The sequence below is a fragment of the Kitasatospora albolonga genome (genome assembly GCF_039535905.1).
Lineage (GTDB): Bacteria > Actinomycetota > Actinomycetes > Streptomycetales > Streptomycetaceae > Kitasatospora > Kitasatospora albolonga.
Genome location: NZ_BAAAYB010000083.1, coordinates 1 through 56,187, shown reverse-complemented (window position 1 = coordinate 56,187; position 56,187 = coordinate 1). Strand labels below are relative to the sequence as shown.

The 56,187-nt window shown below is 72.7% G+C and carries 53 protein-coding genes and 3 pseudogenes (1 of these 56 only partly in view); 10 read left to right on the top strand and 46 right to left on the bottom strand.

Annotated elements, in window-relative coordinates:
• The 12 genes from ABD946_RS20285 to proS all read right to left on the bottom strand — a co-directional run.
• A protein-coding gene (locus tag ABD946_RS20285) for an NUDIX hydrolase (protein ID WP_345285557.1) crosses the window boundary here: on the bottom strand, positions 1-433 show its 5' portion. 101 nt of this gene lie to the left of the window's left edge; the window shows 433 of its 534 coding nt (coding positions 1-433); it begins with the start codon at positions 431-433; its stop codon lies beyond the left edge, outside the window.
• Between the two features lie 40 nt (positions 434-473).
• Complete coding sequence (gene lepB, locus ABD946_RS20280) at positions 474-1,229, bottom strand: signal peptidase I (RefSeq protein WP_345285555.1); 756 nt, start codon at positions 1,227-1,229, stop codon at positions 474-476.
• Positions 1,230-1,382: 153 nt separating this feature from the next.
• Positions 1,383-2,294 (bottom strand): signal peptidase I, encoded by a 912-nt coding sequence (gene lepB, locus ABD946_RS20275; protein ID WP_345285553.1) that lies wholly within the window; start codon positions 2,292-2,294, stop codon positions 1,383-1,385.
• 237 nt (positions 2,295-2,531) lie between these two features.
• Positions 2,532-3,359: a signal peptidase I gene (lepB, locus tag ABD946_RS20270; protein ID WP_345285551.1), complete on the bottom strand. Its 828-nt coding sequence runs from the start codon at positions 3,357-3,359 to the stop codon at positions 2,532-2,534.
• Positions 3,360-3,588: 229 nt separating this feature from the next.
• The gene (gene lepB / locus ABD946_RS20265; protein ID WP_380149468.1) at positions 3,589-4,287 is read right to left on the bottom strand and encodes a signal peptidase I; all 699 of its coding nucleotides are present in this window, start codon (positions 4,285-4,287) and stop codon (positions 3,589-3,591) included.
• Positions 4,288-4,553: 266 nt separating this feature from the next.
• The gene (gene rplS / locus ABD946_RS20260; RefSeq protein WP_345285549.1) at positions 4,554-4,904 is read right to left on the bottom strand and encodes a 50S ribosomal protein L19; all 351 of its coding nucleotides are present in this window, start codon (positions 4,902-4,904) and stop codon (positions 4,554-4,556) included.
• Positions 4,905-5,057: 153 nt separating this feature from the next.
• Positions 5,058-5,876: a tRNA (guanosine(37)-N1)-methyltransferase TrmD gene (gene trmD / locus ABD946_RS20255; protein WP_345285684.1), complete on the bottom strand. Its 819-nt coding sequence runs from the start codon at positions 5,874-5,876 to the stop codon at positions 5,058-5,060.
• 5 nt (positions 5,877-5,881) lie between these two features.
• A complete protein-coding gene (gene rimM, locus ABD946_RS20250) occupies positions 5,882-6,532 on the bottom strand; it encodes a ribosome maturation factor RimM (RefSeq protein ID WP_345285547.1) in 651 nt (216 codons plus the stop codon).
• 137 nt (positions 6,533-6,669) lie between these two features.
• The gene (locus ABD946_RS20245) at positions 6,670-6,909 is read right to left on the bottom strand and encodes an RNA-binding protein (protein ID WP_030306741.1); all 240 of its coding nucleotides are present in this window, start codon (positions 6,907-6,909) and stop codon (positions 6,670-6,672) included.
• Positions 6,910-6,911: 2 nt separating this feature from the next.
• On the bottom strand, positions 6,912-7,343 hold the full coding sequence (gene rpsP / locus ABD946_RS20240; protein WP_184913873.1) for a 30S ribosomal protein S16: 432 nt from the start codon (positions 7,341-7,343) through the stop codon (positions 6,912-6,914).
• A 468-nt stretch (positions 7,344-7,811) separates the two neighbouring features.
• Complete coding sequence (locus ABD946_RS20235; RefSeq protein ID WP_345285545.1) at positions 7,812-8,390, bottom strand: hypothetical protein; 579 nt, start codon at positions 8,388-8,390, stop codon at positions 7,812-7,814.
• A gap of 369 nt (positions 8,391-8,759) precedes the next feature.
• Positions 8,760-10,172: a proline--tRNA ligase gene (proS, locus tag ABD946_RS20230; RefSeq protein ID WP_345285543.1), complete on the bottom strand. Its 1,413-nt coding sequence runs from the start codon at positions 10,170-10,172 to the stop codon at positions 8,760-8,762.
• A gap of 281 nt (positions 10,173-10,453) precedes the next feature.
• Between proS and ABD946_RS20225 the strand changes: the two genes are divergently transcribed.
• On the top strand, positions 10,454-11,485 hold the full coding sequence (locus tag ABD946_RS20225) for a class I SAM-dependent methyltransferase (RefSeq protein WP_380149469.1): 1,032 nt from the start codon (positions 10,454-10,456) through the stop codon (positions 11,483-11,485).
• A gap of 174 nt (positions 11,486-11,659) precedes the next feature.
• Here the strand turns inward: ABD946_RS20225 and ftsH are convergent, their stop codons facing one another.
• The 7 genes from ftsH to nsdA form a co-directional block, all read right to left on the bottom strand.
• Entirely contained in the window at positions 11,660-13,588 is a 1,929-nt protein-coding gene (ftsH, locus tag ABD946_RS20220; protein WP_345285542.1) for an ATP-dependent zinc metalloprotease FtsH, read from the bottom strand.
• Positions 13,589-13,690: 102 nt separating this feature from the next.
• Positions 13,691-14,227 (bottom strand): GNAT family N-acetyltransferase, encoded by a 537-nt coding sequence (locus tag ABD946_RS20215; RefSeq protein ID WP_345285541.1) that lies wholly within the window; start codon positions 14,225-14,227, stop codon positions 13,691-13,693.
• An 82-nt stretch (positions 14,228-14,309) separates the two neighbouring features.
• Positions 14,310-15,884 (bottom strand): signal recognition particle protein, encoded by a 1,575-nt coding sequence (gene ffh / locus ABD946_RS20210; protein ID WP_345285540.1) that lies wholly within the window; start codon positions 15,882-15,884, stop codon positions 14,310-14,312.
• A gap of 135 nt (positions 15,885-16,019) precedes the next feature.
• Positions 16,020-18,548 carry a [protein-PII] uridylyltransferase gene (locus ABD946_RS20205; protein WP_345285538.1) on the bottom strand — a complete coding sequence of 843 codons (2,529 nt, stop codon included), beginning with the start codon at positions 18,546-18,548 and terminating at the stop codon, positions 16,020-16,022.
• A gap of 264 nt (positions 18,549-18,812) precedes the next feature.
• Entirely contained in the window at positions 18,813-19,151 is a 339-nt protein-coding gene (locus ABD946_RS20200; RefSeq protein ID WP_345285536.1) for a P-II family nitrogen regulator, read from the bottom strand.
• Positions 19,151-20,476 carry an ammonium transporter gene (locus tag ABD946_RS20195; RefSeq protein WP_345285534.1) on the bottom strand — a complete coding sequence of 442 codons (1,326 nt, stop codon included), beginning with the start codon at positions 20,474-20,476 and terminating at the stop codon, positions 19,151-19,153. The genes ABD946_RS20200 and ABD946_RS20195 overlap by 1 nt, the downstream gene beginning before the upstream one ends.
• Positions 20,477-20,738: 262 nt before the next feature.
• Positions 20,739-22,193, bottom strand: coding sequence for a transcriptional repressor NsdA (gene nsdA, locus ABD946_RS20190; protein ID WP_345285532.1), 1,455 nt, complete (start codon positions 22,191-22,193; stop codon positions 20,739-20,741).
• 522 nt (positions 22,194-22,715) lie between these two features.
• On the opposite strand from nsdA, the gene ABD946_RS20185 reads away from it, so the two are divergent.
• Positions 22,716-23,393, top strand: a complete 678-nt coding sequence (locus ABD946_RS20185; RefSeq protein ID WP_345285530.1) for a bifunctional DNA primase/polymerase — start codon at positions 22,716-22,718, stop codon at positions 23,391-23,393.
• Between the two features lie 235 nt (positions 23,394-23,628).
• Here ABD946_RS20185 and ftsY read toward each other — a convergent pair whose 3' ends face one another.
• Complete coding sequence (gene ftsY, locus ABD946_RS20180; RefSeq protein WP_345285528.1) at positions 23,629-24,816, bottom strand: signal recognition particle-docking protein FtsY; 1,188 nt, start codon at positions 24,814-24,816, stop codon at positions 23,629-23,631.
• 93 nt (positions 24,817-24,909) lie between these two features.
• Between ftsY and ABD946_RS20175 the strand changes: the two genes are divergently transcribed.
• On the top strand, positions 24,910-26,382 hold the full coding sequence (locus ABD946_RS20175) for a purine-cytosine permease family protein (protein ID WP_345285526.1): 1,473 nt from the start codon (positions 24,910-24,912) through the stop codon (positions 26,380-26,382).
• Here ABD946_RS20175 and smc read toward each other — a convergent pair.
• The 7 genes from smc to ABD946_RS20140 form a co-directional block, all read right to left on the bottom strand.
• Positions 26,372-29,962 (bottom strand): chromosome segregation protein SMC, encoded by a 3,591-nt coding sequence (gene smc / locus ABD946_RS20170; RefSeq protein WP_345285525.1) that lies wholly within the window; start codon positions 29,960-29,962, stop codon positions 26,372-26,374. The two genes, ABD946_RS20175 and smc, sit on opposite strands and share 11 nt — an antisense overlap.
• A 241-nt stretch (positions 29,963-30,203) precedes the next feature.
• Positions 30,204-30,407: a hypothetical protein gene (locus ABD946_RS20165; protein WP_345285524.1), complete on the bottom strand. Its 204-nt coding sequence runs from the start codon at positions 30,405-30,407 to the stop codon at positions 30,204-30,206.
• A 451-nt stretch (positions 30,408-30,858) separates the two neighbouring features.
• Positions 30,859-31,146 carry an acylphosphatase gene (locus tag ABD946_RS20160; protein ID WP_345285521.1) on the bottom strand — a complete coding sequence of 96 codons (288 nt, stop codon included), beginning with the start codon at positions 31,144-31,146 and terminating at the stop codon, positions 30,859-30,861.
• Positions 31,147-31,182: 36 nt separating this feature from the next.
• Positions 31,183-31,776, bottom strand: coding sequence for a hypothetical protein (locus tag ABD946_RS20155; protein ID WP_345285519.1), 594 nt, complete (start codon positions 31,774-31,776; stop codon positions 31,183-31,185).
• Positions 31,773-32,795 carry a WXG100 family type VII secretion target gene (locus tag ABD946_RS20150; RefSeq protein ID WP_345285517.1) on the bottom strand — a complete coding sequence of 341 codons (1,023 nt, stop codon included), beginning with the start codon at positions 32,793-32,795 and terminating at the stop codon, positions 31,773-31,775. The genes ABD946_RS20155 and ABD946_RS20150 overlap by 4 nt, the downstream gene beginning before the upstream one ends.
• The gene (locus ABD946_RS20145) at positions 32,792-33,112 is read right to left on the bottom strand and encodes a WXG100 family type VII secretion target (RefSeq protein WP_345285515.1); all 321 of its coding nucleotides are present in this window, start codon (positions 33,110-33,112) and stop codon (positions 32,792-32,794) included. The genes ABD946_RS20150 and ABD946_RS20145 overlap by 4 nt, the downstream gene beginning before the upstream one ends.
• Positions 33,113-33,199: 87 nt before the next feature.
• Positions 33,200-34,540, bottom strand: coding sequence for a hypothetical protein (locus tag ABD946_RS20140; protein ID WP_345285513.1), 1,341 nt, complete (start codon positions 34,538-34,540; stop codon positions 33,200-33,202).
• Between the two features lie 172 nt (positions 34,541-34,712).
• Between ABD946_RS20140 and ABD946_RS20135 the strand changes: the two genes are divergently transcribed.
• Positions 34,713-35,636 carry a DMT family protein gene (locus tag ABD946_RS20135; RefSeq protein ID WP_345285511.1) on the top strand — a complete coding sequence of 308 codons (924 nt, stop codon included), beginning with the start codon at positions 34,713-34,715 and terminating at the stop codon, positions 35,634-35,636.
• Between the two features lie 22 nt (positions 35,637-35,658).
• Here ABD946_RS20135 and mutM read toward each other — a convergent pair whose 3' ends face one another.
• From mutM to ABD946_RS20085, 10 genes are all read right to left on the bottom strand, one after another.
• Positions 35,659-36,513: a bifunctional DNA-formamidopyrimidine glycosylase/DNA-(apurinic or apyrimidinic site) lyase gene (mutM, locus tag ABD946_RS20130; RefSeq protein ID WP_345285509.1), complete on the bottom strand. Its 855-nt coding sequence runs from the start codon at positions 36,511-36,513 to the stop codon at positions 35,659-35,661.
• A 26-nt stretch (positions 36,514-36,539) separates the two neighbouring features.
• Complete coding sequence (gene rnc / locus ABD946_RS20125) at positions 36,540-37,325, bottom strand: ribonuclease III (RefSeq protein ID WP_345285507.1); 786 nt, start codon at positions 37,323-37,325, stop codon at positions 36,540-36,542.
• Between the two features lie 20 nt (positions 37,326-37,345).
• On the bottom strand, positions 37,346-37,519 hold the full coding sequence (rpmF, locus tag ABD946_RS20120) for a 50S ribosomal protein L32 (RefSeq protein WP_030056747.1): 174 nt from the start codon (positions 37,517-37,519) through the stop codon (positions 37,346-37,348).
• A 2-nt stretch (positions 37,520-37,521) separates the two neighbouring features.
• Positions 37,522-38,166 carry a YceD family protein gene (locus tag ABD946_RS20115; RefSeq protein ID WP_345285504.1) on the bottom strand — a complete coding sequence of 215 codons (645 nt, stop codon included), beginning with the start codon at positions 38,164-38,166 and terminating at the stop codon, positions 37,522-37,524.
• 153 nt (positions 38,167-38,319) lie between these two features.
• Positions 38,320-39,456 carry a F0F1 ATP synthase subunit B gene (locus tag ABD946_RS20110; protein WP_345285503.1) on the bottom strand — a complete coding sequence of 379 codons (1,137 nt, stop codon included), beginning with the start codon at positions 39,454-39,456 and terminating at the stop codon, positions 38,320-38,322.
• A gap of 173 nt (positions 39,457-39,629) precedes the next feature.
• On the bottom strand, positions 39,630-40,115 hold the full coding sequence (coaD, locus tag ABD946_RS20105; RefSeq protein WP_345285501.1) for a pantetheine-phosphate adenylyltransferase: 486 nt from the start codon (positions 40,113-40,115) through the stop codon (positions 39,630-39,632).
• 38 nt (positions 40,116-40,153) lie between these two features.
• Positions 40,154-40,747, bottom strand: a complete 594-nt coding sequence (rsmD, locus tag ABD946_RS20100; RefSeq protein WP_345285499.1) for a 16S rRNA (guanine(966)-N(2))-methyltransferase RsmD — start codon at positions 40,745-40,747, stop codon at positions 40,154-40,156.
• Between the two features lie 127 nt (positions 40,748-40,874).
• Positions 40,875-41,381: a hypothetical protein gene (locus tag ABD946_RS20095; RefSeq protein ID WP_345285497.1), complete on the bottom strand. Its 507-nt coding sequence runs from the start codon at positions 41,379-41,381 to the stop codon at positions 40,875-40,877.
• A gap of 119 nt (positions 41,382-41,500) precedes the next feature.
• Positions 41,501-43,729, bottom strand: coding sequence for an ATP-dependent DNA helicase RecG (gene recG, locus ABD946_RS20090; protein WP_345285495.1), 2,229 nt, complete (start codon positions 43,727-43,729; stop codon positions 41,501-41,503).
• Between the two features lie 181 nt (positions 43,730-43,910).
• Complete coding sequence (locus tag ABD946_RS20085; RefSeq protein ID WP_345285494.1) at positions 43,911-45,524, bottom strand: DAK2 domain-containing protein; 1,614 nt, start codon at positions 45,522-45,524, stop codon at positions 43,911-43,913.
• Positions 45,525-45,789: 265 nt separating this feature from the next.
• Here ABD946_RS20085 and rpmB point away from each other — a divergent pair, with 265 nt between their 5' ends.
• Entirely contained in the window at positions 45,790-45,975 is a 186-nt protein-coding gene (rpmB, locus tag ABD946_RS20080; protein ID WP_082598345.1) for a 50S ribosomal protein L28, read from the top strand.
• Between the two features lie 125 nt (positions 45,976-46,100).
• Here the strand turns inward: rpmB and thiD are convergent, their stop codons facing one another.
• The 3 genes from thiD to ABD946_RS20065 all read right to left on the bottom strand — a co-directional run bounded on the left by thiD (position 46,101) and on the right by ABD946_RS20065 (position 49,055).
• The gene (gene thiD / locus ABD946_RS20075; RefSeq protein ID WP_345285492.1) at positions 46,101-46,895 is read right to left on the bottom strand and encodes a bifunctional hydroxymethylpyrimidine kinase/phosphomethylpyrimidine kinase; all 795 of its coding nucleotides are present in this window, start codon (positions 46,893-46,895) and stop codon (positions 46,101-46,103) included.
• 24 nt (positions 46,896-46,919) lie between these two features.
• The gene (locus ABD946_RS20070) at positions 46,920-47,945 is read right to left on the bottom strand and encodes a 6-phosphofructokinase (protein ID WP_345285490.1); all 1,026 of its coding nucleotides are present in this window, start codon (positions 47,943-47,945) and stop codon (positions 46,920-46,922) included.
• Between the two features lie 135 nt (positions 47,946-48,080).
• Entirely contained in the window at positions 48,081-49,055 is a 975-nt protein-coding gene (locus tag ABD946_RS20065) for a thiamine-phosphate kinase (RefSeq protein WP_345285488.1), read from the bottom strand.
• 140 nt (positions 49,056-49,195) lie between these two features.
• Between ABD946_RS20065 and ABD946_RS20060 the strand changes: the two genes are divergently transcribed.
• Together ABD946_RS20060 and ABD946_RS20055 are read left to right on the top strand one after the other, a co-directional pair.
• The gene (locus tag ABD946_RS20060) at positions 49,196-49,429 is read left to right on the top strand and encodes an Lrp/AsnC family transcriptional regulator (RefSeq protein WP_345285486.1); all 234 of its coding nucleotides are present in this window, start codon (positions 49,196-49,198) and stop codon (positions 49,427-49,429) included.
• Between the two features lie 19 nt (positions 49,430-49,448).
• On the top strand, positions 49,449-49,973 hold the full coding sequence (locus ABD946_RS20055) for a DUF3515 domain-containing protein (protein WP_345285484.1): 525 nt from the start codon (positions 49,449-49,451) through the stop codon (positions 49,971-49,973).
• On the opposite strand, the gene ABD946_RS20050 is transcribed toward ABD946_RS20055, so the two are convergent.
• From ABD946_RS20050 to ABD946_RS20040, 3 genes and pseudogenes are all read right to left on the bottom strand, one after another.
• On the bottom strand, positions 49,970-51,109 hold the full coding sequence (locus ABD946_RS20050) for a D-alanine--D-alanine ligase family protein (protein ID WP_345285482.1): 1,140 nt from the start codon (positions 51,107-51,109) through the stop codon (positions 49,970-49,972). The genes ABD946_RS20055 and ABD946_RS20050 overlap by 4 nt on opposite strands.
• A gap of 68 nt (positions 51,110-51,177) precedes the next feature.
• A pseudogene (locus ABD946_RS20045) lies at positions 51,178-52,180 on the bottom strand (NAD(P)H-dependent glycerol-3-phosphate dehydrogenase).
• Positions 52,177-52,989, bottom strand: a complete 813-nt coding sequence (locus ABD946_RS20040) for a lysophospholipid acyltransferase family protein (protein WP_345285480.1) — start codon at positions 52,987-52,989, stop codon at positions 52,177-52,179. The pseudogene ABD946_RS20045 and the gene ABD946_RS20040 overlap by 4 nt, the downstream one beginning before the upstream one ends.
• Before the next feature lie 158 nt (positions 52,990-53,147).
• Between ABD946_RS20040 and cofC the strand changes: the two genes are divergently transcribed.
• Positions 53,148-53,828: a 2-phospho-L-lactate guanylyltransferase gene (gene cofC / locus ABD946_RS20035; RefSeq protein WP_345285478.1), complete on the top strand. Its 681-nt coding sequence runs from the start codon at positions 53,148-53,150 to the stop codon at positions 53,826-53,828.
• Positions 53,829-53,963: 135 nt separating this feature from the next.
• Complete coding sequence (locus tag ABD946_RS20030; protein ID WP_345285476.1) at positions 53,964-54,191, top strand: hypothetical protein; 228 nt, start codon at positions 53,964-53,966, stop codon at positions 54,189-54,191.
• 3 nt (positions 54,192-54,194) lie between these two features.
• Here the strand turns inward: ABD946_RS20030 and ABD946_RS20025 are convergent, their stop codons facing one another.
• Positions 54,195-54,467: a hypothetical protein gene (locus ABD946_RS20025; RefSeq protein WP_345285474.1), complete on the bottom strand. Its 273-nt coding sequence runs from the start codon at positions 54,465-54,467 to the stop codon at positions 54,195-54,197.
• Positions 54,464-54,709, bottom strand: a complete 246-nt coding sequence (locus tag ABD946_RS20020; RefSeq protein WP_345285472.1) for a hypothetical protein — start codon at positions 54,707-54,709, stop codon at positions 54,464-54,466. The genes ABD946_RS20025 and ABD946_RS20020 overlap by 4 nt, the downstream gene beginning before the upstream one ends.
• 141 nt (positions 54,710-54,850) lie before the next feature.
• Here ABD946_RS20020 and ABD946_RS20015 point away from each other — a divergent pair.
• A pseudogene (locus tag ABD946_RS20015) lies at positions 54,851-55,606 on the top strand (GntR family transcriptional regulator).
• 118 nt (positions 55,607-55,724) lie between these two features.
• Here the strand turns inward: ABD946_RS20015 and ABD946_RS42825 are convergent.
• Positions 55,725-56,187 (bottom strand): annotated as a pseudogene (locus ABD946_RS42825) (hypothetical protein); the annotation flags it as partial.

The window sequence follows — 56,187 nt, the reverse complement described above, 5'->3', positions numbered from 1 at the left end:
ACCGCTCCACCAGCTCGGCCAGCTCCAGCGGATAGACCGTCTCCCCGGTCTCCCGGAGTTCGGCCACCGTCCACCAACGGGCCGTCAGCAGCTGGGCGTGCTCGGTCCCGTCCCCCTCGGGCACGCGCAGCTCGGTGCTCGCGGTCCGCGCCAGGTGGAACCACTGGTCCTGCTCGTACCCCCTCCCCAGATAGGAGAAGGTCACCGTGTCGAACGCCACCACCGGCCCGAGCTCCACTCCGGTCAGCCCGGTCTCCTCCGCCAGCTCGCGCAGGGCCGCGTCGCGCAGCTCCTCGCCGGGCTCGACGCCCCCTCCGGGCGTGAACCACCAGTACACGTCCGGGACCGCGGGATCCGTGCCTCGGAACAGCAGCAGCCTGCCCTCACCGTCCAGCAGCAGCACCCGTGCCGCTCGACGCCGCTCCACCGTCATCGCCGACTCCTCCGTGACCGACTCGGCGCAGCCTCGCGGTTCAGCCCCGCCCCACTCGCTTCCTCAGCCGCCCGGCCAACGACGCCACGCCACCGGCCAGCGAGGCCAGCAGGACCAGGCCCGCACCGAGCGCCGTCCCGAACGCGAGCAGCCCGAACGGGCCGGCCTCCGCCGCAGGCCGGCCGGGCAGACCGTCGAAGGCGGCGGTGCGCCCGCTCACTCCCGCCCGGCCCGCCGGCCAGACCGTCGCGTCCACCCGTCCCAGCACCTCGGTCGCCGCCACCGTACCGCCCGCCAGGTCGAGGTGGGTCCGCGAATCGAGCGAGCCGAGCCGGTGATCACCCAGCAGGAACAGGCGCCCTTCGGGGACCGTCGTCGAGAAACGCTGGTCGTCGAGCTTCGGATCAGCCACGTAGGGCTCGTCGACCGGGTGGTCGTTCACCACGAGCCGGTGCTGGGCATCGCAGCAGAGCACGGTGTCACCACCGACCGCGACCACCCTCTTGACCATCGTGCTGTTGCCCCACAGCGGGTCCCGGAAGACCACCACGTCGCCGCGGCCGATGCTGTCGGCCGGCACCGATCGGGCCACCACCGTGTCGCCGATCCGCAGCGTGGGCTCCATCGACTGCGTCGGAATCCGGTACGGCCGGTACTGCACCGCGATCACCGCGAAGCAACCGACCATCAGCAGGAAGCCGAGGCCGATCACCAGCCCTTGGACGACCGCCGCCGGACGCCGCCCGGGCTTCTTCCCCGCCGGGGCCGGGGCCGCCGGGCTCATCACACCGCTCACCGTCGCCACCTCCTGGTCGGCCCGCACTCCGCGCGGGCAGGCCGCGGCGGGGCCGGGAAGACCGACGGGCCGTGGCACGTGCGAGCAGATTACTCGCCGGTACCACGGCCCGCGCAAGAGCCGAACGCTGCTCGGGAGCAGCCCGGTCAACCGTCAGCGGCGCTTGCGCCGCAGCCACCAGACCGCCGGCAGTGCGACCGCCGCGCCCGCCACCGGCGGCGCGTACGGCAGTGCGGCAGCGGCGAGCCCCTTCTGGTCGAAGGTGTCCGGGACGGGAAGCGTGGCCCAGTTGCCGATCGGCCAGGCCACTACGAAGGCGCGGCCGACCACGTTGTCCACCGGGACCGTGCCGCCACCGGGCTGGTCCTGGTGGAAGCGCGAGTCGAGCGAGTCCGCCCGGTGGTCGCCCATCACCCAGATGCGGCCTTCGGGGACGTTCACCCGGCCGAACGGCTTGTCGCCGCACGGGGTGTTGCCGGGGTAGATGTAGGGCTCGTCGAGCGCGATCCCGTTCACCTTGACCGGCCCGGTGCCCTCGCACTCGACGGTGTCGCCGCCGACCGCGATGACCCGCTTGATGAGGTCCTTCTCGTTGGCCGAAGGCATCAGACCGATGAAGCTCAGCGCATCCTGGATGCCTCGGACGACGGCGTTGTCGCTCTGCTCCGCCGGCTCGTCGCTCAGCCAGCCGCCCGGATCGTGGAAGACCACGACCTCTCCGCGCTCGGGCTCGGCCCCGAACCAGGGCGTCAGCTTGTCAACCAGGACCCGGTCACCGATCTGCAGGGTGTTCTGCATCGAGCCCGAGGGGATCGAGAAGGCCTGGACGAAGAAGGTCTTGATCACCAACGCCAGGATCAGCGCGATGCCTACCAGGATCGGCAGTTCCTTCCAGAACGAGCGCTGCTTGGCCTGCTTCTTCCCGCCGCCTTCCGGCGTCTCCTCGGTCGAGTCCGAGGCCGCCGAAGCGGCCTGCCCGGATCGATCGGAGCCGTCCAACTGCTCGGGGCCCTCGCCCTCGGGCTCAGGGCCCCCAGAGCGGGCACCGATCACCAGATCCCCCACAACATCTCCTCCCAGCTGTGCGGACGCCCACGCGTCCGCGCTCACAGTGCCGCACAGCGGGCACCACGTTCTGCGTCGGGCCGTCAGCCCGCATCAGCACTGCCCGCCGAAACGGGGCCTGACACCGACTCAGCGACCGTGTCGCCGGAGGCAATCGGACCGTGCACCGAGCACTCCAGCACTTCTCTACCACTCCCGGCCGGGACGTCCGAGCTCCCACACGGCAGCACCTACGAATCAGCGGACGAGCGGCCCGTCCCGGTCCCTTGCGCGCCTTGGCCGCACGAGGGCCGGAAGGAAGCCCAACACACCCATAACGAGCGGAGGTTTCGCCGGATCCGGCTGAGCACCCGCGAGATTCGTCCCGTCAGGTGTGCTCGTTCCTCCGCCCGCCCCCGGAACGCTACGCTCCCCCGCTCCGGCTTGCACGGGAAGCGCCGACAGAGCCCCGGGAACGTCGAGTTGGCTCATCCGCTGAAGCGGCCAGGCGATCACGAAGGCCCGTCCGAGCACGTTGTCCATGGGGATGGTGCCCTGGCCGGCCTCACCCAGGTGGTAGCGCGAGTCGGCGGAGAGGTCCCGGTGGTCACCCATCACCCAGAGCCTTCCCGGGGGAACGGTGACCTTGAACGGCTGCTTGGAGGGCGCGTTGCCCGACGCCAGGTAAGGCTCGTCCAGCGGAACACCGTTGACGGTCAGTCGGCCCGTCGCCTCACAGCACTCGACGGTGTCCCCTGGGACACCGATCACCCGCTTGATCAAGTCCTGCTCGTCGTCGGACGGCAGCAGGCCGACGTGCGAGAGCAGCCGCTTTCCGGTCCGAAGCACGGCACCTTCGTCCTGCGCACGGGGCTGGGGTTCGAGCCAGCCTCCGGGGTCCTTGAAGACGACCACCTCACCCCGGGACGGCTCGTTGCCGAACCACGGCGTGAACTTGTCGACCAGCACCCGGTCGCCGATCTGGATGGTCTGCTCCATCGATCCCGAGGGGATCACGAAGACCTGGACGGCGAAGGTCTTGAGCGCCAGGGCGATCAGCACGGCCACCACCGCGATCAGCGGCACCTCGCGCAGCAGCGAACGCCTGCGCCGCCGGGCGGCCCGGCGGGCGCTACGGCGCCGTTCGGCCCGGCCACGCGGCGCGGGAGTCGAGGCCGGCGCTGCCCCACCTGTGGCCGGCCCCGTCCGTGGCCCGCCACTCGACGTGCCCGTCCCACCAGCCGCTCCGCCCCCACCGGGTATGCCCGTGCCGGCGGTCCCGTCGGCAACGGGGGGCGAGGCGAGGCCACGCCCTCTACCGCGCTCCCCCATGGCCACCGGTCCCCTCCACCTGGGCGAAGCTCGTGGGGCGGTCGAGCGAGGTCCAGCGACCGACCGGAAGGACGATCCAGTCCGCCCGTCCGATCACCTTCGACTCGGGCACGAAACCACCGCCCGGCTCACCGAGGTGATCCCGCGAATCACGAGAGGCGCTCCGGTGGTCCCCCATCAGCCAGAGCTTGCCGACCGGCACCACCACGTCGAACCTCACCGTTGACGGGGCGTCACCCGCGTACAGGTAGGCCGACTCGTCCAACGGCACTCCGTTGACCCGGAGCCGCCCGTCCGTTCCACAGCACGTCACCCGGTCACCCCCGACACCGACCACACGCTTCACGTACACGGAGCCGTCACCGGGATTGAGCCCCGCGGCCGACAGGAAGCGTCGCACAGGCGGTGTCTCGTCGGCGTAAGGCAGGAAGGAGCCGGTCCCGTCGAAGACCACCACGTCCCCGCGCTCGATCTCACCGCCGAAGACGTAGGCGAGCTGGTTCACCAGAAGGCGGTCACCCGGCTGGAGGGCGCCCTCCATCGACCGGGAAGGGACGGAGAACGGGCGGACCACGAAGGCGTTCACCAGCAGCAGGACCAGCAGACCCAGCGCACCGATCCGCAGGAGGTCCCATGTCGACCAGCCGGCTGACGAGTCATCGGCTTCGTCGGTCCCGTCCACGACGTCAGTCGCTGCTCCGGCTCCTCCGGCTTCCTCTGCTACCGCTCCGGCTGCTTCTCCGGGCTCTTCCTCCGGAGGCCCGCCCCGCGCTCGGTCCACGGCCGAAACGGACGCGGACCGCGACGGCGGGTCCGCACCCTGGGGTACGGCCGTGCCGTCGCGGTCCGCGACAGGTTCTTGCGTGCTCATCGGGGCAGAGCCTATCCCGAAGGGACTCGAGCCCGACCGAGCGTTCCGGGCCTCCGGACGGACCGGAGGCCGGAGGATCAGCGGTCGCGCTTCTCCTTGATCTTCGCGGCCTTGCCGCGCAGGTCACGCAGGTAGTACAGCTTGGCGCGGCGGACCGCACCACGGGTCACGACCTCGATCTTCTCGACGACCGGGGTGTGCACCGGGAAGGTGCGCTCCACGCCGACGTTGAAGGAGACCTTGCGAACGGTGAAGGTCTCACCGATGCCGGAGCCGTGACGGCGGATGACGACGCCCTGGAAGACCTGGACACGGGAGCGGTTGCCCTCGATGACCCGGACGTGGACCTTCAGGGTGTCACCGGCGCGGAAGGCCGGGATGTCGGAACGCAGCGAGGCCGCGTCGACAGCAGCGAGCTTGTTGCTCATGTTGCTCTCCATCGCAGGCGCCACGGGCCGCCCACGGAAGTTCGTCACAATGGGGTGTGCTGCGGGCCGTTTCGGTCTTCGGCGATCCCCCCGTGGCGGGGGCACCGATCCACTGGCTCCCAAGGAGGCAGCCCAACGGCAGACAACAGTCGCCTATTCTTCCACAGCCTCCGCCGCGGACCGAAATCGGCCGAGCTCCTGGTCCCAGGCCAGCCCCAGGATGCTGAGCGCCTCGCGCTCCTTCTTGTCGAAGTCGCCGTGCTGCCAGCGCTGCACCAGGTCCGGCCGGTTCGCCAGGGTACGAGCGAACGCCTGCTCGCGGCGCCACCGGGCGATCTTGCCGTGGTGACCGCTGAGCAGCACCTCCGGCACCTCACGGCCGCGCCACTCGGCGGGCTTGGTGTAGACGGGCCCCTCCAGCAGGTCCGCCATCGCACCCGGCGCGAAGGAGTCGTCCCGGTGGGACTCCGCGTTGCCGAGCACCCCCGGCAGCAACCGGGCGATCGCCTCGACCATCACCAGCACCGCGACCTCGCCGCCGGCCAGCACGTAGTCACCGATCGACGCCTCGACCACCGGCATCCGGGTCGCGGCCTCTTCGATCACACGTCGGTCGATGCCCTCGTAGCGGGCCGGAGCGAAGGCCAGCCACTGACACCCCGCCAGCTCCTGGGCCAGCTCCTGGGTGAACGGCTTCCCGCTCGGGGTCGGCACGACCAGGGTCGGCACCTCGCCCTCGGGCCCCTGAGCGAGCACCGCGTCCAGCGCCGCACCCCACGGCTCCGGCTTCATCACCATGCCCGGGCCGCCACCGTAAGGAGTGTCGTCCACCGTGCGGTGCACGTCGGTGGTCCAGGACCGCAGGTCGTGCAGGTGGACGTCGAGCTGCCCCCGGGCACGGGCCTTGCCGACCAAGGAGACGTTCAGCGGCTCCAGGTACTCCGGGAAGATCGTGACGACGTCGATCCGCATCTCGCTCATGCGCGAGCCCCGCCGGGCGCACCGTCGGGGGCCTCGTCGGGCGTTCCGCCGGCCGACGCACCGTCAGCTTCCGCGCCCTCGGCCGTCTCATCCGCTTCGGTCGGCTCGGCCGCGTCCGCGCGGACCACCTCGGCGTCGGCCGGGTCGATCAGGCCGGGCGGCGGGTCGATGACCGCACGCTGGTTCTCCAGGTCGATAGTCGGCACGATGCGGGTGACGAAGGGCACCAGCACCTCCGTACCGTCGGGCTTGGTGACGGTGAGCAGGTCCTGGTACGGCAGGTGGACCACCTCGGTGAGCTCGCCCACGAGGGTGCCGTCCAGCATCACCACGTCGAGCCCGATCAGCTGGTGGTCGTAGTACTCCTCCGGATCGTCCGGGCGCTCCTCCGGATCGACCTCCGCGATCAGCATGGTGCCGCGCAGGGCTTCGGCCCCGTTCCGGTCCTTGACCCCCGCGAAGCGCAGCAGCAGCCGACCGCTGTGCACCTTGCCCGACTCGACGGTCAGCGGACCGACCGACGCCGGGTCGGTGAGCAGCACCGCACCGGGCCCGAGCCGCAGTTCGGGCTCGTCGGTCCGGACCTCGACACTGACGTCCCCCCTGATGCCGTGGGCGCGGCCGATCTTGCCGACGACGAGCTGCACGGTGATCTTTCTCCTGATCCTCTGGTCCTTGAAGCGATGAATACACGAGCGACACCCGTGCGGGTGCCCCGGTACGCAGAAGGACCGGCCGGGACGACATGCGTCCCGGCCGGTCCCTGAATCCTGACGATCTGACGTCAGCGAATGCTGTCCACGTCGACCAGGTCGACCCGGACGTTGCGACCGCCGAGGGCGCCGACCACGGTGCGCAGAGCGCGAGCCGTGCGGCCGCCCCGGCCGATCACCTTGCCGAGGTCATCGGGGTGCACGCGCACCTCGATGGTGTTCCCCCGACGCAGGTTGCGCGAGCGCACCTGTACCTCGTCGGGGTGCTCGACGATGCCCTTCACCAAGTGGTCCAGGGCGTCCTCGATCACGATCAGGCCTCGGTGGAAGCGGCGTCGGCCTCGGCCTCGGCCTTGTCAGCCTTCTTGGCCTTCGGGGTGATGGCAACACCGGTGGTGCTGTCCTCGAAGCCGGCGACGGCCTTCGCGAAGAGGTGCGAGAAGTCCTCGACCTTGGGCTCGGCAACCAGCAGCGGAGCCGGAGCCGGCAGGCCCTTGAACTTCTGCCAGTCGCCGGTGAGCTTCAGGATGGCGAGGACCGGCTCGGTCGGCTGGGCGCCGACGGACAGCCAGTACTGGGCGCGGTCGGTGTCGACCTCGATCTTCGAGGGGTTGTAGGTCGGCTGGTAGATGCCGATCTCCTCGATCGCGCGACCGTCACGCTTGGTGCGCGAGTCGGCGACGACGATGCGGTAGTGCGGGGAGCGAATCTTGCCGAGACGCTTGAGCTTGATCTTGACTGCCACGGGAGTGGATTCTCCTGGTGTTGACGTGGGTGAGCGGCCACTTCCGTCGCGTGGGGTTGCGAGGTGGGCCGTTCAAGGGACACGCCAGCCGTAGGAGAGAGGGGTCCTGCTCGGCTGCCGAGTACTCAGCTGTCCATTCTGCCACACGCCGACGGCGCGCCCGACCGGGGCCCGACCGGGGTCCGCGCCGGTCGGCCCGACCGAGGGCCCCCGCCCTCGGTTGAGCCGAATCTCGGCACGACAGGCACTGCACACCACGAGCAGTGCAGGTTGTACGGCGCTGCGAGTACTACGGGACTGCGGGACTACCGAACCTTCGGAACTGCACACCTGCGGATCCGCGAACCTGCGGACCTGTGAAACCACCGGGGCCATCGGCCCCGCGTGCGAGCAGCGCGGTACGTACGGCTCATCCGCCTGGCAACGGATGGCCACCCCCCGACCGGCTGCGGTTGAGCGCCCCGGTGCTCAGGCGATCCGGAACGGCTGCTGGCAGGCGCCGCAGACGATCGACGCCTGGGCGAGCACCGACGGCACCACCCGGACGTTGCGGCCGCAACCGCAGATCGCCTTGACGCGGACGCCGCCCCCGGAGGAGCCGTGCCGAGCGGCCGGTCCGCGGAACGCGCGGTGCCCGCCCTCGCCGTTGACGGCGAGCTGGTGCGCACCGAGGGCGCGGTCGAGGCGCTCGATCGTCTCGGAGTAGCGCTCCTGCGTCTCCGACAGCATGGTCACCTGCGAGAAGCCGCTGCTGGCGTGCGGCTCGATCGGGTGGGCCAGGCCGAGCTCGGAGGCGAGCATCAGGAAGCGGCGGTTGTGGTAGCGGCCGGCTCGCGAGGTGTCCCGGATGTCCCGGGCGGCGGCGAGGCCGTGGGCGGCTTCGTGCAGCAGTCGCTCGAAGCCGAGCTGGGTGCCGCAGGCCGAGGAGGACTCGCCGATCAGCGCCTCGGGCGAGGCCAGGTCGGGGAGGTCCTGATGGTGGGCCTGGATGTCGCTCCAGGCGGCGGCCAGTTCGGCCGCCAGGACGAGAGGCTGTGTCGTGCTCACGCTAGACCAACGATGCAGTGAGAGCCGATGTTCCGCGAGTTCCCGTTCACGGGGAATTCCCAGCGAACTTTCAGGAATGCACTGCCGTGCGCGAATTGCGCTGCCTGTATCTGACGCAAGACCAACCCCCTGCAACTTTGGGCCCGGCGAACCTCGCCAGGCTCTCGGCTATCGCCCGGGAGCGGTTGCTCCCCTTGCGGCGAACGGCCCGTGGCGGTGTCGAGAATTGACAGGGCCACGGGCCGTATACCGTACCGCTAGTTCACCACGACCGGGAGTTGACCGGTCAGTAGTCTCACCAGACAGTCAGTCGGCGGTAGAACATTCGCACTGCATAAGTCACGTTCTGGGTGCCGGGAAGAAGCGAACTCAGTACGCCCGGGCCACGATCGCGACGTTGCCCTCCTGGTCGTCCGTCAGCGGGACGGAGCCGTCGGCGGCGACGATGCAGCGGACCGAGACGCCCTGCTCGGCCAGCTTGGCCTCGCCCTCCGGGCCGAGCTCGGCCCAGGAGATCCGGCCCCAGCCGGTGGCCGCGGCCTCGACCGCCTCGTCGAGGTTGGAGACCTCGACGGTGCGGGACAGCCGGCGCTCGCGCGACTGACGGAGCAGCAGGTCCTGGTCCTCCTCGAGGATGCCGGGCAGCAGCGCCGCCAGGCCGTCGATCGAGACCGGCTCCTTGCCACCGGGGATGCGGCGGGCCAGCATCGCGGTGCCGTTCTCCAGGTCGCGCGGGCCGACCTCGATGCGGACCGGGACGCCCTTGAGCTCCCAGTCCACAGCGCGGCGGCCGAACGGGGTGTCGGTGCGGTCGTCCACGACCACCCGCACGCCGGCCGCCTCCAGCTGGGCGCCGATCTCACGGACCTTGGCCAACACCGCGTCGTCGCCCTTGATGGCGAGCACCACGGCCTGCACGGCGGCCAGGCGCGGCGGGACGCGCAGTCCGTTGTCGTCGCCGTGGGACATGATCAGGCCACCGACCATGCGGGTCGAGACGCCCCAGGAGGTCTGCCAGACGTGCTCGCGCTCGGCGCCCTGCAGCTGGTACGTGGTGTTGAACGCCTTCGCGAAGTTCTGGCCCAGCTCGTGGCTGGTGCCCATCTGCAGCGCCTTGCCGTCGCCCATCATGCCCTCGAGGGTGAGGGTGTTGATCGCGCCGGCGAAGCGCTCCTTGGCGGTCTTGCGGCCGAGCACCACGTCGATGCCGAGCACGTTGGTCATGAAGTCGCCGTAGACCTCGGTGTGGATCATCGACGCGTAGGCGCGGGCGTCCTCGTAGGTCGCGTGGGCCGTGTGGCCCTCCTGCCAGAGGAACTCGGTGGTGCGCAGGAAGACGCGCGGGCGCAGCTCCCAACGGACGACGTTGGCCCACTGGTTGATGAGCAGCGGCAGGTCGCGGTGGCTCTGCACCCACTTGGAGAAGTACTCGTTGATGATGGTCTCGGAGGTCGGCCGGACGACGACCGGCTCCTCGAGCTCCTTGCCGCCGCCGTGGGTGACCACCGCGAGCTCGGGGGCGAAGCCCTCGACGTGCTCGGCCTCCTTGGTCAGGTACGACTGCGGGATGAACATCGGGAAGTAGGCGTTCTGCGCGCCCGCCTTCTTGATCCGGGCGTCCATCTCCTGCTGCATCCGCTCCCACAGGCCGTAGCCGTACGGTCGGATGACCATGGTGCCGCGGACCGGGCCGTTGTCGGCCAGCTCGGCCTTGTTGATGAGGTCCTGGTACCAACGCGGGAAGTCGTCCGCCTGGGGAGTGAGCACGGGTGCCTTAGCCATGGGGCAGATGGTACGGGGAGTGGGCCCCGGACCGTGAATCCGTTTCACCTGCCAGCTGCGGTCGGCCACCGGCCGACTGACCAGCCGTCCGGCTGACGGGCCGTCGGACGGCGCTCGGGAGGGCGCACCGGGGGCGCATCACCCATGTGGCGGGACACCACCCCGTACCCCTCTGGACGCCGGGGCCCGACGGCTGTTCGCTGGTGTCGGGGCGAGACTTTGGGGGGTTGGTTTTCGATGCGGCGACCCTGTGGTGACCCAAGGACCGGATGGAGGCCGAGATGGCTTCGGCGCAGTTGACCGGCACGACCTCGGAGGCGACTCCGGACTGGCTACGCCCCCACGCCCCGGACGGCCGACTCGGCCGGACCAACCGGGCCCGTGACTGGGCGGAGATCCAGGAACGGATGCTGGTACCGCTCTACCAGGCCGTGTACGAGCGGTTGGAGGTCGGCCCGGCGACCAGCCTGCTCGGCATCGGCTGCCGCTCCGGGCTGGCCCTGCTGCTGGCCGCAGAGCGCGGCGCGCAGGTGGCCGGCGCCGAGGCCGACCCCGAGCTGCGCGAGCTGGCCACCGCCCGTGGCCTGACGGTGCACCAGGAACCCGCCACCGGCACCCGTCCGGCCGCGAGGCCGGACGCCCACCCCGGCACCCACCCCGGCACCCGCAGCGGCACCGGCACCCACTCCGGCGCTCACGCCGGTGCCCATCCCGGCGCTCACCCCGGCACCAGTTCCGGTGCCCACCTGAGCACCCGTCCCGGCGCCCACCCGGACCACCGCCCCGGCACCCGGACGGCGGAACCCGTCGCCCGCTCGGCGCACTCCCTCGTGACGGTCTTCGAGCAGTTGCAGACCACGCGCGCCCCCGGCCTGCTGGTGGAGGCCGCGGCCCGGCGCGTGCTGACGGGCGGTCAGCTGGTGCTGGCGGCCTGGGGCCCGGCGGAGCGCTGCGAGAGCGCGTCCGTGCTGGAGCTGGGGCAGCGGCTGGCCGGCTCCGGGCCGGCGGTGCGGGCCGGGCTGCTGCCGGGGCCGTTCGCGCTGAGCACGCCCGGGGGTCTCGAGTCGCTGCTGTTCCGCGCCGGTCTGCGCCCGGCCGGGGGCGGCCGGGTGTCCTGCCCGTTCGCCTATCCCGACCTGGAGAGCGCGGTGCGCGGGCTGCTCTCCACCGGGCTGTTCGACGCCGCCCTGGCGGAGTCGGGCGGGACCCTGGTCGCGAAGGAGCTGGAGGAGGCGCTGCACCCGTTCGTCCTCCCGGACGCCTCGGTCCGGATGACCAACCTGTTCCGCTACGTGGTCGGCGAACGCGCCTGAGCCCACCCCCGACCGGCCCCGCCCCGCGCCGCCCCGCCCCGCCCCGCCCGCAGCGTCCGAGACCCACGGGCAAGCGTCCGAGCCCCACGGGCAGCGGCGGCGGACCACGGGCCGTCGGCGGACAGGAGTGTGCCCCGGTCCCTTCCCGGACCGGGGCACACGTTCCACGGACCGTCAGCTGCGGTCCAGCTCCTTGGCGTTGCGGGCCACCCCCGCCGCCCGGTACGCGGCCTCCTCGTCGAGGGTCTCGGCCTCCAGCAGCGCGGCGGCCAGGGCGTCCAGCTGGCCGCGGTGCACGTTGAGCAGCCGGATGGCCTCCTCGTAGCACTCGGCGACGATCCGGCGGGCCTCCTCGTCCACCGCGTCCAGGGTGGTCGGCGCGGCGGAGAGCCCGTAGGCGCCCTGGGTGTCGCTGGGGACGGCGGTGAGCCGGCCGACCCGTTCGCTCATGCCCCAGCGGCCGGCCATCCCCCGCGCGATGTTGGTGACCTGCTCCAGGTCGCTCTCGGCGCCCGTGGTGATGACGCCGTAGACCACCTGCTCGGCCGCCATGCCGCCGAGCGCGCCGATGATCCGGCCGCGCAGGTACGGCTCGGTGTACGAGTAGCGGTCGGTGTCGGGGGTGGAGAGGGTGACGCCCAGGGCCCGGCCGCGCGGCACGATGGTGATCTTGCGGACGGGGTCGGCGCCGGGCTGGAGCATGCCCAGCAGGGCGTGGCCGCTCTCGTGGAACGCGGTGCGCTCGCGCTCGCCCTGCGGCATCACCAGCGGACGGACGGCGCCCAGCTGGACCTTCTCCAGCGCGTCCGAGAGGTCGTCGGCCCCGACCCGGTCCTGCTTGCGCTTGACCGCGAGCAGGGCGGCCTCGTTGACCAGGTTGGCGAGTTCGGCGCCGGTCATGCCGGGGGTGACCTTGGCCAGCTGGGTGAGGTCGGCGTCGGAGCCGAGCGGCACCGTCCGGGTGTGGATCTTGAGGATCTCCACCCGGCCGTCCCGGTCGGGCGGGCTGACGGTGATCCGGCGGTCGAAGCGGCCGGGCCGCAGCAGCGCCGGGTCGAGGACCTCGGCGCGGTTGGTGGCCGCGATCACGATGACGCCCTCGGAGCCGGAGAAGCCGTCCATCTCGGTGAGGATCTGATTGAGCGTCTGCTCGCGCTCGTCGTGGCCGCCCATCCCGCCGCCCCCGCCCCGCTGGCGGCCGATGGTGTCGATCTCGTCGATGAAGATGATCGCCGGCGCCACCTTCCGCGCCTCGGCGAACAGCTCCCGGACCCGCGAGGCACCGACGCCGACGATCATCTCGATGAACTCGGAGGCGGAGGCGGAGAAGAACGGCACGTTCGCCTCCCCGGCCACGGCCCGGGCCAGCAGGGTCTTGCCGGTGCCGGGCGGACCGGTGAGCAGCACGCCGCGCGGCATCTTGGCGCCGAGCTTGCGGTACTCCTGCGGGTTCTTCAGGAAGTCGACCACCTCGCTGAGTTCGGCCTCGACCTCGTCGATGCCGGCCACGTCGGCGAAGGTGGTGCGCTTCCCCTCGTCCGGGTTGACCGGCTTCGGCGGGGCCTTCTTGCCGAACCCTCCGGCACCGCCCATCCCGCCCGCCATCCGGCGGGCCAGCAGCACCCAGATCAACACCAGCAGCAGCATCGGGGCGAGCGAGATCAGCAGGTTGGCCAGGAAGCTGCGCTGCTGCACCACCGGTTCGGCGGTGACGGTGACGCCCTGCTGCTGGAGGGTGTTCCAGAGTCCGTCGTCGGCGAAGGCCGGGCGCTGGGTGGTGAAGTCGGTGTAGTTCCCCTTGGCGCCGTCCGGCTTGGGCGCGGCCGCCTTGAGGGTGCCCTCGATGGCGTCGCCCTTGGAGTAGATCTGGGTGATGTTGCCCTTGCCGAGCTGATTGCGGAACTCGGTGTAGGAGATGGTCGTGCCGCCCCCGCCACCGAAGGTGTTCAGCAGCAGTTCGGCGAGCAGGAAGACGGCGAGCGCGGTGAGGAGCATGCCGGCCCAGCCACCGGGCATCTTCTTCTTCGGCGTCGGCGGAGGCGGTGCGCCCTCGGACCGCCAGGGCTGGTCGGGGGTCTGACGGGGCGGTACGGGATTGCTCACCCATCGGACAATACGGACATCCGGACGGGCCGACCAAGACGCAACGCCGCGCCCCGCAGGCCTGACCCGGGGTCAGACGACATGGAGTCAGGCGGCCCGGGGTCAGACCCCCGGCCACTCCTCCGCCGTCAGCGCGAAGCGCTCGTGGTCCCGCCAGGCCCCGCCCAGGAAGAGCATCCGCGGCGTGAAGCCCTCGTGCCGGAACCCCAGCCGCCGCGCCAGCGCGATCGAGCGCTCGTTCTCCGGCTGGACGTTGATCTCGAGCCGGTGCAGCCCGAGCCCGCCGTCCACCTGCCCGGCGAAGCAGCGGTCCACCACCAGCCGCATGCCTTCGCTCATCAGCCCCGTCCCCGCGTAGGGGAGGTAGGAGTCGTAGCCGAGGGCGGCGTTGCAGAAGCGGCCCATGACGATGTTGGCCACGTTGCACTTGCCGACCAGTCCACCGCTGTCCCGCTCGAGGATCAGGAAGGTGCGCAGCCCCGGCCCCTGACGGCCGAGCAGCTCGGGGAGGCCGTCCGGCTCCACCGGGTTCCACCGCCCGACGTGCTCGGCGGAGCGGCGGACCGCCGCCGCGTACGGTCCTGCGTCTGCCGCCCTGGGGGCCCGGATCTCCACTCGCACGGCACCATCATCGGGCATGGCGACGGCCCGCCACCGGAAGGGGTGACGGGCCGTCGGAAACTCGCCCTCGGACCGACTCGGACGGAACGTCCGCAGCGGGTCAGAGCAGGTCCTTGAACTCCTTGGGGAGCTCGAAGTCGGCCGGGCCCTTGCCCGCGCCGAGCCCGAAGGCACCGCCCGGGGCCTGCGCGGCGTCGCCCGCACCGGCACCCGCGCCGAGCGCCTTGCGCTCCGCCGCGGCCGCCTCCTCCTGGGCCCGCTTGAGCGGGTTGCCGCTCTTGCGCTTGCCCTTGGCCGGCTGGGCCTTCTTGGCGGACTTCTTGCCGCCGCCGCCCATCCCGGGGATCCCCGGCATGCCGGGCATGCCCTTGCCGGAGGCCATCGCGGACATCATCTTGCGGGCCTCGAAGAACCGCTCGACCAGGTTCTTCACCTCGCCGACCTGGACGCCCGAGCCCTTGGCGATGCGGGCCCGGCGGGAGCCGTTGATCAGCTCCGGCTCGGCCCGCTCGACCGGGGTCATCGACTTGATGATCGCGCCGACCCGGTTGACGTCCTTGTCGTCGATGTTGTTGATCTGGTCCCGGATCTGGCCCATGCCCGGCAGCATGCCGAGCAGCTTGGAGATCGAGCCCATCTTCTGGACCTGCTCCAGCTGGGACAGGAAGTCGTCCAGCGTGAAGGCCTTCGGACCGCCGCGCAGCTTGGCGGCCATCTTCTCGGCCTCGGCCTGCGAGAAGGTCTGCTCGGCCTTCTCGATCAGGGAGAGCATGTCGCCCATGCCGAGGATGCGCGAGGCCATCCGGTCCGGGTGGAAGGCGTCGAACTCGTCGACCTTCTCGCCGTTGGAGGCGAACATGATCTGACGGCCGGTCACATGGGCGACCGAGAGGGCCGCACCACCGCGCGCGTCGCCGTCCAGCTTGGAGAGCACCACGCCGGTGAAGTCGACGCCGTCGAGGAAGGCCTGGGCGGTGGTGACCGCGTCCTGGCCGACCATGGCGTCGACCACGAACAGGACCTCGTCCGGGTTGATCGCGGCCCGGATGTCGGCGGCCTGCTGCATCAGCTCGGCGTCGATGCCGAGGCGGCCGGCGGTGTCGACGATGACCACGTCGAACTGCTTCTGCTTCGCGTACTCGATCGAGTCGCGGGCCACCTGCACCGGGTCGCCGACGCCGTTGCCCGGCTGCGGGCCGTAGAAGGCGACGCCGGCCCGGCCGGCCATCACCTCGAGCTGGGTGACGGCGTTGGGGCGCTGGAGGTCACAGGCCACCAGGAGCGGGGTGTGCTTCTGCGCCTTGAGCCAGTGGCCGAGCTTTCCGGCCAGGGTGGTCTTACCGGCACCCTGGAGACCGGCCAGCATGATCACGGTCGGGCCGGACTTGGCGTACTTCAGGCGGCGGGTCTCGCCACCGAGGATGGCGATGAGCTCCTCGTTGACGATCTTGATGACCTGCTGCGCGGGGTTGAGCGCGCCGGAGACCTCCGCGCCGGTCGCGCGCTCCTTGATCCGCGCGATGAAGGCGCGCACCACGGGCAGCGCGACGTCCGCCTCGAGCAGGGCGATCCGGATCTCGCGGGCGGTGGCGTCGATGTCCGCCTCACTGAGGCGGCCCTTGCCCCGGAGGTTCTTGAACGTCGCTGCGAGGCGGTCGGAGAGAGTGTCGAACACGTCGGTCGCGGGTCCCTTGCGGCATCGGTACGGGTACTGTCGTCGCCCCCAGGGTATCCGGCCACCACTCCAACGGTCCCCACCCGGTCGGAAGCGGTCGTCGGAAGCGGCGGTCGAGCGGCCGGCGGGGCCCGTTCACGACAGGGCCGACTGCACCGCCGCCGCCACCTCCCGCGCCCGCTCCACCGTCAGCGGACCGCCCGCCGGGTCGGTCAGGTAGAAGGCGTCCACCGCCTCCGCCCCCAGGGTGGAGACGTGCGCGGTGCGGACCCGGGCGCCCGCCCCGTCCAGCGCCCGGCCGATCCGGTGCAGCAGCCCGGGGGCGTCGTGCGCACGCACCTCCAGCACCGTCGCCGTGCTGGACGCCCCGCCCGGCGCGACGGTGACGACCGGCGGCGGAGTGGTGATCCCCCGGCGGCGCGGGGCGGCGGCGTCGCGCTCCGCCAGCTTCCTGGTGACGTCCAGCGAGCCGTCCAGTGCGCGCCGCAGGTCGGCCCGCAGCCGGGCCGCCTCCGGGAGTTCGCCGTACTCGGCCGCCACCGTCCAGCCGAGCAGCAGCACCGGCCCGGCCCCCGCCGGGTCCAGCTCGCGCAGCCCGGCCGAACGGACCGTCAGGCGGTGCAGCGCCAGCACCCCGGCCACCGTGCCGAGCAGGCCGGGCCGGTCCGGCAGGGCCAGCGTGAGCTCGACCCCCATCGGTTCGGTTCCCAGCGGCTCGGAGGCGCCGCTCCCCAAGCCCGTCCCGGCGACACCGGCGGTGCCGGCGATCCCGGTGTTCAGCGTGTGGGCCAGCAGGGTGAGCGCGGGCTCGCCCGTGCGGGCCGCCTCGACCGCGAGGCGCTCCTGCTCGGCGGTCGGCCCCGAGGCCCAGCCGAGCTCCGCGAGCGGCTCCTGAGCCCCCGTCAGCCGCGCGGCGGCCCGCCCGGCCAGACCGGACACCAGCGAGGCCCGCCAGCTGCTCCAGGCGGCCGGCCCGGTGGCGGTGGCGTCCGCCTCGGTGAGCGCGTGCAGCAGCTCCAGGTGGGAGAGGGTGCCGGTCACCTCCGTGATCAGCTCCACGGTGGCCGGGTCGTCCGGGTCCCGCCGGGTGGCGGTGTCGACCAGGGTCAGGTGGTGCCGGACCAGCAGCGCGAGGGTCTCGACGTCGGCCTTGTCGAAGCCCATCCGGGCGGCCACGTCCCGGACGATCACCTCGCCCGCCTCGGAGTGGTCGCCGGGCCAGCCCTTGCCGATGTCGTGCAGCAGCGCGGCGACCAGCAGCAGGTCGGGCCGGGCCACCCGGCGGGTCATCGCGGCGGCCCGCACCGCGGTCTCGATCAGGTGCCGGTCCACCGTCCAGACGTGCACCGCGTTGCGCTGCGGGCGGCAGCGCACCCGCTCCCAGTCCGGCAGCAGACGGGTGATCAGGCCCTCGGCCTCGTACGCCTCCCAGACCGGCACGGCCGCCTCGCCCGCGCCGAGCAGGGTGACCAGCTGGGCCCGGGCCTCGTCCGGCCAGGGCACCGGGAGCGGGGCGGCCTCGGCGGCGAGGCGGCGGACGGTGGCGTAGGAGACGGTCAGCCCGGCCTGGGCGGCCGCGGCGGCGGCGCGCAGCGGCAGCACCGGGTCCTGGCCGGGCCGGGCGGACTGGGCGAGCACCGCCTCGCCGTCCTGCTCGACCACGCCCTCCGCCAGCGGCGTCCGCTCGACCGCGCCCCGGGCCACCGCGCTGTTCGCCCGGCCGGCCTGGCCCCGGGCCGCCGCCCCGCTCGCCCGCCCGGCGCCGCCGAAGGTGAACAGCCGGCTGCGGCGGACCCGGCCGCCCCCGCTCCGTTCGGCCAGGACCCGTTCGACGGAGCGCCAGGTGACGTCCGCCGCGTAGGAGATGGTGCGGGCCGCCTCGTAGACCTGGCGCAGCAGGGTGTCCGCGTCCAGCACGCCGAGCCTGGCGGCGACTTGGTCCTGCTCCTGGAGGGCGAGCCGCTCGGTGGCCCGGCCGGTGGTCAGGTGGAGGGCGTCGCGGACGTCGGCGAGCCGCTCGGCGGCGGCCTCCAGCCCGTCCCGCGGGGCGTCGGCCAGCCAGCTGGCGGCGATCGCGTTGAGCGCCACCACGTCCCGCAGGCCGCCCCGGGCCTCCTTCAGGTCGGGCTCCAGCAGGAAGGCCAACTCGCCGTGGCGCTCGGCCCGTTCGAGGCAGGAGGCGCGCAGTTCGGGCAGCCGTTTGGGGGCGCTCGCCCGCCAGTCGGACAGGACGGCGGAGCGCAGGTCGGCGGTCAGCTCGGGGTCCCCGGCCAGGTGGCGGGCGTCCAGCAGGCCGAGTTGGGCCTTGAGGTCGTCGGCGGCCACCGCGCGGGCCTCGGCGGGGGTGCGGACGGCATGGTCGAGGGCGGCGCCGCCGTCCCAGACGGGGTACCAGATCCGTTCGGGCAGGGCCGGGTCGAGCGGGCCGCGGTGGAGCAGCAGCACGTCCAGGTCGCTGCGCGGGGAGAGTTCGCCGCGGCCGTAGCCGCCGACGGCCACCAGGGCGGAGCCGGAGGGCGCGCCGGCCGCGGCGTAGAGGCCGGCCAGCCAGTCGTCGGCGAGCCGGGCCAGTGCCTTGCGGCGGACGGCGCCGGTCAGGCCCGGTTCGTCGAGCAGCCGGGCGCGGGCGGCCGCGTGGTCGGAGGGCTGGTCGGTGGTGGTCACGTCGGTTCCCCGTCCGTCGGTGCCCGCCGCCGCTGTCCTGCCGCGGCGGGCTGCTGCTGGCTCGGCCGGACCCGCCCGGGTCCGGATACGCGTCCGGCGGACCGGCGACCACGGGGGTCACCGGCCCGCCTGGGACCGTCGGTTGCTGCTCTCGGTTGCCACTCTCGACCGCCGCCGTCGACCACTGCCCTCGACCGCCGCCCTCGACCGCTGCCCTCGAGCGCCGCTCACCGCTCTCGAATGATGCCGGTCGTTCCGGTCCCGCTAGATCGCGTCGGGGCCGCGTTCGCCGGTCCGCACCCGGACGGCGGTGTCGACCGGGATGCTCCAGACCTTGCCGTCACCGATCTTGCCGGTGCGGGCGGCCTTCACCACGACCTCCACCACGTCGTCGGCCATGTCGTCCTCGACCAGGACCTCGATCCGGACCTTGGGCACCAGGTCGACGGTGTACTCGGCGCCCCGGTAGACCTCGGTGTGGCCCCGCTGGCGGCCGTACCCGCTGGCCTCGGTGACGGTCAGTCCGTGCACCCCGAAGGCCTGCAGGGCGTTCTTGACCTCGTCCAGACGGTGCGGCTTGATGACTGCGGTGATGAGCTTCATCAGGCGTCGACCTCGGCCTTCTTCGGAGCGGTGGTGACGGTGGAGGCGGAGGTGGAGGCGCGGCCCAGGCTGGCGCCGACGGCGCTGAAGTCGTAGGCGGACTCGGCGTGTTCGGCCTGGTCGATGCCAGCCACCTCGACGTCCTCGGAGACCCGGAAGCCGATGGTCTTGTCGATCGCCTTGCCGAGCAGCCAGGAGAGCACGAAGGAGTAGAGGCCGACCACGACCACGCCCATCGCCTGCTTGCCGAGCTGGCCGACGCCGCCGCCGTAGAACAGACCCTGCGCGGTCTGGCCGACGTGGCCGGTGGCGAAGAGGCCGATCAGCAGCGAGCCGATGACGCCGCCGACCAGGTGGACGCCGACCACGTCGAGCGAGTCGTCGAAGCCCCAGCGGTACTTGAGGCTGATCGCGGCGGCGCAGGCCACACCGGCGATGAGACCGATGGCCACCGCGCCGAGCGGGCTGACGGAGCCGCAGGCGGGGGTGATGGCGACCAGGCCGGCCACCGCGCCGGAGGCGGCGCCGAGCGTGGTGAAGGCGCCGTGGCGGATCTTCTCGTAGGCCAGCCAGCCGAGCACCGCGGCGGCGGTGGCCACCTGGGTGTTGACGAAGGCCATCCCGGCGACGCCGTTGGCGGCCAGCGCCGAGCCGGCGTTGAAGCCGAACCAGCCGAACCAGAGCAGCCCGGAGCCGAGCATCACCAGCGGCAGGCTGTGCGGGCGCATCGGGTCCTTCTTGAAGCCGATCCGCTTGCCGAGCACCAGGCAGAGCGCGAGGCCCGCCGCACCGGCGTTGATGTGGACGGCGGTGCCGCCGGCGAAGTCGATCACGCCGTTGCGGTCGCCGAGCCAGCCGCCGTTGCCGCCGTCGAAGAAGAACACCCAGTGCGCGACCGGGAAGTAGACCACCGAGACCCAGAGGGCCACGAAGAGGCCCCAGGCTGCGAACTTGGCGCGGTCCGCGATGGCGCCGCTGATCAGCGCCGGGGTGATGATCGCGAACATCAGCTGGAAGGCGGAGAACGCGGTGACCGGGATGGTGCCGGTGAGGTCGTTCAGGCCGATGCCGCGCATGCCCAGGTAGTCGAGGTTGCCGATGAGACCGGCGCCCGCGTCCGGGCCGAAGGCCAGCGAGTAGCCGTAGAGGACCCACAGCACGCTGACGATCGCGAGCGATACGAAGCTCATGACCAGCATGTTGAGGGTGCTCTTGACCCTGACCATGCCTCCGTAGAAGAAGGCCAGGCCCGGGGTCATCACCATGACCAGGGCCGCACAGATGAATACGAAGGCGGTGTCGCCAGCGCTGAAGCCGTCCGGCATCGGCGTCTCCTCGTGGGTGCAAGAGCCGCTCCACACCCGGGATCCCTGTCCCGTGCCACCCGGGGTGTCGGCGTTGAGGAGGAGAGTGCCGAAGGCGGATTTCGGCCAGTGCGGCTCGGTGTTTCGCCGCCGTGACGAGCGCCACGGCGGCGTTACGAGGAGGTGAACGACTGCTGCGGACGGGCGACCCCCGACCGTGAGGCCCGCAGGCCACCGGCATCCCGGGACCGCAAACCACGGACGTCCCGGCCGCCGCCGGGCCTCAGGTGCTCTGGACGAACTCCGGGATGTTCTCCACCACCCGGTCGGAGAGCTGGGCGACGGCGTCCAGGTCGCCGTAGTTCTGCAGTGCGTTGGCGGTGGTCTTGCGGATGCGGGTGTTCAGCCGCTCGGAGCGGACCTTGGTGGCGATGGCCACCGCCTCCTCCGCCACCGCGACGGCCTGCCGGGGCTCGTTCTGCAGCAGGTGCACGCTGGCCATGCCGATCAGGTTGAAGGCGTAGCTGCGCACGTGGTCCTTGTCCTGCCGGAACAGGTCCACCGCGCGCTGCATCACCGGCTCGGCCATCGAGGCGTAGAGCGGGCTGCGGTTGGCGTGGTACGCCAGGTCGCGGTAGGAGTGCGAGTTCTCGCCGTTGAGCTCGGCCTCGGTGAAGAACTTCAGCCAGCCCGGCGAGTTGTCGTCGAACCGGGTGTCGCTGAAGGTGTCCTCGGCCATCCGCACGGCACGGGCGCAGCGGTTCACCTCGCCGATGGTGGCGTAGGCCCGGGCCTCCATGGCGAACAGCAGCGACTGCTGGCGCGGGCTGGCGGTGTCCCGGCTGCCGTACTGCGCGAGGTGGATCAGCTCCAGGGCGTCCTCGCCCCGGTTGAGGTGGATCATCTGGCGGCTCATGTCGGTGAGGATCTGCGCGCCGAACGGCCGGTCCCCCGCCTCCTTGGCCGCGTGCAGGGCCAGCACGTAGTACTTCTGCGCGCTGGGGTGCATGCCGACGTCGTACGACATCCAGCCCGCCAGGTGGGCGAGTTCGGCGGTGAGCCGGAACAGCCGCTTGGTGGTCTGCTCGGGGTAGGTCTCCTGGAGCAGGTCGGTGACCTCGTGGAGTTGGCCGACCACCGCCTTGCGGCGCAGGCCGCCGCCGTTCTGCGCGTCCCACTGACGGAACATCACCGTGGTCTGCTCCAGCAGTTGGAGCTCCGGCTCGGAGAGGCGGCCGGTGAACTGCTCCCCGCCGTTGGCGGCGGCCAGGATCGGGGTGGGGGCGCCCGCCGGGTTGGGGGCGAGCCAGCGCTGCATCGGCTCGATCAGGGCGGTGCCGGCCGTCAGGGCGAGCGAAGTGCCGAGGAAGCCACGGCGGTTGAGCATCAGGTCGCTGCGGGAGTACTCGCTGATCAGCTGGACCGTCTGCGGCGCGCTCCAGGGCAGGTCGACCCCGCTGTCCACGGTGGAGACCGGAACGGCGGTGCGCAGGCCGAGGTCCTCGATGGAGACCACCGAGCCGAAGCGCTCCGAGAAGAGCTGCGACATGATCTTCGGGATCGGCTCGCGGGGCTGCTCGCCGTCCAGCCAGCGGCGCACCCGGGAGGTGTCGGTGGAGACGTGGTGGGCGCCGATCTGCCGGGCCCGGCGGTTGACCTGCCGCGCCAACTCCCCCTTGGACCAGCCGCTGCGGCCGAACCAGGAGGTCAGCTTCTCGTTCGGTTGCTTCTCTGCCATGGGTAAGCGCCCCATCCCGCCCGGCCCCTCGGGGCCCCCGATCGTCTTCGCACTCCCCCGCCCAGCGTGAGCGGCCCGATGCGTTCCGTGTGCTGAACGTAACGCGACAAGTCCCGCCCCGGGGAGCGCGCCCGGATAATCGCCACCATTCGCCACCCCTAGGAGTGAACTACGCGACGGCCCGGGGCGCTTCACTGGTAGCCGGCACCATGCCCGCCCAACTCGCCGTGCCGCCAGGGATCTTGACGACCCGGCAGCCGCCGGACCAGGAAGGGGAGTCCCGTGCAGCTCCGACGATCCGGCATCCGCAGCGGGGGCGCAAGCGGCCTGCTCGCCCGGCACCCACGAATCGGAGCACTCCGCCTGCTGCGCGCCGCCGACGCACGACCCGCTTCACGTCGCACAATCGACGCACCGGCACGGCCGGCCGACCGTCACGGCGTCACGCCCGGCGGCCCGTCCGGAGGTCCGTCCGGCGACGCGCCCCGTAACCACCGGCATTCCGAACCTGTTGGGGGAGGCATGGAAACCCTCTTCGGCGAACTCCGCTTCGGCACCCGCCGCCGGACCCGCGGCACCGCGTACGAGGCCGCCGCTGAGTACACCGGGCGCTGGGGCTGGGCGGTGGCGGTCTCCACCGGCTCCGCCACCCCGGCCGACGGCCGCTGCGACTGCGGCACCGTCCACTGCGCCGCGCCCGGCCTGCACCTCGGGCTCGGCCCCGCCGTCGACCCGGCCTCCGGCACCGGAACCGCCGGACTGGACGCGCTCCGGGACGGCTCGTCCTCCCCCGCCGCACTGCTGCTGCCCGCCGGCCGCTCCTTCGACGTCCTCGACGTCCCCGCGCAGCCCGGTCTCCAGGCCCTGGTCCGGCTGGAGCGGATGGGCACCCAGGTCGGCCCCGTGCTCGGCCTGCCGACCGGACGGCTGCTCTTCTTCGTCGCCCCCGGTGCCGCCCAGCGCCTCCCCGACCTGCTCTACCGGATGGGCTGGGACGACACCACCCTCGACCTGGCCTGCCACGGCGAGGGCTCCTACGTCGCCGCCCCGCCCACCGTCCTCGGCCCCCTCGGCCCGGCCCGCTGGCTCCGCCGCCCCTCCCGCGACTCCGCCGCCTGCCCCCCGGAAGCCCGCCTCCTCCTCGGCACCATCGCCTACGCCTGCCACCGCACCCGCGAACGCACCCCGGTCACCGCGTAGCGCAGGTGGTCACACCGGGGGCGCGAGACTCTGCCGCTCTGCGGCTCCGCCGCGCGGGCGCGCACCTCCAGCCCCCCGTCCGGCAGGGCACACGCCCATGGGCGCGAGGAACTGCGCGCGGCGGAAGGCCACTCACCTGCAACTGAGGCTCCATCAGCCGGTTGCACGTGCTGCCGTTCCCCTGCGCGCAGTTCCCCGCGCCCCTGGTGTGAGCACTGCCGCGGAAGAACCCGCGTCAGTCGCCGATCAGCGCGTCCACGAAGGCGCCCGGCTCGAACGGGGCGAGGTCGTCCGCGCCCTCGCCGAGCCCGATCAGCTTGACCGGCACGCCGAGTTCCCGCTGCACCGAGATGACGATGCCGCCCTTCGCGGTGCCGTCCAGCTTGGTGAGCACGATGCCCGTGATGTCCACCACCTCGGCGAACACCCGCGCCTGGACCAGCCCGTTCTGCCCGGTGGTGGCGTCCAGCACCAGCAGGACCTCGTCCACCGGCCCGTGCTTCTCCACGACCCGCTTGACCTTGCCGAGCTCGTCCATCAGCCCGGTCTTGGTGTGCAGCCGGCCCGCGGTGTCGATGAGCACGGTGTCCGCGCCCTCCGCGATGCCCTCCTTGACCGCGTCGAAGGCGACGGACGCCGGGTCCCCGCCCTCGGGCCCGCGGACGGTGGCCGCGCCGACCCGCTCGCCCCAGGTCTGCAGCTGGTCCGCGGCGGCGGCCCGGAAGGTGTCGGCCGCGCCGAGCACGACCTTGCGCCCGTCCGCGACCAGCACCCGGCCGAGCTTGCCGGAGGTGGTGGTCTTGCCGACGCCGTTGACGCCGACGACCAGCACGACGGCCGGCCGGCCGTCCTCGTGCTTGGCGGTCTTCAGCTGACGGTCGGTGTCGGCCCCGATCAGGGCGACCAGCTCCTCGCGGAGCAGGCCGCGCAGCTGCTCGGGGCTGCGGGTGCCGAGCACCTTGACCCGGGTGCGGAGGTTGTCGACCAGTTCCTGGGTGGGCTTCACGCCGACGTCGGCGGTGAGCAGGGTCTCCTCGATCTCCTCCCAGGTGTCCTCGTCGAGGCGGTCCCGGGAGAGCAGGGTGAGCAGGCCCTTGCCGAGCGAGTTCTGCGAGCGGGAGAGCCGGCCGCGCAGGCGGACCAGGCGGCCCGCGGTCGGTTCGGGGACCTCCAGCTCGGGGGCGGTCAGGGCCTCGTCGGGGGCCTCGATCTCCTCGGGGAGCGTCACCTCCTCGACCGTGCGGACCGGCTCCGGCGCCGATGCGGCGGACTCCTCGCCGACCTGCGGCTCGCGCGGGGGCGTGATGACGGGTGCCTCGGCCTGGGGAGGCAGCTGCTTACGTCGTCTGCCGCTGACGACGAGGCCCGCGACGGCGCCGACGGCGACGACCGCGATGACTACGGCAAGAATCAGATATTCCATGGCGTCACCCAGTATCCGCGACGCCCCCGCCCCGGTGAACGAGGACATACGCCTCTTATGCCATGAGCCGGGCAGAACATACCTTTGTGTCCCATGACCGAGAACCACCAGGCCGTGGAGACCCGCGGCATCGAACCGGTGCCCGACCACGAGCGCCAGGGCCGCGTCCGCGAGCTGTTCCACACCTGGTTCGCCGCCAACATCAGCGTGCTGCTGCTCACCATGGGCGCCGGCCTGATCGTCTTCAACGGCCTGAACCTCTGGCAGGTCCTGCTGGTCGCCGTCTCGGCCGCCGTCCTCGCGTACGGGATCGTCGGCCTGCTGACCGTCTCCGGGAAGTGGGGCGGCTCCCCCGCCATGACGCTCTCCCGGGCGGTCTTCGGCGTCCGGGGAAACCTGGTGCCGGGCGCGGTGACCTGGGTGGCCCGGTTCGGCTGGGAGACGGTGAACGCCGTCACCGGCGCCTACGCGCTGCTCTCCGTCCTCGACCTGCTCTTCGGGATCCGGAGCAGCACACCCCTCGTCGTCGTCACCCTCCTCCTCTTCGTGGGCACCACCTTCCTGGTCTCCGGCCTCGGCCGGAACGCGCTGCTCTGGTGCAACCGCTGGTCGGCCTACCTGTTCGGGATCTTCTCGGTCCTGGTGCTCGGCTACCTGGTCGCCACCGTCGAGTGGTCCGAGGTCTTCGCCCGCCCGGCCGGCACCACCGCGATGGTGGTCGCCGGCATCGGCACCATCGCGGCCGGCGGTCTCAGCTGGGCCCCGTCCGGCGCCGACTTCGCCCGCTACCTGCCGCGCGGGGCGAGCAGCAGGGGCATCGTGGGCACCGCGGTCGGCGGCGCCGGGATCGTGGTGGTCCCGATGGTGCTGATGGGCGCGGTGATGGCGGTCGGCACCCCGGACCTGGCCTCCGCCTCTGACCCGGTGGCCTTCATCGGCGAGCTGCTGCCGACCTGGCTGGCCGTGCCGTACCTGCTGATCGCGCTGATCGGCATGGTGCTGATCAACAGCCTCTCGATGTACTCGGCCGGCTTCACCGCCCAGACCATGGGCGTGCGGCTGCCGCGCGCCTGGGCGGTCTCCATCAACGCGGTGATCAGCCTGGTCGGCGGTCTGCTGCTGATGCTGGTGGCGAAGAGCTTCTACGGCTCCTTCATCACCTTCCTGACCATCCTGGCCGTCTCCTTCTCGGCCTGGATCGGCGTCTACGGCGTCGACATGGTGCGCCGTCACCGCCAGGGCCGGACCCGCTACGACGCCGCCGCCCTGCTCGACACCTCCGAGCGCTCCGCCTACTGGTTCAGGGGCGGCTTCTGCTGGCAGGCGCTCACCGCCTGGCTGCTGGCGATCGGCACCGGCCTGATGTTCACCCGGGCGGCCCTCAGCGCGGACGACGTCTGGTTCGCCGGCCCCTGGTCGAGCAGCTGGATCGGCACCAACGGCCTGGCCTGGGTGGTCACCATCCTGGTCGGCGCGGCGGTCTACGCCCTGCTCCCGCAGGCCCGCACCACCGCCGTGGAGACCGAGCCGGAGAGCGGCGAACGGAGCGAGCTGCTCACCCGCTGACCGACGGCTCCTGCCGGGGCACCGCGCGCGTCCTCCGCTCGCGGTGCTCCTCGCGCAGCCGTTGGCTGATCACCTGGGAGATCCCGTCGCCCTTCATGGTGACGCCGTACAGCGCGTCGGCCGACTCCATGGTGAGCTTCTGATGGGTGATCACGATCAGCTGGGAGCTCTCCCGCAGCTCCTCCATGATGGCGATCAGCCGGCGCAGGTTGGTCTCGTCCAGCGCCGCCTCCACCTCGTCCATCACGTAGAACGGGCTGGGCCGGGCCTTGAAGATGGAGACCAGCAGGGCCACCGCCGTGAGCGAGCGCTCCCCGCCCGACAGCAGTGAGAGCCGCTTCACCTTCTTCCCCGGCGGCCGGGCCTCCACCTCGACGCCGGTGGTGAGCATGTTCTCCGGGTCGGTCAGCACCAAACGCCCCTCCCCGCCCGGGAAGAGGCGGGAGAACACGCCCTCGAACTGCGCCGCGGTGTCGTGGTAGGCCGAGGTGAACAGCTGCTCCACCCGGGCGTCCACGTCCCGGACGATGTCCATCAGGTCCTTGCGGCTGCGCTTGAGGTCGTCCAGCTGCTCGCCGAGGAACTGGTGGCGCTCCTCCAGCGCCGCGAACTCCTCCAGCGCCAGCGGGTTCACCTTCCCCAACTGCTGGTACGCCCGCTCGGCGGCCCGCAGCCGCTTCTCCTGCTCGGCCCGGACGTACGGGCGGGGCTCGCCGGGCTCCTGGCCCTCCTCCGGCAGCGCGGGCGGGACGGGCTGCTCCGGCCCGTAGGAGGCGAGCAGCTCGCCGCCCTCGATGCCGAACTCCTCCAGTGCCTTGGCCTCCAACTGCTCGATCCGCAGCCGCTTCTCGGCCCGCAGCACCTCGTCCCGGTGCCCGGCGTCCACCAACTTGTCCAGCTCGCCCTTGAGTTCGCGCCCCAGCTCCCGCCCGGCACGCAGCTCGGCCTCCCGTTCGGCGCGCTGCTGCTCGGCCTCGGCGCGCTCCGCCTCGGCCCGGGCCAGCGTGAGCTCCAGCCGGGCCAGCAGCTGCCGGGCTCCGGCGGCCACCGCGCCGGCCACGCCGGCCTCGTGGCGGGCCCGCTCGCGCCGTTCGGCGGCCCGGGCGCGGGCCTCGCGCTCGGCCCGGGCCGAGCGGTCCAGCTGGTCGGCCCGGCCGTTCAGGCCGCGCACCCGCTCCTCGTGGGTGCGCACCGAGAGCCGGGCCTCCAGCTCGCCCTGCCGGGCCTCGGCCGCGCCGGCCGCCAGCTCGTCGCGGCGCGCCGGATCCGGCTCGTCCTCTCCCGCTTCCGCCAACTCCTCGGCCACCGCGAGCCGTTCGGCCAGCTCTTCGGCGGCGGCCAGCGCCTGCGCCAGGCCCTCCTCGGCCCGGGTGGCGGAGGCGGCCAGCCGCTCAGCCTCCCCGGCGGCCGCCCTGGCCTGCCCGCCGAGCCGACCGAGCGCCCCGGCGACGGCGGCCCGCTCCTTCTCGGCCGCCCGTCGACGGGCCGTCAACTCCTCGATCTCCGCCGTGAGTTCGCGACGCAGTTCGGTGACCTCGGCGAGTGCCCGGGCCGACTCCTCACAGCGCACGTCGAGTTCGGCGATCCGCGCGGCCGCCTCGTCCACCGCGGCCCGGGTCTCCAGCAGGCTCGGCGCGCCGGCCGCCCCGCCCTGCGCGAGGCCCGCGCCGAGCAGGTCGCCGTCCCGGGTCACCGCGGTCAGTCCCGGCTCCCGCACCACCAGCCGGACGGCCTCGTCCAGGCCGTCCACCACCACCGTCCGCTCCAGCAGCCGGGCCACCGCCGGCCGCAGCTCGGCCGGCCCGTCCACCAGCCCGGCCGCCCACCGGAGCCCGTCGGCCGCCGGCTCCCGCACCGCGGGCGCCCCGCCGACCAGCAGCGCCGCCCGCCCCGCGTCCCGCTCCCGCAGCAGCCGCAGCGCGGCCGCCGCCGTCTCCACCCCGTCGACCGCGACCGCCTCGGCCGCCGCCCCGAGCGCGGCGGCGACGGCCGTCTCGTACCCGGGCTCGACGGTCAGCAGCGAGGCGGCCGGCCCGAGCACCCCGGCCAACGCCCCGTCCACCAGCAGCGCACCGCTGCCGTCCTTGCGCCGCAGGCCCAGCGAGAGCGCCTCGTGACGCGCCGTCAGCCCGGCCCGCTCCTTCTCGACGGCGGCCAGCTCCTCCCGGGCGGCACCGACGGCGGCCGCCGCCGCGACGGCCCGCTCCTTCGCCTCCCGGTGCGCGGCCTCGGCCTCCTCGTCCCCGCCGTCCGCGCCGCCGACCTCGGCCTCCAGGGCGGCGTACTCCTGCTGCGCGGCCTCGGCCCGCTCGACCGCGCCGTCCCTGGCCTCGGCCTGGCGGGCCAGTTCGGCCTCGGCCCCGGCCGCCTTGGAACGGGCGGCGGCCGCCTGCCCCTGGAGCCGGGCCAGGCCCTCCCTGCGGTCCGCGATGGCCCGCGCGGCGCTCTTCAACCGGACGTCCTCGGCGGCGAGTTCACGCTCCAGCTCGGCCCTGCGCTCGACCGTCTCGGCCAGCGCGTACCGCGCCTCCTCCAGCGCCTCGGCGAGCGCGGCCTCCTCCTCGCGGACCCGGGCGGCCTCCCGCTCCAGCTCCTCCGGATCGCGCCCGCGCCGCTCCTCGCCCTGTCCGGCGGTGAGCGCGTGCCGCACCCGGGCCTCGGCCAGGCCGATGGTGCCCCTGGTCCGCTCGCCGAGCGCGGAGAGCCGGTACCAGGTCTGCCGGGCCTCCTCCAGCCGGGGCCCGAGCTGCTGCACCTGGGCCTCCAGCACGGCCTCCCGCTGCTGGGCCCGGTCCAGCTCCTGCTCCACGGTGGAGCGGCGCAGCCGCAGCGCCAGCTCGTCGGCGATCTCGGCCTCCACCGCCCGACGGAGCGTCAGCAGGTCGTCGGCGAGCAGGCGCAGCCGGGCGTCGCGCAGTTCGGCCTGGATCCCGGCCGCCCGCCGGGCGATCTTCGCCTGCCGCCCGAGCGGCCCGAGCTGGCGGCGCAGTTCGGCGACCAGGTCCTGTACCCGGTTGAGGTTGGCGGCCATCGCGTCGAGCTTGCGCAGCGCCTTCTCCTTGCGCTTGCGGTGCTTGAGCACCCCGGCGGCCTCCTCGATGAAGGCCCGGCGGCCCATCGGGTCGGCGTGCAGTACGGAGTCCAGCTGGCCCTGCCCGACGATGACGTGCATCTCGCGGCCGATGCCGGAGTCGGAGAGCAGCTCCTGGATGTCGAGCAGCCGGCAGGTCTCGCCGTTGAGGGCGTACTCGCTGCCGCCGTTGCGGAACATCGTGCGGGTGATGGTGACTTCGGAGTAGTCGATGGGCAGCGCGCCGTCGGTGTTGTCGATGGTGAGGCTGACCTCGGCGCGGCCGAGCGGCTGGCGGCCGCTGGTGCCGGCGAAGATGACGTCCTCCATCTTTCCGCCGCGCAGCGACTTGGCGCCCTGCTCCCCCATGACCCAGCTGAGGGCGTCCACGACGTTGGACTTGCCGGAGCCGTTGGGGCCGACCACGCAGGTGATGCCGGGTTCGAAGCGGAGGGTGGTGGCGGAGGCGAAGGACTTGAACCCGCGCAGCGTCAGACTCTTCAGGTGCACGCGCCCGTTCTCCTCACCTCGGCGGCCGTCCGGTGTTCACCTCCCGGATGGCCGACTGTATCCGGCCACCCTCACGGGGGCCGGACAGGCGGTGGTTTGACCACGCCGGAGCTGGGCAATGTGATCGGCAAAAGGTGACGGGAACGACGAAGGGACGCCGTCTTCGGCGTCCCTCTTCTAGCTGCGACCCCATCGGGGATCTCGTGCGCAGCAGCGTCGAACTCTGGCGATCGGGTCAGGATCAGGTGAGCGCGGGCTCCCGCTGGTCCAGCTCGATGCTGCTGAGCAGCGAGTGCTCGTCAACGACAGCGGTGAGTGCGTCGTTCTCGGCCTGCATCCGGTTGAGCTCGGACTCCAGGTCCTGGACGCGCTGCTGAAGCCGTCGCACCTCGGTGAGCATTCGCGGGTCGGGGCCGCCGACGTACCCGAGAAGCGCCTTTGCCATGATGAATGGTCCTCCACGCTGAGTGACCGAACCGTTTCGGTACAGGTCTTGGGGGAAGGGGTGTCACGCACCCGTCCGCGGGCCGGTAGTGCTGGCTGGGCACTACGGGAGAGCCGTGTGAGCTGGACTCACGACGACATGACCCTGCCGGGAGAACGCATATTGGTGCGCGGGCTTTCAGCGTCTCACCAAAGACGGTACGGGTCAACACGATCACCGCACGCTACCGCCACCCTGTCACCTGCACGCGGGAGTGGACACGCGGTGCGGCCGGGCGGGCGACCCATCGTGGTGTCAGATGGATCACTGCTCGCTGCGGAGTCAACCACGAGTCTGCCCAGAAGGCAACCGCCCGACACCGGCATTCGCACCACGGTGTCACCTCAGTGTCACGCCGGTCTCGTCCGTGCACACCCCGGCGCCCCTGCCGCCCGCCGGGCGGCGCCCGCGGTCACCGGAGTTCGAAGCCCTCGTAGCACCCGGCGGTGCCTCCCCATATCTCGGTGACCCCGCTCACCCGGCCCGGCGTGCCGGGGCCGCGCAGCGCGTGCAGGAGGCGCTCGCAGTCGTGCCGCGCGCCCTGGGCGACCACCTGGACCCGGCCGTCGCCGAGGTTGCTGGTGTAGCCGGTGAGGCCGCCGATCTCCAGCGCCCGGGCCCTGGTCCACCAGCGGAAGCCGACCTCCTGGACCTTGCCGCGCACCCAGGCGGTGCAGCGGACGGACTCGTCGCTGTGCATGGCCACGACCCTAGGCCATGCACAGCGACCGGAACGTCAGCGGATCAGCGCCACCAGGGCGCGGGCCTCGTCCGAGGACTGCGAGAGCGCGGCCAGCGAGCCGTCCGCGAAGTGCAGGTCGACCCGGTCGGCGACGGCGCCGGTGCGGTCCTCGACCCGGCGGACCCGGCCGTAGGGCAGCTCGCCGAGCGGCTTGAGGCCGAGCCCGACCAGGTGGTCGGCGAGCAGCATCCGGCGGTCGGTGAAGGCCACCACCGCGCGGTTGTTGTCCATCGACGCGGCGCCCTCGTAGCCGTGCCGCACCGCGATCACGAACTGGCCGGCCTGGCTGCCCCAGCCACCCTGCAGGCCCGCGCCGCGGGTGATCCGGCGGATCACCCGGGAGATCCCGAAGATCCCCTCCAGCAGCAGCTCCGCGACCACCGCCACCGGCTCGAACAGCGCGCCGAGGACGGCCCCCACTCCCCGCGTCGCCGCGCCCGGCCGGTACTTGCGCGGGACGCGGCGGATCAGGTCGCTGAGGGTGAGCTCGGCCACCGCGTGGATCTGCTCGCCCGGCTGGAGGTGCGGCGCGAACAGCGGGCGGAAGGACTCGCCGCCCAGCGGGCGCGGCTCGACGTACTGACTCATCCGAAGGCCTCCTCGACCCGGGTCTGCGGCACCCGGTAGGGCTTCGCGTGCTCGCCGCCGTCCAGCGCGCCGGTGGCCGCGTCGATCGCGGCGTCGTCCTTGGCGGTGTCGGTGAGGACTCCGCCGAAGTCGCCCGCGCCGATGCCGAGCCCGACGCCGGTGGCGATGCCGCCCTTCACCGCGCCGAAGCCGGCCTTCACCGCCTGGGCGGTGGCGAACTCCCCGAGGGTACCGATGTTCGGGTTGGTGATCAGGTCCCTGGCGGTGCCGAAGCGGTTGCCGGCGCCGCCGATCTTCCGGACCGCCTTGGCCGCCTTGAGGCCCTCGCGGATGTTCTTGAAGGACTTCCCGGCGGTCTGGATCTTCCGGACGGCGTCCATCAGCTTGCCCAGTGTGGTGGCCAGCTTGCGGGAGACCGAGGCGATCCGCAGGACGTAGACCGACACCTCCGCCTCGACCACCAGCGCGTTGACCACCGTGGCGGCGCCCAGGGTGATGATGTCGACCAGGATCATCGCCGCCATGGTGGCGATCAGGACCTCGATCGCCTCCCGGATCAGCCCGATCACCAGGTTCTCGGCCAGCTCGCAGGCCTCGGCGGCCTGGCTGATGATCTTGGCGGTCTCGTTCATGTCGGCGGCGGTGGCCTCGACGGCCTCGACCACCTTGCCCATGTGGCCGCCGAAGGCGGCGGAGGCCGCGCCCTCCCACTGGCCGGAGAGGGCCGATCCGCCCGAGCGCAGCTCGTTGGCGACCTCCTGCATCGCCTTCGCCTGGGCCTGCCACTCCTGGGCGGCGTTGGTGAGGGTCTCCAGCTCGCCGGTGACCTCCTCCAGCATGTCCATCAGCCCGAGGAAGTCGAGGGCTCCCTTGACGAACTCGTCCAGCCCGGCGTCCAGGCCCTCGGAGACCGGGTTGGTGAAGCTGGGCAGCGCCTCGAAGGGGGTGCTGACGAAGTCCCGGGTCCACTTGTACGCGGCACCGGCCTCGGCGAAGGAGACGTCCGTTCCGGGGATCACCGGCTGCTCCCGTCCCCGTAGGCCGAGGCGATGGCGGTGTCGTGGCTCTCGTAGTTGTCCGCCGTGTCCTGGAGACCGCCGGCCGTGTCGGCCAGGATCTCGCCGAGGTCGGCGAGGTTCTGGTGCTCGGCCTCGGCGTGCTCCTGGTAGGCCTCGTACAGGTTCTGTGCGTCCGGCAGCTTGCCGAAGTCGTTCGAGTTCAGCGACACCGAGGCGAGGCGGGACTGGATCTCCGCGATCCGTTCCGCCTGCGCCTCGACGAGTGCCGCGTACTGCCTGAGTGCGCCCGGTTCTACCCGGAAGCCCTGATCCCCCATGGTGGTGCCCCTTGCTCTCTGCCTAGCTGATCATCGTACTGATAGCCAGACGCGGCCCTGCGGGCAAGGGGTTTCACACCACCCGACTCAGAAGCCCCCGAAGTCCCCTCCCCCACCGAAGTCCCCGCCGCCACCGCCGTCGAACCCGCCGAAGTCGGAGGGGTTGAAGTCGGCTCCGGAGGAGTCGCCGCCCTCCCAGCCCGACCCGGCCGCCCCGCTGTCCGCCCAGGCGGTGGACGGGGTCGCCATCATCGAGCCGAGCGCCGTCCCGACCAGCAGGGCCGGCAGCATCCCGCCGCCGAAGTACCCGCCCGCCCACGGGCTGTAGGCCGGCCCGGCGTTCCAGTACGGCTCGCGGCCGTGCTCGGTCTCCACCGTCCGCACCGCCGGCTCCTGACCCGCCGTCAGCCGGGCCGCGTCGGCCGCGCAGACCGGCACCGAGCGGCGGGCCGCACCCGCCGGCGCCCAGTCGGCGTCCTTCACCGAGGGGCCGTGCCGGGGGTCGAAGAAGCACGGCGGACGGCGGTCCGGCAGCGGCTGCTTCTCCCGACGGGCCGTCAGGGTGGCCAGCGCGAACCGGCCGTCGGCCAGCGCCTCGGTCACCGGGCGGACCTGCTCCGGGTGCCCGGCCCGGTCCATCTCCCGCTTGGCCCGGTCGTAGCAGTCCAGCGCGTGCGCGTAGTCCGCCCGCTGGGCGTCGTCCGCGTCCGGGGCGCCCGGGGCGAAGTCCAGCCGGTCCAGCTCCTCGCCGAAGGCCGTGATGTCCTCGTCCACCACCACCCGCAGCTGGGCCAGCTCGGCCCGGGCCTTCTCCGCCTTCTTCCGCTTCGACCGGCGCAGCAGCAGGAACACCCCGCCGCCGCCCAGCGCCAGCAGCGCCACCGGCACCACGATCGCCGCCGCCCCGACCCCGCCGGAGGAGGAGGCCACGCCCTTGCCCTTCGTCTGGGGGAGCGCCTGCCCGACGAAGTCGTCCAGGGTGCCGGCGATGTCGCCCGGGTGGGCCCGGAAGGCCGCCCCCGACATCGAGGTGGCGGCGGCCGGCGGCAGCGCCGCCCCGTCGGAGAAGGCCTTGAACTCCTCGCCCCGCCAGATCGCGTAGACGCCCGTCACCCCGACCCTGGTCCGCAGGTCGCTCGCCGTCGTCCTGGCCGGGAACCGGTCGTCCGCCGGGACCACCGCGACGAACACCGGCTTGTCGGCGGCCTTGATCCGCGCGGCCAGCGCGGCGGCCTGCCCGGCCGAGTACCGCCCGGCCATCGCCGGGTCGACGTACACCTGACCCTGCTTCAGCGCCTTCCCCGCCTCCTCGATGCTCCCGGCGGCCACGGCGGGGCCCGCGAGGAGCAGCAGGAGAGCGGCCAGCAGCGCGGCGAGCACGGCGACGGCCGGGGAGCGGCCCGGGCGGTGGAGCGCGAAGGTCCTCATGCTCCGAACCTACCCCCGGAGGCCGGACATTCCGCCCACCCCGGGGCACCCGGTCTCCCCCGCCGGTCGGGCCGGACCGCACTCCTCCTACCGGTGGACCCCGCCACCCGGCGGGCGGGGCATAGTTAGGACTGATCAAGCACGTCCGCACCATCCACGATCGGAGCACCCGGTGATCCTGGGCCTCGTCACCGCCGTCGCGGCATCCGCCTGCTACGGCACCGGCTCGGTACTCCAGGCGGTCGGCTCACGCCGCTCCGCCCGCGAGGAGGCCGCCGCCAAGGGCCGCTCCGCCGGGGTCACCGAGCACGGCGGCCCCAACCTCTCCTCCACCGCCAAGGCCGCCGTCACCTGGGAGTTCATCCTCGGCACGGTGCTCGACCTGATCGGCTTCGGCCTCGGCGCACTGGCCGCCCGGCTGCTCCCGCTCTTCCTCTCGCAGACCATCATCAGCGCCAATCTGGTGATCACCGCGGTGCTCTCCATCAAGCTGCTCGGCATCCGCCTGAAGCGCCCCGAGTGGGCATCGATCGCCGTGCTCTGCGCCGCGCTGATCCTGCTCGCCGTCGCGGCCGGCCCCGAGGGCGGGCACCACGCGGAGATGGCCGTCCACTGGTGGCTGCTCGGCGTCACCATCGCCCTGATCGTGATCGGTGCGGTGGTCGTCCGCCTGATGGGCGCCGGCGGCGCGATCGTGGCGGGCCTGCTCTCCGGCCTCGGCTTCGGCGCGCTCGGCGTCGGCGTGCGCATCCTGAACGGCGTCGAGCCCTTCGACCTGGTGAAGCTGGTCTCCGACCCGGCCCTGTACGCCATCCTGGTCGGCGGCATCGGCGGGATGTACCTGCACACCGTGGCCCTGCAGATCGGCTCGGTCAACGGCGCCACCGCCGCCCTGGTGGTCGGCGAGACCGTCATCCCCGGCGCCGTCGGCGTCATCTGGCTCGGGGACTCCTCCCGCGCCGGCCTCGGCTGGCTCGCCGCCTTCGGCTTCCTGCTGGCCGTCGTCAGCGCCGTCGGCGTCGCCTACTACGGCCAGGGCGAACAGGACCTGGGCGAGGACGCGGCCGCCGAACCCGAACTGACCAAGCGGGCCTGACCGTTCAGCGCGCTCCGTGCCCTCAGCGCGGAGCGCGCTGGCACTTCGGGCAGAAGTAGCTCGACCGGTTCATCCACGGCTCCCGCCGCATCGCCGTCCCGCACCGCCGGCACGGCTCCCCCTCGCGCCCGTACGCGTCCAACTCCCGCGAGAAGTACCCGCTCTCGCCGTTCACGTTGACGTACAGGCTGTCGAAGCTCGTGCCGCCCACCGCCAGCGCGGCCCCCATCACGTCCCGGGCGTGGTCCAGCAGCGCGTGCGCCTGGGGCCGGGTCAGGGTGGCGGTGGCCCGCTCGTAGTGCAGCTTGGCGCGCCACAGCGACTCGTCCGCGTAGATGTTGCCGACCCCGCTGATCAGCGTCTGGTCGAGCAGCGCCCGCTTCACCGTGGTCCGCTTGGTGCGCAGCGCGGTGACGAACAGCCCGTCGTCGAAGCGCTCGTCCAGCGGGTCCCGGGCGATGTGCGCGATGGAGAGCGGCGTGGACTCCGGATCCCCCGGCTCGGACTCCTCGACCGCCAGACCGCCGAAGGTCCGCTGGTCGACGAAGCGCAGCTCGCGCCCGCCGTCGGTGAACCGCAGCCGCACCCGCAGGTGGGTCTCGTCGGGCACCACCGGGTCCTGGACCAGCAGTTGGCCGCTCATCCCGAGGTGCCCGATCAGTGCCTGGTCCCCGCCGAGCGGCACCCAGAGGTACTTGCCCCGGCGCTGCGGCGCGCCCAGGGTGGCCCCGGCCAGCCGGGCGGCGAACTCGTCGGCCCCGCCGGGCTGGCGGCGGACGGCGCGCGGGTGGAGCACCTGCGCCTCGGCCACGGTGCGGCCGGCCGCCCAGCGGGCGAGACCGCGCCGGACCACCTCTACTTCGGGGAGCTCGGGCACGGGGGCCGCCTATTCGTGACGAACGGTCAGCTGCTGGGAGTGGTACCGGGGTTGAGCTGGTCGGCGTACTTGGCCTTGATGGCCCGCCAGGCGCTCTCCGCCGCCTTCTGCTCGGCTTCCTTCTTCGAGCGGCCGCTGCCCTGCCCGAAGTCCTCGCCGGCCACCCGGGCGTTCGCGCTGAAGGTCTTCTCGTGGTCCGGGCCGGATTCGGCGACCACGTACTCCGGCACTCCGATGCCCACCGTGGCGGTGAGCTCCTGGAGGCTGGTCTTCCAGTCCAGGCCCGCGCCCAGCTGAGAGGACTCCTCGATCAGCGGGTCGAACAGGCGGTGGACGAAGTCGGTGGCGGCGTCCAGGCCCTGGTCCAGGTAGATGGCGCCGATGACGGCCTCGACGGTGTCCGCGAGGATCGAGGACTTGTCCCGGCCGCCGGTGCCCTCCTCGCCCTTGCCCAGGCGGATGAAGGTGCCGAGCTCCAGGCCCCGGCCGACCTCGGCCAGCGCGCGGGAGTTGACCACCGCGGCGCGCAGCTTGGCCAGGGTGCCCTCGGCGACCTCCGGGTGGAGGCGGTAGAGGGTGTCCGTGACGACCAGCCCGAGCACCGAGTCACCGAGGAACTCGAGGCGCTCGTTGGTCGGCAGCCCGCCGTTCTCGTAGGCGAAGCTGCGGTGTGTGAGGGCACGCACCAGAAGGGCGCGCTCGAGCGTGTACCCGAGGCGCCCTTCCAGGACGTCGTATTCGGTCGAAGCCGGACCGCCGGCCTTGCTCCCGTTGGCAGGAGCCGACTTGCGGGTGGAAATGCTCTCCGACATCGATCCGTGCACCCCGCCGATCAGACCGAGAGGACCTGGCGACGGTTGTACGTGCCGCAGCTCGGGCACGCGATGTGGCCCAGCTTCGGCTCGTGGCAGCGGTCGCACGCCACGAGGGCCGGAACGACGGCCTTCCAGTTGGACCGACGGTGGCGCGTGTTGCTGCGCGACATCTTCCGCTTCGGAACAGCCACGGCTACTTCTCCTGGTTCTCGGCGAGACCCTCACGGGTACCGCTGGTCTTGATCCCGTCACCCTCGTCGCCGGGGGCGGCGGAGAGTCCCTGCAGAGCCGCCCACCGGGGGTCGGCGGCGTCGTGGTGGTGGGCCGGGTCGTCGCTCAGGCGCGCTCCGCATTCGGAGCACAGGCCCAGGCAGTCTTCCTGGCACACCGGCTGCAGCGGCAGTGCGAGCACCACCGCGTCACGCAGCACCGGCTGGAGGTCGAAGAAGTCGCCCTCCAGACGGTAAGTCTCGTCCTCGGAGTCCTCGTCGAGGTCCTCCGCACCGGCGGTCCGGGCGCGGTGACGCTCGTCGGACTCCGGGTAGTAGTACAGCTCCTGGAAGTCGACCTCCAGGTCGTCCTCCACCGGCTCCAGGCAGCGCACGCACTCGCCCTCGACGTGGGCGGTCGCGGTGCCGGTCACCAGCACGCCCTCGACCACCGACTCCAGGCGGATGTCCAGCTCGATCTCGCTGCCGGCCGGGACGCCGATGACGTCCTCGATGCCGAGGTCGGCGGGCGCCGGCAGGGTGCGGGAGGCCTTGCGCAGCGAGCCCGCGCGACGACCGAGCTCATGCGTGTCGAACACGAGCGGGTCGCGGTGGTCGAGGCGGTTCAAGGTGTCCTGACTTCCTGCTGGCGGCACGCACTACCTGCGCGGCGCGGATCGGTTCTGGTCGGCGGCTTCCAGGCAGCCGAACGGGCCCAGCTCTGGAGGGGCCGGAGTGGTCAGACTACCGGACACTCCGGCCTGGCCCAACTTCGCCCGGAGTCACCGGCCGCCGAGCTCCCGCAGCCTGGTCATGTCGATCATGCTGGTGTCGAAGAAGCTGGTCTCGTCCAGGCTCGCCTGCTGCTGGGGCATCTGCTGCGGGACCTGCTGCTGGGGCACCTGCTGCTGCGGGTAGCCGTACGCGTCGTACTGCTGCTCCTGGCCCTGGTACGCGGCCGGCTGCTGGTAGCCGTACGCAGGGTCGAAGCCCTGGGTCTGGTAGCCGGGCTGGGGCTGCTGCGGGTAGCCGTACGGGTCCGCCGGGGGCTGCCCGGCCGGGTCGTAGCCGCCGCCGTAGACCTCGGCGTACTGGCCGTTGCCGTACTGGCCCTCCTCCGGGGCCTGCCAGCCGGCCGCTGCGGGGGTGGGCTCGGGCCAGCTCTGCTGCTGCGGGACCTCGGCCCGGTACCAGGGCTGCTCGTCCTCCTCGGCGAAGCCGGCCGCGACCGCCTCGGCCCGGTCCTTGGCCTGCTGGGCCTGGTCGGCGGCGGCCAGGTAGGCGCCGAGCTCGTCGATCGGGGCCTTGCCGAGGAGCTTGTCGCGGCCCTTGCCGACGGCCTCCAGGGTCTTGCTGAGCACCGTCTCCAGGGTGGCGAGCTTCACGTCGACGTACTCGTCGACCTCGGGGCTCGGGCTGACCCGGGAGCGGAACTCCTCGCCGTCCTGGGCCTCCTCGTCGAAGGGCTGCTCGAAGACGCTGGAGTCGCCGCGCAGCTTCTGCCGGCCGCGGCCGACGGCGCCGAGCGTCTTGGTGAGCACCACCTCGAAGTTGGCCAGCTTGGAGTCGACGTAGTCGTCCGCCTCGGCGCGCTTGGTCTCGACCTCGAACCGGGCCTCGGAGAGGATGCGGTCCGCCTCGGCCTGGGCCCGCAGGACCACCTCGGTGTCGGAGACGATCGAGCCGCGCTCGTCGTGCGCGCCGCGGATGATCTGGTCGGCCTGCGCCTGGGCGTCCGCCACCACCTGCTCGTGGTCGGCCATCACCGACTGGGCCTGGGCGAGTTCGGCGGGCAGCGCCTCGCGGAGCTGCTGGAGCAGGCCGACCAGCTCGGCCCGGTTCACCACGCAGGACGCCGACATGGGCATCGAGCGGGCGTTCTCCACCGCCGAGACGATCGCGTCGAGTCTGTTCTGCACGTCCACGGGGCTTCGTCTTTCCGTGTGCCGCCGAGCTGCGGCGGAGGCAGCGCCCCACGGCACGGCATCACCGTCGGGCAGGAGTACAGACTGTACGGCCAGAGCGGGCGCAGCTCACAACGCCGGTGCCACCACCGCGAAGGAATGTGACGGTTCGCCAGCTCTGTCCGGATTCACTTGTTCCGTTCGGCGATCCGCTCGACCAGTCGGCTGTTGACGCCCTCGGGCAGCAGGTGGGAGACGTCGCCGCCGTAGGAGGCGACCTCCTTGACCAGGCTGGAGGAGAGGAAGCTGTAGGTCGGCGAGGTCGGCACGAAGAGGGTCTCGACGCCGGTCAGGCCGTGGTTCATCTGGGCCATCTGCAGCTCGTAGTCGAAGTCGCTGACCGCCCGCAGGCCCTTGATGATCGCGGGGATGCCGCGCTCCCGGCAGAAGTCCACCAGCAGGCCGAGGTGGGCCTCGATCTCGATGTTGCCGAGGTGGGCGGTGGTCTCCCGGATGAGCTCGATCCGCTCCTCGACGGTGAACATGCCCTGCTTGTTCTTGTTGATCAGCACCGCGACGTGCACCACGTCGTAGAGCTTGGAGGCCCGCTCGATGATGTCGAGGTGGCCGTTGGTGATCGGGTCGAACGAACCCGGGCAGACCGCTCGGCGCATGGCGTGGACTCCCTTGAGGGACAGGGTGGGTGGGGGGACTACCGGCCCTCGACGTCGTCGTCGGGGCCGGAGGCGGCGCGACCGTACCAGAGGGTTCCCTCGCCGTACCGCCGCGAGCGCACCGGCTCGAAGCCCTCGGGCCAGCCGAACTCGCCGCCCCTGGTGCTGCGTTCCACGGTGACGAGTACCTCCTCGTCGAGCCAGCCCCCGGCCAGGAGTGTGATCAGCATCTCCCGGACCTCGTCGTCCGTCACGGAGTACGGCGGGTCCAGGAAGACCAAGTCGTACGGAGCCGCCGGAGCCTGACCCGCGATCACCCGCTCGGCCCTGTCGGCACGGACCTCGGCCCCCGGGAGCGCGATGGTCCTGACGTTCTCCCGGATCACCCGGGCGGCGGAGGCGTCCGCCTCCACCAGCAGGACGTGCTCCGCGCCCCGGCTCAGCGCCTCCAGGCCGACCGCACCCGATCCGCCGAACAGGTCGAGCATCCGGGCCCCGTGCAGGGTGCCGCGCAGCGCCTGGAGGGTGGAGAACATCGCCTCCCGGGCCTTGTCCGAGGTCGGGCGGGTGGTCCGGCCTGGCGGGACGGCGAGGCGGCGGCCTCCGGCGGTGCCGGCGATCACGCGGGTCATGAGGTGGGGCGGTCCTCTCGTAGGAAGGCGTGACCACCACCTAACCACGAGCGGGGCGCGAGGAACTGTTCGGCCGACCCACTACCGCCGTAGTGGGTCGGCAGCGCAGTTCCTCGCGCCCCCGGGATTACGAGCCCTCGCCCCCGACGATCGCCGGGCTGGCGTAGCGGGACCAGGAGAGGCAGCCGTCGGGCGGGCAGTACTCGGGCTTGCGCGGGTCGTGGCCGAGCTCGCGGAGCTTGGTGCGGACGGAGTCGGGCGTGCGGCCGAAGCGGGCGGCGATCCGGGCGATGGTCTCGCCCTCGTGGAAGCGGCGGGTCAGCTCCTCCTCGTGCTGGGGCACCCAGGGGGCGCCGTGGCCGGGGTAGAGCTCGCGGAGCACGTCGCGGTCGGGGATGGGCTCGGAGACGTCGGCGACGATGGCCAGGGCGCGGAGCGCCCGGTTGAGCGCGATCCGCAGGTTGGCCACCTCCTCGACCGGGAGGCGGAGCTTGCCCGAGGCGAGCGGGCTGGCGGCCGCCCCCTCGCGCCAGCCGGTCAGGGTCAGGGTGACCTCGCGGTCGTCCTCGCTGGCCAGCTCGATTCGGAAGACCTTGTCGCCCAGCGGAAGCTCGTTGAGATGACGGAATGCCAAGGCAGAACCCCCAGGAGTCGTGCCAGGTACGCACCTTGGGGGTGCGCCCTGAACAACTCCTATTCTGCCGTGGACCACTGACAATTCCTGGGGCCCAACAGCCGTGCGGAGCTGGGAAGTTATCCCTTTTCGAGGTACTCCGCGCGGTCCTCGTCGAGCAGGCTCTCCAGTGCGGTGCGCAGCTCCGGATGGGCCGTCAGGTCCGGGTCCTCGGCGACCAGCCGGGCGGCCTCCTCGCGGGCGGTGGCGATGACCTCCTCGTCCTCCAGGACGGAGAGCACCTTGAGCGAGGACTTCACGCCGGACTGGGCCTGGCCGAGCACGTCGCCCTCGCGGCGCTGCTCCAGGTCGATCCGGGAGAGCTCGAAGCCGTCCAGGGTGCCGGCCACCGCGTCGAGGCGGGACCGGGCGGAGGAGCCGGCGGGCATCTCGCTGACCAGCAGGCAGAGTCCGGCGGCGGAGCCGCGGCCGACCCGGCCGCGGAGCTGGTGGAGCTGGGAGACGCCGAAGCGGTCGGCGTCCATGATCACCATGGCGGTGGAGTTGGGCACGTTGACGCCGACCTCGATCACGGTGGTGGCGACCAGCACGTCCACCTCCCCCGCCGCGAACCGCCGCATCACGTCGTCCTTGGCCTCGGGCGCCAGCCGCCCGTGCAGGATCTCCACCCGCAGCCCGGCCAGCGGGCCCTTGGTGAGCATCTGCGCCGTCTCCACCACGGCCAGCGGGGGCCGCCGTTCGTCGCTGGACGCACCCAGGTCCTCGGGGTCGTCCGGCGTGGCGGCGGGCTTGCGCTTCTTCTTGGCCGCGTTCTTGGCCGGGGCGTCCTCGGGCTCGTCGCCGATCCGGGGGCAGACCACGTACGCCTGGTGGCCCTTGCCGACCTCCTCGCGGACCCGCTCCCAGGCGCGGGCCAGGAAGTTGGGCTTCTCCAGCGCGGGCACCACGTGGGTGGAGATCGGCGAGCGGCCGGCCGGGAGCTGGTCCAGGACGGAGGTCTCCAGGTCGCCGAAGACCGTCATCGCCACCGTGCGCGGGATCGGGGTGGCGGTCATCACCAGCAGGTGCGGGGGCTGGCTGCCCTTGGCGCGCAGCGCGTCGCGCTGCTCGACGCCGAAGCGGTGCTGCTCGTCCACCACCACCAGGCCGAGGTCCAGGAAGGTGACCTTGTCCTCGATCAGCGCATGGGTGCCGATGGCGATCCCGGCGTCCCCCGTGACCATGTCCAGCAGTGCCTGGCGGCGCGCGGCGGTGCCCATCGAACCGGTCAGCAGCACCACCTTGGTGCCCAGGTCGGAGCCGCCGAGCATGCCGCCCTCGGCCAGGTCGCCCATCATCTCGACGATGGAGCGGTGGTGCTGCTGGGCCAGCACCTCGGTCGGCGCCAGCAGCACCGCCTGGCCCCCGGCGTCCACCACGGCGAGCATGGCGCGCAGCGCCACCAGGGTCTTGCCGGAGCCGACCTCGCCCTGCAGCAGCCGGTGCATCGGGTGCTCGGTCGCCAGGTCGGCGAAGATCTCGGCCGACACCTTCTGCTGACCCTCCGTCAGGGTGAAGGGCAGCCGGGCGTCGAAGGCGGCCAGCGCCCCGTCGGCGGAGGGCCGCCGGGCCACGGCGGGCAGCGCGGAGTCCGCGGCGCGGCGCTGGGCGAGCGCGACCTGGAGGACGAAGGCCTCGTCCCAGCGCAGCCGCTCCTGGGCGCGCTCCTTCTCCGCCTGGTTGCGCGGACGGTGGATCAGCTCCAGCGCCTCGGGGAGCGGGATCAGGCCGTGCTTGTCGCGCAGCTCGGCGGGGAGCGGTTCGCCGACGTCGGCCAGGTGCTTGTCGAGCGCCATCTCGACGCAGAGCTGGAGCTTCCAGCTGGGCATCTGGGCGCTGGCCGGGTAGACCGGGATGAGGCGGCCCGCGAAGCGGCCAGCCGCCTCGCCGCCCGCCTCCTCACCGTCGATCAGCTGGTAGTCGGGCGAGGCGAGTTGGCGCTTGCCGTTGAAGACGCCGACCTTCCCGGCGAACAGGCCCTGGGTGCCGGGCCGCAGGTCCTTCTGCCGCCAGCCCTGGTTGAAGAACACCAGGCTGAGGCGGCCGCGTCCGTCGGTGACCACCACTTCGAGGCGGTCTCCCTTGCGGGCCTTGAACGGGATCAGGGTGACCTTCTCGACCCTGGCCAGCACGGTGACGTGCTCGTCGATCTCCAGCTCGTCGAGGCTGGTGAGCTGGCCCCGTTCCACGTACTTGCGCGGGTAGTGGTGCAGCAGGTCGCCGACCGTGCGCAGCTTGAGGCTGTCGGCCAGCACCTTGGCGGTGCGGTCGCCGACCAGCTTGGTCAGGGATTCGTCGAGAGCGCCCACCGTCCCTATTGGACACCACCGCGGCGACAACGGTGAGCGCCCCGCAGGGGCGCGAGGAACTGCGCGCGGGGGAACGGCACCACGTGCAACTGGCTCGCATGCCCCGATCCAGCGCTGGGCCGCCTTCCGTACTCGCGCAGTTCCTCGCGCCCCTGAGGTCGCTGCCCTACCGGGCGCGGTCCTACTCGACGCCGATGAGCAGCGGGACAGCCTGCTGGCCCCCGTCGTAGCGGACGGTGTCGACCTCGGGGCGTTGGCGGCGGGCGTGGGCGTCGAGGCGTTCGGCCAGCCCGGGCGGGGCGCCCTCGCCGAGGACCAGGGTGACGAGCTCGCCGCCGGCGGCGAGCATCCGGCCGAGGACCTCCTCGCCGATCTCCGCGAGGTCGGCGCCGATCGCGACCACGTCCCCGTCGATCAGGCCGAGCACGTCCCCGGCCTGGCAGACCCCGGCCATGGTCCAGGACTCCCCCTCGGCGACGACGAGTTCCGCGTACCGGGTGGCCCCGGCCGCCGAGGTCATCGCGACCACGTCCTCGTCGAAGCGCCGCGCGGGCTCGTGCACGGCGAGCGCCGCCAGCCCCTGCACGGGCGAGCGCGTGGGCAGCACCGCGATCCGGACGCCCTCCTGCCGGAGCTGGTCCGCGGCGGCGCCCGCGGCGGCCCGCAGCTCGGGGTCGTTGAGCAGCAGCACCACCTCCCGCGCGCCGCACCGCCGTGCCGCGGCGGCGAGTTCGGCGCTGGCGGGCGGCCGGTCGGGGTCGGCGAGCAGGACGTGCGCCCCGGCCGCCTCGCAGAGTTCGGCGAGACCGGGGCCGGTGACCACGCTGAGCACGGCCCGTCCCTCGGTGGTCTCCCGGCTGCCCGCGCCGGCCCGGGCGGCGGCCTCGGCGAAGTGGGTGATCCGGATCTGGTACGGCCGTCCGGCCCGTACGCCGGCCTCGACGGCGGCACCCGCGTCGTCGACGTGCACGTGGACGTTCCACAGGCCGTCGCCGCCGCCGACCACCAGCGAGTCGCCGAGCGCGGCGAGCTCGCGCCGCAGGTCCGGCAGTGCCTCGTCGGGTGCGTCCAGCAGGTAGATGACCTCGAAGGCCGGGTGGCCGGGGCCGGGCGGCCGCTGGTGCCCCTCGCAGCCGGCGGCGGGACGCAGCCCGTGGTCCTGACGGAGTGCGACCGGGCCCATCGGGGTCTTCCCGGCCACCGCGTCGGCCAGTGCGCCGAGCACGGCGACCAGCCCGCGGCCGCCGGCGTCGACCACGCCGGCCTCGGCGAGCACGGGCAGCTGCCCCGGGGTGCGCAGCAGGGCCTGCCGGGCCGCCCGGTAGGCGGTGTCGGCGGTGCCGACCAGCCCGTCCCGGCCGCCGCCGTCCTCGGCCGCCGTCGCGGCGGCGGCGGCGACGGTGAGCAGGGTGCCCTCGACCGGTTCGGCGACGGCCTGGTAGGCGGAGTCGGCGGCCCGGCGCAGGGCCTTGCCCAGGTTGGCCGGTTCGCCGCCGTGGGCGAGGACCTCGGCGAGGCCGCGCAGCCACTGGGCGAGGATCACCCCGGAGTTGCCCTGGGCACCGATCAGGGCGCCGCGGGCGAGCAGGGCGGTGGCCTCGGCCAGGCCCTCCACCCGGCCCTGTTCGAGCGCCTCGGTGGCGGACTCGACGGTCAGGTAGAGGTTGGTGCCGGTGTCGCCGTCCGGTACGGGGTAGACGTTGAGGGCGTCGATCTCCTCGCGGGCCTGACCGAGGGCGGTCAGCGCGAGGCGGCTCCAGGTGCGGACGGTGGTGGCGTCTAGCGTGGCCGGCACCTGGCTCCTCCGGATGAACGCGACGGAAATGGGGCGATGCTGGCAGGTTATCCGGCGAACGGGCCGGTGGGCGCCGGTGCCCGTCGGGACGATCATGGCCTGGGCCGTGGTAGTTTCGTTGAGCGGGAGTGCTCGTTGTATGCTCTCCCGGTTGCCTGGAACAACCCGGGCGCACCCCTTGAACCGATCCGGTCCACGCGAGTGGCCCAGTTCTTTCAGCCGGGGTTTTCGAACGTAAATGATCTGAAGTCTTGGAGTGACTCCTGTGGCTGCCAACTGCGACGTCTGCGGCAAGGGGCCGGGCTTCGGCAACAGCATCTCCCACTCGCACCGCCGTACCCCCCGTCGTTGGAACCCCAACATCCAGACGGTTCGTGCGACGGTCGGTCGGACGCCGAAGCGGCTCAACGTCTGCACCTCGTGCATCAAGGCCGGTAAGGTCTCGCGCTGACGCGCAGACCGGTTAGCCGGTCCTCCAGATCGCCGATTCGCCCTAGGGCGGGTCGGCTTTCTGTCTTTCCCGCACGGGTGCGGGCGTGAGGGGCGGGCCCGCGAGGGCCCGCCCTTCCGCACGTCTCAGGACCGCTGGCGCCAGGCGTGGTCCACCGGGCCGATGCCCGCTCCGAGCGCGAAGCCGCCGCGGATCGCGCCGGTGATGTAGTCCTTGGCCGCGGCCACCGCCTCCGGCATCTCCGACCCCTTGGCCAGCTCACTGGCGATCGCGCTGGCCAGGGTGCAGCCGGTGCCGTGGGTGTGCCGGTTGTCCAGGCGCGGCGCCCGGTACCAGTGGCGGGAGCCGTCGGCCCCGGCCAGCAGGTCGGCCGCCTCGCCGTCCAGGTGGCCGCCCTTGACCAGCACCCACTGCGGCCCGTACCCGAGCAGCGCCTCGGCGGCGGCGTCCATGTCGCGCTCGCTGGTCACCTCGATGCCGGTGAGCTGCGTCACCTCGTGCAGGTTGGGCGTGGCGAGGGTGGCGACCGGCAGCAGCCTCTCCCGAACGGTGGCCACCGCCTCGGCGGCGAGCAGCGCGTCGCCGTGCTTGGAGACGCCGACCGGGTCGACCACCACCGGGGCGCCGACGTCGGCGAGCAGCTCGGCGACGGTCTCCACCAGCTCGACCGAGGCGAGCATGCCGGTCTTCACCGCCTGCACGCCGATGTCGTCCACGACGCTGCGGAACTGGGCCCGGACCGCCTCGGCCGGGAGCTCCCAGTAGCCCTGGACGCCGACCGAGTTCTGGGCGGTGACGGCGGTGATCACGCTCATGCCGTGGACGCCGAGCGCGAGCATCGCCTTGAGGTCGGCCTGGATGCCGGCGCCGCCGCCGCTGTCGGAGCCGGCGATGGTGAGTACGCGAGGAGGAGCAACCATGGGCGCCAACCTATCGAACCCGGCTCAGAGCACGGCTTCGGACTCCGCCCAGCGGTCCTCGGGGACGGTCTTCAGCTGCTGGACGGCCTCGGCCACCGGGATCAGCTCGATGGTGGTGCCGCGCAGGGCGGTGAAGTGCCCGAAGGCGCCCTTGTGGACGGCCTCCACGGCGTGCCAGCCGAAGCGGGTGGCGAGCACCCGGTCCCGGGCGGTGGGGGTGCCGCCGCGCTGGGTGTGACCCAGGATGACCGGCCGGGCCTCCTTGCCGAGCAGGTTCTCCAGCTCGATGGCCAGCCGGTTGCCGATCCCGCCGAAGGTCTGGTGGCCGTACTGGTCCACCGAGCCGTGGTCGAAGCGGAGCGTCCCGGGCGCGGGCTTGGCGCCCTCGGCGACCGCGATGATGGCGAACTTCTTGCCGCGTCGGAAGCGCTCCTCGATCATCCGGGAGACGGCCTCGATGTCGAAGGCCTTCTCCGGGATCAGGATTCCGTGGGCGCCGGCGGCCATCCCGGCGGTCAGCGTGATCCAGCCGGTGTGACGGCCCATCAGCTCGACCACCATCACCCGCTGGTGCGATTCGGCGGTGGTCTTGAGGCGGTCGATCGCCTCGGTGGCCACGTGCACGGCGGTGTCGAAGCCGAAGGTCACGTCGGTGGCGTCGATGTCGTTGTCGATGGTCTTGGGGACCCCGACCACCGGCAGCCCGGCGTCGCTGAACATCCGGGCGGCGGTCAGCGTGCCCTCGCCGCCGATGGCGATCAGCGCGTCGATCCCGATCCTGCCCGCCAGCTCCTGGGCGTTCTCCACCGCCCACTGGATGCGCTCGCGCTGCACCCGGGCCGAGCCGAGGATGGTGCCGCCGAGGGTGAGCAGACCGGTGACGTCGTCGTGCGAGACCGGGCGGGTCCGGCCCTCGATCAGGCCGAGGAAGCCGTCCTCGATGCCGATGATCTCGTCGCCGTGCACGTCGGTGCCCCGGTGCACCACCGAGCGGATCACCGCGTTGAGGCCGGGGCAGTCTCCGCCGCTGGTCAGGACACCGATGCGCATGGGGGTGTGCTTCTCCCGCCGGGTTAGTCGGATTCTCGTACGAGCCGGACAACACCCAACGAAACGGACATTGCCGACGGGCTCACACTAGCCGCCCGAACCGCCCCAGCCGGAATTCCCGCGCCTCACACGGCGTCAGTCCTCCTCGTCGGCGAAGTGGTCCCAGCCCCCCGCCCGGTCCCACGGCGCACCGTCCACCGTCACCACGCCCCCGCGCGCCGGGCTGGCCGGGCGGACCACCTCGCCGACCACCCGCCAGCGGGCGGGCAGTTGGACCGAGGGCGGGAAGGTGGCCACGATCGCGTGGTCCTCGCCGCCGGAGAGCACCCAGACCAGCGGGTCGATGCCGACCGCCTGGCCGATGTCGGCCATCTGGGCCGGCACGTCGAAGTCGGCCGCGCGCAGGTCGATGTCCACCCCGCTGGCCCGGGCGACGTGGCCGAGGTCGGCCACCAGGCCGTCGCTGACGTCGATCATCGAGGTGGCGCCGAGGTCGGAGCCGGCCGGGCCCGCGTGGTACGGCGGCTCGGGGCGGCGGTGCGCCTCCACGAAGGCGCGCGGCGAGCGGAAGCCCCGGGTCAGCACCGAGAGCCCGGCGGCGGACCAGCCCAGCCAGCCGGTGACCGCGACCACGTCGCCGGTCCTGGCGCCCGAACGGGTCACCGGGGCGCGGCCCTGGAGGTCGCCGAGCGCGGTGATGGCCAGCGTGATGGTGTCGCCGCGCACCACGTCGCCGCCGACCACGGTGGCCCCGGCCACCTGGCACTCGTCCCGCAGGCCGTCCATCAGTTCGGTGGCCCAGGTGGTCGGGAGGTCGGCCGGGGCCACCAGGCCGAGCAGTATCGCGGTGGGGACCGCGCCCATCGCGGCGATGTCGGCGAGGTTCTGGGCGGCGCACTTGCGGCCGACGTCGTAGGCGGTGGACCAGTCCCGGCGGAAGTGCCGGCCCTCGATCAGCACGTCGGTGGTGGCCACCACCCGGCTGTCGGGCGCCTTCACCACGGCGGCGTCGTCGCCCGGCCCGAGCTCCACGGCCGGGGTCATCGGCAGCCGGGCGGTGAGCTCCTTGATGAGTCCGAACTCGCCGAGCTCGCCCACGGTCCCCTGCATCTGCCGTCCTCTCTCCACTGTCCCCGGTCGCCCCGTCTGCGCGCAGCGTACGCCCTCCGGGGGCTCCCCAGCGGCGGGGGTCAGCGGTAGCGTGGTGATCGGACTTCGCCGGTCCGCCCACCCCGCTCTGGAGGTCCCCCGTGGTACAGGCATACATCCTGATCCAGACCGAGGTCGGCAAGGCGACCGCCGTGGCCCAGGAGATCCAGAAGATCCAGGGCGTGGTCTCCGCCGAGGACGTCACCGGCCCGTACGACGTGATCGTCCGCGCCGAGGCCGCCACCATCGACGAGCTCGGCCGTCTGGTGGTCGCCCAGGTCCAGCAGATCGAGGGCATCACCCGCACCCTCACCTGCCCGGTGGTCAACCTGTAGGGCTGGCTACCATCGCGGGGTGAGCCGATTCAGCAGCCTCCCCGCCACCGTCCGCTGGGGCGTCCCGCCCGCCGCGCTGCTGACCTGCGTGGGCCTGCTCGGCTGGAGCTGGAGCCTGCCCGCCGACGTCGAACCGCCGCAGGTCCGGGGCAAGGCGCTGGCCGCCTGCGAGGCGCTGGACAAGGCGCTGCCGGGGACGGTGCTGGGCCACCGGCGTGACGACCCGTCACCGGCCTCGCCGTACACGGCCGCCTGGGACAGCTCGCCGCGCACCGTGCTGACCTGCGGCAGCGACCGGCCGGAGTACCTGAACGAGCTGGGCACCGCCTCCATGCCGGAGGTGAACGACGTCCAGTTCGGCATGGGCCGGGACGCGGGCGGCGGCTACCGCTTCGTCACCACCATGCGGGACGCCTACGTGGAGGTCCTGGTGCCCGCGGGTGCCTACCCCAACTACGCCGACCCGCTCAGCTCGTTCACCGACGCCATCAAGGCGGCCGTCCCCGGCTGGCTCGCGCAGCAGCCGGGGACGGCCGACGGCTAGCGCAGGCCGGTCGAGCGGCTGAGCGCGGCGGTCAGCAGCCGGTCGATCAGCTCCGGGTACGGCAGGCCGGTGGCCTCCCACATCTTCGGGTAGGCCGAGATGGGGGTGAAGCCGGGCATGGTGTTGATCTCGTTCACCATCCAGCTGCCGTCCTCCAGCAGGAAGAAGTCGACCCGGGCCAGGCCCTCGCAGCCGAGCGCCTCGAAGGCCGCCACCGCCTGCCGCCGGATCTCGGCCAGCTCGGACTCCGTCAGCTTGGCCGGGATCTCGACCTCGGAGGAGTCGATGTACTTGGCCTCGAAGTCGTAGAACTCGAAGCCGCCGCCGACGTGCACCTCGGCCGCGACGCTGGCCCGCGGGCCGTCCTCGAACTCCAGCACCGCGCACTCGATCTCACGGCCCGTCACCCCGAGCTCCACGATCACCTTGGGGTCGTGGCGGCGCGCCTCGTCGATCGCGGCGTCCAGGTCTGCCAGGTCCTTGACCTTGGTGATGCCCATGCTGGAGCCGGCCCGGCAGGGCTTCACGAACAGCGGCAGGCCGAGCGCGGCGATCCGCTCGCGGGCGGCGGCGCGGCCCTGCTCGCTCTCCCACTCGCGCGGGCGGACCACGGTGTAGTGGCCGACCCCGATGCCGTGCGAGGCCAGGATCCGCTTGGTGAACTCCTTGTCCATCCCGGCCGCGCTGGCCAGCACGCCGGAGCCGACGTACGGCACCCCGGAGAGCTCCAGCAGACCCTGGATGGTGCCGTCCTCGCCCCACGGACCGTGCAGCAGCGGCAGCACCACGTCCACCTCGCCGAGCACCTTGGGCGCGGCACCGGGCTCGCTCCAGACCACCTCGCGGCTGGCCGGGCTGCCCGGCAGCGCGACCTGACCCTCGGTGGACTCGGCGATGCCGTCCACGTCGGGGAGCTTCCCGTCGGTGATGGCCATCCGGCCCGGCTCGTCACCGACCAGGGCCCAGCGGCCCTCATGGGTGATGCCGATCGGCAGCACCTCGTACTTGCTCCGGTCGATCGCCCGGAGCACGCTGCCGGCGGTGACGACCGAGATGGCGTGCTCGGAGCTGCGTCCGCCGAAGACGATCGCAACGCGCGGCTTGGCCGCGTTCGGGGAGGTCTGTTCGATGCTCATATCGCATTTGAGACTACCGTGCGGATGTTTCCGGGGAAGACACCCGCACGGTGTCGGACCGTCAGCCCTCAGCGCCTCTCGGGCTTCGCCGAACGGGCCATCAGCCCGGCCAGCACCTCCTGGGGTCGGCCGCCCGTGGTGCACCACGTCGACCACCGCCTGCACGATCGGCATGTCGACCCCGTGGCGGCGGCCCAGGTCGAGCACCGACTCGCAGGACTTGACGCCCTCGGCGGTCTGCTTGGTGGCGGCGACGGTCTGCTCCACGGTCATGCCGCGGCCCAGGTTGAAGCCGAAGGTGTGGTTGCGGGAGAGCGGCGAGGAGCAGGTCGCCACCAGGTCGCCCATCCCGGCCAGGCCGGCGAAGGTGTACGGGTCCGCGCCCAGGGTGAGGCCGAGCCGGGTGATCTCGGCCAGGCCGCGGGTCATCAGGGTGGCCTTGGTGTTGTCGCCCAGGCCCATGCCGTCGGCCATGCCGACCGCCAGGCCGATCACGTTCTTGACCGCGCCGCCGAGCTCGCAGCCCACCACGTCGGTGGAGGTGTACGGGCGGAAGTAGGGGGTGTGACAGGCCGTCTGGAGCCGCTTGGCGACGGCCTCGTCGGCGCAGGCGACCACCGAGGCGGCGGGCTGCTTGAGGGCGATCTCGGGCGCCAGGTTGGGCCCGCTGATCACCGCGACCCGGGCCGGGCCGACCCCGGCGACCTCCTGGATCACCTCGGACATCCGCTTGGCCGTGCCGAGCTCGACGCCCTTCATCAGCGAGACCAGCACCGTCCGCCCGTCGAGCAGCGGGGCCCAGTCGGCCAGGTTCTGACGGAGCGTCTGGGAGGGCACCACCAGCACCGCGAAGTCCGCCCCGGCGAGCGCCTCGGCGGGGTCGGTGGTGGCCCGGACGCCCTCCGGGAGCACGGTGTCCGGCAGGTAGTCCGGGTTGACGTGGGTGGTGTTGATGGCGTCCACCAACTCCTTGCGGCGGCCCCAGAGGGTCACCTCGCAGCCGGCGTCCGCCATCACCACGGCGAACGCGGTGCCCCAGGAGCCGGTGCCGAAGACGGCGCAGCGGGTCATTCGGACTCCCCCTCGGTGCTGGTGCCCGCGGCCCGGTCCTTCTTGGCCGCGGCCTTGACCGCCCGGTCGCGGGCCGCCTTGCGCATGTCGTACCGCTCGGCCGGCGCGTCCTCGCCGCGGATGCCGGCCAGCACCTCGGTGATCGCGGCCATGATGTCCTCGGTGGCGTCGCGCAGCACCTGGGCGGTCAGTTCCTGCCCCTGGTACTTGCTCAGGTCCACCGGCGGCCCGGCGGCCACCGTCACCTTGTGCCGGGGGAAGAGGTTGAACTTGCCCTTCCCGCCCCGGCCGTAGGGCGGGATGATCTCGTGCGCGCCCCAGTGCGCGACCGGGATCACCGGCGCACCGGTCATCAGCGCGACCCGGGCCGCGCCGCTCTTGCCGGTCATCGGCCAGAGCTCCGGGTCCCGGGTCAGGGTGCCCTCGGGGTAGAACTGCACGCACTGGCCCCGGTCGATGGCGTCGATCGCCGCGCGGAACGCCTCGGCCGCGTCGGTGGACTCGCGGAACACCGGGATCTGGCCGGTCTTGCGCAGCATGAACCCGATGAACGGCACCGAGAACAGCTGGGACTTGCCCAGTATCCGCGGCGGACGGCCGCTGTTGTACTGCCAGTGGGCGTAGACCACCGGGTCGATCACCGAGTTGTGGTTCACCACCGCGAGGAAGCCGCCCTTCTCGGGCAGGTGCTCCCAACCCCGCCAGTCCGGCTTCACCAGGGCCGTGGTGACCGGCTTCACGAGTACGGCCGCGAAGCGGTACCAGATCCCGTAGTCGGCGTTGCCGAACCGGGCGTTCGAGCGGGCCACCCCTGCTCCTCTTTCCTCGTCCGTCGCACACCTGGTGCCACGGGTCCGTCGTGGCGGACCAGTCTCACGGCTGGCCCGGCCGCTGTCGAGCGCGTTCCCGGCGCCGGGCGGGCGGGCCGCCTGGCCGGGGTCACGGCACCGGCGTCAGAATGGCGCCGATGACCCAGGACACGGTACGCCCCGCACCAGCCGTCACGCCCGCGCCCCACCCCGAGTGGTCGCTGGTGTTGCCCGTGAAGCGGCTCGCCCTGGCCAAGAGCCGGCTCGGCCCCTTCGCCGGGGAGCGCAGGACGGCGCTCGCGCTCGCCTTCGCGCTGGACACCGTGGCCGCCGCGCTGGCCTGCCCGGCGGTGGCCCGGGTCCTGGTGGTCACCGCCGACCCGACGGCCGGGGCCGAACTCACCCGCCTCGGCGCCCTGGTGGTCACCGACGAACCGGGCGGCGGCCTCAACCCCGCCCTGGCCCACGGCGCTTCGCGGGCCCGCCGGATCGCCCCGCGCTCCCCCGTCGCGGCGCTCTCCGCCGACCTGCCCGCCCTGCGGCCCGCCGAACTCTCCCTGGTCCTGGCAGCCGCCGCGCGCTCCGGCCGCAGCTTCCTCGCCGACTCCCCCGGCCTCGGCACCACCCTGCTCGCCGCCCTGCCCGGCCTGCCCCTCGACCCGCGCTTCGGCGACGGCTCCCGCGCCCGCCACACCGCGGCCGGCACCACTGAACTCACCCTCCCCGGCGTCCCGTCCGTCCGCCGCGACGTCGACACCGGCGAGGACCTCCACGAGGCCCGCGCCCTCGGCCTCGGCCCCCACACCACGGCCGCGCTCCCGCTCGTTGACGCCAGCTGACGCGCCGGCACGCGGAAGGGCAGCACCCCAGGGGCGCGAGGAACTGCGCGAATCGGAAGACGTCTCCCGCAAGGTCGGGGCACAGGAGCCGGTTGCACGTGAGCCCGCCACGACCCGCCTCGCTATGCTGCCCCCATGCAGGCCACCTCCTACACCTTCGACCCGGCGACCCGCAGCGGCTCCGTCCTCCTCGACGACGGCACCCCGGTCCCCTTCGACGCCGCCGCCTTCGACGCCGGCGGCCTGCGCCTGCTCCGCCCCGGCCAGCGCCTGCGCATCCGCACCGAGGGCACCGGCGACACCCGCCGCGTCGTCTTCCTCACCCTCCAGACCTTCCCGGACCCCGTCGAGGGTCAGGCCTGACGCTCAGTCCCGCAGCACCCCGACCGACACCAGGTGCGAGCGCCCGCCCATCGCGAAGCTGAGCCTCAACTCACCGTCCCGCTCCAGGCTTTCGGTCACCCGATCGACCGCCCCCGGCCCGAGGAAGTACCGGTACGCCTCGTACTGGGTCCACCCCAGCGGCAGCACCCTGAGCGCCTCCCAGAGCGCCGCCAGGGCGTCCGGGAGCCGCGCGAAGACGGCGGGTGCGGTGACGTCCTCGATCTCGACGGTGTACGACGGCGTCGGGCCGGTCACGTGGTGCTCCCCTGCTCGTGGTCGATCTCGGCCCAGACCCCCTGGGCCTCGTCCGTGCGGTCGTGACCGAACCGGTCGGCGGTGGCCAACAGGTCCAGCACCGCGAGCTGCGCCTCGACGCCGAGGTCCCCGGGCAGCACCACGGACACCCGCCAACCACCGTCCCGCAGGCGGACCCTCGCCCGGGCCCCCGTGGTCACGGCCAGGCGATGGGCGAGGTCGAACACCCTGGTGGTTCGCACGCAACGACTCTCCCCGCGAGCAGCTGGTCACGCAAAGTAAATCTAAACAATTAGATTCCACCTGATGCATTAGATTGTCAACGCTGATTCACCCGCCCTGTCGAACCGGCAGGGTCGTGCCTGCCGCCGGGGAGCGTCCGGATGTCACCTGCTGAGCGCCAGTACCAGCGCGTCGCCGACGACCTGCGCGCCCGCGTCGGCCGGAGAGAGTGGCAGGTCGGCGAGCGGTTGCCGTCCCGCGCCAAGCTCGCGGTCGAGTACGACGTCGGCGAGAACGTGCTGCAGCGGGCCCAGGAGGTGCTGATCACCGAGGGGCTGCTGGCCGGCCGCGCGGGCTCCGGCACCTACGTCCGGCAGCCGGTGGTGCGGCGTCCGATGCTCCGCTCCCGGGTCGGCGCCCCGGTCTCGTTCCGCGCCCAGCTCGGGAGACCGGCGAGGAGGGCAGCTGGGAGTCCAGCACCTCCACCAACGTCCCGGCCCCGCCCACGACCGCCGCCCGCCTCGGGGTCGAACCCGGAGCCCCGACGGTGCACACCGCCTACGAGTACCTGATCGGTGGTCAGCCCGTGCTGCTGGCCGACAGCTGGGAGCCGATGTCCGTCACCGAGGGCTCGCCGGTGATCTGCCCCGAGTACGGCCCGCTGGCCGGCCAGGGCGTGGTGCGGCGGATGGCGGCGATCGGGGTGAACGTGGAGCGCGCGGTGGAGCGAACGCGCCCGGCCGGGCCACCGCGCAGCAGGCGGTCCTGCTCGGCGTCTCGGCCGGGACCTGGTGACGCTGATCGAGCGCACCCACCTCGACGGCGACGGCCGGGCCGTGGAGACCGCCGACCTGGTCATCCCGGACTCGCGCTGGGAGATCACCTACGAACTCCCGATCGTCCGTCAGGAATCCTGAGTCGTAGCCGCCTCCGGGCACGAAAGAGCCGTGGCGGCCCGCTTCCGGGGATTCCCCGGATGCGAGCCGCCACGGCTCACGGCAGTTGACCCGCCGTCGGCTGACCTTCCGCCAGGAATTACTTGGCGGTGGAACGGCGCGAGGTGGTCTTGCGCGCGGTGGTCTTCTTCGCCGGCGCGGTCTTCTTCGCGGTCGCGGTGGTCTTCTGGCCGCGGCGGTGGTCTTCTTCGCCGGGGTGGCCTTGGCCGCGGTGGTCTTCTTGACCGGGGTGCCTTCTTGGCCGCAGCGGTCTTGGTGGCGGTGGCCTTGGTCGCGGCGGGCCTTGGTGGCGGCAGCCGTCTTCTTGACCGCGGTGGCCTTCTTGGCGACCGTGGCGGTGGTCTTCTTGGCCACGGTCTTCTTGGCCGGAGCGGCGGCGGCCGCCGTGGTCTTCTTGGCGGCGGTGCGCTTGGCCGGAGCGGCGGCAGCGGCGGTGGTGGCGCGCTTGGTGGCGGCGCGCTTGACCGCGGCGGTGGTGCCGGTCTTGCCCGGGGTGAGGGAGCCCTTGGGGGCCTTCTTCACCGACGGACCGTCCTTCGGCA

Excerpts from the sequence above, each read along its gene's own strand:
- proS (WP_345285543.1), bottom strand. The coding sequence starts at position 10,172 with ATGGCTAAGGCACCCGTGCTCACTCCCCAGGCGGACGACTTCCCGCGT.
- ABD946_RS20215 (WP_345285541.1), bottom strand. The coding sequence starts at position 14,227 with ATGCCCGATGATGGTGCCGTGCGAGTGGAGATCCGGGCCCCCAGGGCG.
- rsmD (WP_345285499.1), bottom strand. The coding sequence starts at position 40,747 with ATGACCCGCGTGATCGCCGGCACCGCCGGAGGCCGCCGCCTCGCCGTC.
- ABD946_RS20030 (WP_345285476.1), top strand. The coding sequence starts at position 53,964 with ATGCAGGCCACCTCCTACACCTTCGACCCGGCGACCCGCAGCGGCTCC.
- ABD946_RS20200 (WP_345285536.1), bottom strand. The coding sequence starts at position 19,151 with ATGAAGCTCATCACCGCAGTCATCAAGCCGCACCGTCTGGACGAGGTC.
- cofC (WP_345285478.1), top strand. The coding sequence starts at position 53,148 with ATGACCCAGGACACGGTACGCCCCGCACCAGCCGTCACGCCCGCGCCC.
- rplS (WP_345285549.1), bottom strand. The coding sequence starts at position 4,904 with ATGAGCAACAAGCTCGCTGCTGTCGACGCGGCCTCGCTGCGTTCCGAC.
- ABD946_RS20155 (WP_345285519.1), bottom strand. The coding sequence starts at position 31,776 with ATGAGTCAGTACGTCGAGCCGCGCCCGCTGGGCGGCGAGTCCTTCCGC.
- nsdA (WP_345285532.1), bottom strand. The coding sequence starts at position 22,193 with ATGGCAGAGAAGCAACCGAACGAGAAGCTGACCTCCTGGTTCGGCCGC.
- ABD946_RS20140 (WP_345285513.1), bottom strand. The coding sequence starts at position 34,540 with ATGAGGACCTTCGCGCTCCACCGCCCGGGCCGCTCCCCGGCCGTCGCC.
- ABD946_RS20185 (WP_345285530.1), top strand. The coding sequence starts at position 22,716 with ATGGAAACCCTCTTCGGCGAACTCCGCTTCGGCACCCGCCGCCGGACC.
- ABD946_RS20175 (WP_345285526.1), top strand. The coding sequence starts at position 24,910 with ATGACCGAGAACCACCAGGCCGTGGAGACCCGCGGCATCGAACCGGTG.
- ABD946_RS20070 (WP_345285490.1), bottom strand. The coding sequence starts at position 47,945 with ATGCGCATCGGTGTCCTGACCAGCGGCGGAGACTGCCCCGGCCTCAAC.
- ABD946_RS20195 (WP_345285534.1), bottom strand. The coding sequence starts at position 20,476 with ATGCCGGACGGCTTCAGCGCTGGCGACACCGCCTTCGTATTCATCTGT.
- thiD (WP_345285492.1), bottom strand. The coding sequence starts at position 46,895 with ATGGTTGCTCCTCCTCGCGTACTCACCATCGCCGGCTCCGACAGCGGC.
- ABD946_RS20065 (WP_345285488.1), bottom strand. The coding sequence starts at position 49,055 with ATGCAGGGGACCGTGGGCGAGCTCGGCGAGTTCGGACTCATCAAGGAG.
- ABD946_RS20165 (WP_345285524.1), bottom strand. The coding sequence starts at position 30,407 with ATGGCAAAGGCGCTTCTCGGGTACGTCGGCGGCCCCGACCCGCGAATG.
- ABD946_RS20050 (WP_345285482.1), bottom strand. The coding sequence starts at position 51,109 with ATGAGCATCGAACAGACCTCCCCGAACGCGGCCAAGCCGCGCGTTGCG.
- ABD946_RS20225 (WP_380149469.1), top strand. The coding sequence starts at position 10,454 with ATGGCTTCGGCGCAGTTGACCGGCACGACCTCGGAGGCGACTCCGGAC.
- ABD946_RS20145 (WP_345285515.1), bottom strand. The coding sequence starts at position 33,112 with ATGGGGGATCAGGGCTTCCGGGTAGAACCGGGCGCACTCAGGCAGTAC.
- rnc (WP_345285507.1), bottom strand. The coding sequence starts at position 37,325 with ATGTCGGAGAGCATTTCCACCCGCAAGTCGGCTCCTGCCAACGGGAGC.
- coaD (WP_345285501.1), bottom strand. The coding sequence starts at position 40,115 with ATGCGCCGAGCGGTCTGCCCGGGTTCGTTCGACCCGATCACCAACGGC.
- trmD (WP_345285684.1), bottom strand. The coding sequence starts at position 5,876 with ATGCGGATCGACGTCGTCACGATCTTCCCGGAGTACCTGGAGCCGCTG.
- ABD946_RS20160 (WP_345285521.1), bottom strand. The coding sequence starts at position 31,146 with ATGCACAGCGACGAGTCCGTCCGCTGCACCGCCTGGGTGCGCGGCAAG.
- ftsY (WP_345285528.1), bottom strand. The coding sequence starts at position 24,816 with ATGGAATATCTGATTCTTGCCGTAGTCATCGCGGTCGTCGCCGTCGGC.